41 protein-coding genes and 2 pseudogenes (1 of these 43 running past the window's edge) are annotated in these 57671 nt (G+C 72.5%); 18 read left to right on the top strand and 25 right to left on the bottom strand.

All coding sequences use genetic code 11. From position 1 onward, the window contains the following. The 4 genes from ACGFNI_RS08915 to ACGFNI_RS08900 all read left to right on the top strand — a co-directional run. Positions 1-343 carry the 3' portion of a 5-carboxymethyl-2-hydroxymuconate Delta-isomerase gene (locus tag ACGFNI_RS08915; protein ID WP_393681947.1) on the top strand. Its footprint begins 44 nt before the window's first position, so 343 of the gene's 387 nt are visible here — the last part of the coding sequence; its start codon lies off the left edge, out of view; the stop codon is at positions 341-343. Between the two features lie 45 nt (positions 344-388). Further along, entirely contained in the window at positions 389-1360 is a 972-nt protein-coding gene (gene pip, locus ACGFNI_RS08910; RefSeq protein WP_393681946.1) for a prolyl aminopeptidase, read from the top strand. A 112-nt stretch (positions 1361-1472) separates the two neighbouring features. Then, complete coding sequence (locus ACGFNI_RS08905) at positions 1473-2945, top strand: AlkA N-terminal domain-containing protein (RefSeq protein ID WP_393681944.1); 1473 nt, start codon at positions 1473-1475, stop codon at positions 2943-2945. Between the two features lie 10 nt (positions 2946-2955). After that, on the top strand, positions 2956-3504 hold the full coding sequence (locus ACGFNI_RS08900; protein ID WP_393681942.1) for a methylated-DNA--[protein]-cysteine S-methyltransferase: 549 nt from the start codon (positions 2956-2958) through the stop codon (positions 3502-3504). Positions 3505-3598: 94 nt separating this feature from the next. Here the strand turns inward: ACGFNI_RS08900 and ACGFNI_RS08895 are convergent. Then, a pseudogene (locus ACGFNI_RS08895) lies at positions 3599-3823 on the bottom strand (TetR/AcrR family transcriptional regulator); the annotation flags it as partial. Here ACGFNI_RS08895 and ACGFNI_RS08890 point away from each other — a divergent pair. Next, positions 3764-4078 (top strand): annotated as a pseudogene (locus tag ACGFNI_RS08890) (chlorophyllase); the annotation flags it as partial. The pseudogenes ACGFNI_RS08895 and ACGFNI_RS08890 sit on opposite strands and share 60 nt — an antisense overlap. A 96-nt stretch (positions 4079-4174) precedes the next feature. Here ACGFNI_RS08890 and ACGFNI_RS08885 read toward each other — a convergent pair. The 3 genes from ACGFNI_RS08885 to ACGFNI_RS08875 form a co-directional block, all read right to left on the bottom strand. Then, entirely contained in the window at positions 4175-4984 is an 810-nt protein-coding gene (locus ACGFNI_RS08885) for a nucleotidyltransferase domain-containing protein (protein ID WP_393681940.1), read from the bottom strand. Positions 4985-5037: 53 nt separating this feature from the next. After that, positions 5038-5520 (bottom strand): GNAT family N-acetyltransferase, encoded by a 483-nt coding sequence (locus ACGFNI_RS08880; RefSeq protein WP_393681938.1) that lies wholly within the window; start codon positions 5518-5520, stop codon positions 5038-5040. A gap of 83 nt (positions 5521-5603) precedes the next feature. Further along, positions 5604-6116 (bottom strand): NUDIX domain-containing protein, encoded by a 513-nt coding sequence (locus ACGFNI_RS08875; RefSeq protein ID WP_393681937.1) that lies wholly within the window; start codon positions 6114-6116, stop codon positions 5604-5606. 165 nt (positions 6117-6281) lie between these two features. Between ACGFNI_RS08875 and ACGFNI_RS08870 the strand changes: the two genes are divergently transcribed. Next, complete coding sequence (locus ACGFNI_RS08870) at positions 6282-7406, top strand: glycerate kinase (protein ID WP_393682197.1); 1125 nt, start codon at positions 6282-6284, stop codon at positions 7404-7406. A 103-nt stretch (positions 7407-7509) separates the two neighbouring features. Here the strand turns inward: ACGFNI_RS08870 and pssA are convergent, their stop codons facing one another. The 9 genes from pssA to ACGFNI_RS08825 form a co-directional block, all read right to left on the bottom strand. Then, complete coding sequence (pssA, locus tag ACGFNI_RS08865) at positions 7510-8358, bottom strand: CDP-diacylglycerol--serine O-phosphatidyltransferase (RefSeq protein ID WP_393681935.1); 849 nt, start codon at positions 8356-8358, stop codon at positions 7510-7512. Beyond that, positions 8345-8992: a phosphatidylserine decarboxylase gene (locus tag ACGFNI_RS08860; protein ID WP_393681933.1), complete on the bottom strand. Its 648-nt coding sequence runs from the start codon at positions 8990-8992 to the stop codon at positions 8345-8347. The genes pssA and ACGFNI_RS08860 overlap by 14 nt, the downstream gene beginning before the upstream one ends. Before the next feature lie 170 nt (positions 8993-9162). Further along, a complete protein-coding gene (locus ACGFNI_RS08855; protein WP_393681931.1) occupies positions 9163-10368 on the bottom strand; it encodes an acyl-CoA dehydrogenase family protein in 1206 nt (401 codons plus the stop codon). 3 nt (positions 10369-10371) lie between these two features. Beyond that, positions 10372-10896, bottom strand: coding sequence for a MaoC family dehydratase (locus ACGFNI_RS08850; protein ID WP_393682195.1), 525 nt, complete (start codon positions 10894-10896; stop codon positions 10372-10374). A gap of 5 nt (positions 10897-10901) precedes the next feature. Further along, a complete protein-coding gene (locus ACGFNI_RS08845) occupies positions 10902-11915 on the bottom strand; it encodes an HpcH/HpaI aldolase/citrate lyase family protein (protein ID WP_393681929.1) in 1014 nt (337 codons plus the stop codon). After that, positions 11912-13924 carry a protein meaA gene (locus ACGFNI_RS08840; protein WP_393681927.1) on the bottom strand — a complete coding sequence of 671 codons (2013 nt, stop codon included), beginning with the start codon at positions 13922-13924 and terminating at the stop codon, positions 11912-11914. Before ACGFNI_RS08840 ends, ACGFNI_RS08845 begins: the two co-directional genes overlap by 4 nt. Before the next feature lie 39 nt (positions 13925-13963). Further along, positions 13964-15301 (bottom strand): crotonyl-CoA carboxylase/reductase, encoded by a 1338-nt coding sequence (ccrA, locus tag ACGFNI_RS08835; RefSeq protein WP_393681925.1) that lies wholly within the window; start codon positions 15299-15301, stop codon positions 13964-13966. Positions 15302-15825: 524 nt separating this feature from the next. Then, positions 15826-16626: a TetR family transcriptional regulator gene (locus tag ACGFNI_RS08830; RefSeq protein ID WP_393681923.1), complete on the bottom strand. Its 801-nt coding sequence runs from the start codon at positions 16624-16626 to the stop codon at positions 15826-15828. Between the two features lie 115 nt (positions 16627-16741). Then, complete coding sequence (locus ACGFNI_RS08825) at positions 16742-18562, bottom strand: 3-hydroxyacyl-CoA dehydrogenase family protein (protein ID WP_393681922.1); 1821 nt, start codon at positions 18560-18562, stop codon at positions 16742-16744. Positions 18563-18942: 380 nt separating this feature from the next. Here ACGFNI_RS08825 and ACGFNI_RS08820 point away from each other — a divergent pair, with 380 nt between their 5' ends. After that, positions 18943-19554, top strand: a complete 612-nt coding sequence (locus ACGFNI_RS08820; protein ID WP_227047577.1) for a HEAT repeat domain-containing protein — start codon at positions 18943-18945, stop codon at positions 19552-19554. Positions 19555-19592: 38 nt separating this feature from the next. Here ACGFNI_RS08820 and ACGFNI_RS08815 read toward each other — a convergent pair whose 3' ends face one another. Then, entirely contained in the window at positions 19593-20156 is a 564-nt protein-coding gene (locus tag ACGFNI_RS08815; protein WP_393681921.1) for a GNAT family N-acetyltransferase, read from the bottom strand. 182 nt (positions 20157-20338) lie between these two features. Here ACGFNI_RS08815 and ACGFNI_RS08810 point away from each other — a divergent pair, with 182 nt between their 5' ends. Continuing rightward, positions 20339-21274, top strand: coding sequence for a RimK family alpha-L-glutamate ligase (locus ACGFNI_RS08810; protein WP_393681919.1), 936 nt, complete (start codon positions 20339-20341; stop codon positions 21272-21274). A gap of 164 nt (positions 21275-21438) precedes the next feature. On the opposite strand, the gene ACGFNI_RS08805 is transcribed toward ACGFNI_RS08810, so the two are convergent. Both ACGFNI_RS08805 and ACGFNI_RS08800 read right to left on the bottom strand, forming a co-directional pair. Further along, on the bottom strand, positions 21439-21660 hold the full coding sequence (locus tag ACGFNI_RS08805) for a hypothetical protein (RefSeq protein ID WP_393681918.1): 222 nt from the start codon (positions 21658-21660) through the stop codon (positions 21439-21441). A 151-nt stretch (positions 21661-21811) separates the two neighbouring features. Continuing rightward, a complete protein-coding gene (locus ACGFNI_RS08800; protein ID WP_393681916.1) occupies positions 21812-22375 on the bottom strand; it encodes a DUF4352 domain-containing protein in 564 nt (187 codons plus the stop codon). A gap of 196 nt (positions 22376-22571) precedes the next feature. Here ACGFNI_RS08800 and ACGFNI_RS08795 point away from each other — a divergent pair, with 196 nt between their 5' ends. Beyond that, complete coding sequence (locus tag ACGFNI_RS08795) at positions 22572-23015, top strand: SRPBCC family protein (RefSeq protein ID WP_393681914.1); 444 nt, start codon at positions 22572-22574, stop codon at positions 23013-23015. Positions 23016-23112: 97 nt separating this feature from the next. Here the strand turns inward: ACGFNI_RS08795 and tpx are convergent, their stop codons facing one another. The 6 genes from tpx to ACGFNI_RS08765 form a co-directional block, all read right to left on the bottom strand. Continuing rightward, positions 23113-23613 (bottom strand): thiol peroxidase, encoded by a 501-nt coding sequence (gene tpx, locus ACGFNI_RS08790; protein WP_393681912.1) that lies wholly within the window; start codon positions 23611-23613, stop codon positions 23113-23115. Positions 23614-23737: 124 nt separating this feature from the next. Further along, a complete protein-coding gene (locus ACGFNI_RS08785) occupies positions 23738-24421 on the bottom strand; it encodes a dioxygenase (protein WP_393681911.1) in 684 nt (227 codons plus the stop codon). Between the two features lie 286 nt (positions 24422-24707). Beyond that, a complete protein-coding gene (locus tag ACGFNI_RS08780; protein ID WP_393681910.1) occupies positions 24708-25709 on the bottom strand; it encodes a helix-turn-helix domain-containing protein in 1002 nt (333 codons plus the stop codon). A gap of 119 nt (positions 25710-25828) precedes the next feature. Further along, complete coding sequence (locus ACGFNI_RS08775) at positions 25829-26698, bottom strand: ricin-type beta-trefoil lectin domain protein (RefSeq protein ID WP_393681908.1); 870 nt, start codon at positions 26696-26698, stop codon at positions 25829-25831. A 79-nt stretch (positions 26699-26777) separates the two neighbouring features. After that, the gene (locus ACGFNI_RS08770) at positions 26778-29450 is read right to left on the bottom strand and encodes a right-handed parallel beta-helix repeat-containing protein (RefSeq protein ID WP_393681906.1); all 2673 of its coding nucleotides are present in this window, start codon (positions 29448-29450) and stop codon (positions 26778-26780) included. Next, the gene (locus ACGFNI_RS08765) at positions 29447-40678 is read right to left on the bottom strand and encodes a hypothetical protein (protein ID WP_393681904.1); all 11232 of its coding nucleotides are present in this window, start codon (positions 40676-40678) and stop codon (positions 29447-29449) included. Before ACGFNI_RS08765 ends, ACGFNI_RS08770 begins: the two co-directional genes overlap by 4 nt. A gap of 288 nt (positions 40679-40966) precedes the next feature. On the opposite strand from ACGFNI_RS08765, the gene ACGFNI_RS08760 reads away from it, so the two are divergent. From ACGFNI_RS08760 to ACGFNI_RS08750, 3 genes are all read left to right on the top strand, one after another. Beyond that, on the top strand, positions 40967-41908 hold the full coding sequence (locus ACGFNI_RS08760) for a serine/arginine repetitive matrix protein 2 (RefSeq protein WP_393681903.1): 942 nt from the start codon (positions 40967-40969) through the stop codon (positions 41906-41908). A gap of 93 nt (positions 41909-42001) precedes the next feature. Then, positions 42002-42310, top strand: a complete 309-nt coding sequence (locus ACGFNI_RS08755) for a hypothetical protein (protein WP_393681901.1) — start codon at positions 42002-42004, stop codon at positions 42308-42310. 59 nt (positions 42311-42369) lie between these two features. Then, positions 42370-42681, top strand: a complete 312-nt coding sequence (locus tag ACGFNI_RS08750) for a hypothetical protein (protein WP_393681900.1) — start codon at positions 42370-42372, stop codon at positions 42679-42681. A 75-nt stretch (positions 42682-42756) separates the two neighbouring features. On the opposite strand, the gene ACGFNI_RS08745 is transcribed toward ACGFNI_RS08750, so the two are convergent. The 3 genes from ACGFNI_RS08745 to ACGFNI_RS08735 form a co-directional block, all read right to left on the bottom strand. Continuing rightward, positions 42757-47394, bottom strand: a complete 4638-nt coding sequence (locus ACGFNI_RS08745) for an FtsK/SpoIIIE domain-containing protein (RefSeq protein WP_393681898.1) — start codon at positions 47392-47394, stop codon at positions 42757-42759. A 91-nt stretch (positions 47395-47485) separates the two neighbouring features. Beyond that, positions 47486-48916, bottom strand: coding sequence for a hypothetical protein (locus tag ACGFNI_RS08740; RefSeq protein ID WP_393681897.1), 1431 nt, complete (start codon positions 48914-48916; stop codon positions 47486-47488). Further along, entirely contained in the window at positions 48913-49695 is a 783-nt protein-coding gene (locus ACGFNI_RS08735; protein ID WP_393681896.1) for a sigma-70 family RNA polymerase sigma factor, read from the bottom strand. The genes ACGFNI_RS08740 and ACGFNI_RS08735 overlap by 4 nt, the downstream gene beginning before the upstream one ends. A 600-nt stretch (positions 49696-50295) precedes the next feature. On the opposite strand from ACGFNI_RS08735, the gene ACGFNI_RS08730 reads away from it, so the two are divergent. The 6 genes from ACGFNI_RS08730 (at position 50296) to ACGFNI_RS08705 (ending at position 57555) form a co-directional block, all read left to right on the top strand. Then, the gene (locus ACGFNI_RS08730; RefSeq protein WP_393681894.1) at positions 50296-50889 is read left to right on the top strand and encodes an HAD family acid phosphatase; all 594 of its coding nucleotides are present in this window, start codon (positions 50296-50298) and stop codon (positions 50887-50889) included. A gap of 314 nt (positions 50890-51203) precedes the next feature. Continuing rightward, a complete protein-coding gene (locus tag ACGFNI_RS08725; protein ID WP_393681892.1) occupies positions 51204-52187 on the top strand; it encodes a helix-turn-helix domain-containing protein in 984 nt (327 codons plus the stop codon). Positions 52188-52350: 163 nt separating this feature from the next. Continuing rightward, the gene (locus ACGFNI_RS08720) at positions 52351-53184 is read left to right on the top strand and encodes a M55 family metallopeptidase (protein WP_393681890.1); all 834 of its coding nucleotides are present in this window, start codon (positions 52351-52353) and stop codon (positions 53182-53184) included. Beyond that, the gene (locus ACGFNI_RS08715) at positions 53177-54511 is read left to right on the top strand and encodes a M20/M25/M40 family metallo-hydrolase (RefSeq protein ID WP_393681889.1); all 1335 of its coding nucleotides are present in this window, start codon (positions 53177-53179) and stop codon (positions 54509-54511) included. Before ACGFNI_RS08720 ends, ACGFNI_RS08715 begins: the two co-directional genes overlap by 8 nt. Positions 54512-54583: 72 nt before the next feature. Then, on the top strand, positions 54584-56626 hold the full coding sequence (locus ACGFNI_RS08710; RefSeq protein ID WP_393681888.1) for a prolyl oligopeptidase family serine peptidase: 2043 nt from the start codon (positions 54584-54586) through the stop codon (positions 56624-56626). A 2-nt stretch (positions 56627-56628) separates the two neighbouring features. Then, the gene (locus tag ACGFNI_RS08705; RefSeq protein WP_393682193.1) at positions 56629-57555 is read left to right on the top strand and encodes an LD-carboxypeptidase; all 927 of its coding nucleotides are present in this window, start codon (positions 56629-56631) and stop codon (positions 57553-57555) included. Positions 57556-57671 lie beyond the last annotated feature (116 nt).

Here is a 57671-nt window from a genome sequence, read left to right as displayed (position 1 = left end):
CATCGACCGCCGAGGCTTCGCCCGCGAGCTGCACGCGCTGGCCGCGAAGACGGTCGACGGCATCACCGTCGAGAGCTGCAAGACCCGCTTCTGCCGCGTCGATGAGACCGTCATCGCGGACGACGAGCCGGGAGCGGCCCTGATCCACCTGGAGTTCGCGGTACTCCCCGGCCGCTCGACGCAGGTCAAGACCGAGCTGAGCCGGGCGGTCCTGGCACTGCTGCGGCAGCACACCGCCGCCGCACCCGACACGCTGGTGGTGCACGCGTCCGTCGACGTGACCGATCTCGACGCGTCCTACACCAAGCACGTGGCGCGGGGCGGCGGCGCCGGACGCCCGTGAGGTGACGGACCATCAGCCCGCCCGCACCGACCAGAGGAGCCCGCGATGACCGACCGGTACCCGCCGATCGAGCCGTACGACCAGGGGATGCTGGACGTGGGCGACGGCAACCTCGTGCACTGGGAGGTGTGCGGCAACCCCCGGGGCAAGCCCGCGGTGGTCGTGCACGGCGGCCCGGGGTCGGGATGCGGCACCTGGGCGCGGCGCCACTTCGACCCCGAGCGCTACCGCATCGTCCTGTTCGACCAGCGCGGATGCGGCCGGAGCACCCCGCACGCCGCCGACCCCGCGACCGACCTGCGGCACAACACCACCGCCCACCTGCTCGCCGACATGGAGCAGTTGCGGGAACATCTCGGCATCGACCGCTGGCTGCTGTTCGGCGGATCCTGGGGCTCGACGCTGATCCTGGCGTACGCCGAGCGCCATCCGCAGCGGGTCTCGGAGATCGTCATCCCGAGCGTCACCACGACCAGGCGCCGCGAGATCGACTGGCTCTACCGGGGCGTCGGCAGGTTCTTCCCCGAGCAGTGGGCACGCTTCCGGGACGGTGCCCGCGCGGCGGAGGGGGACGGGAGTCTCATCGGGGCGTACGCGGAGCTGACCGGGCACCCGGACCCCGCGGTGCGGGAGCGGGCCACCGCGGACTGGTGCGCCTGGGAGGACACCGTGCTGTCCATGGAGCCGAACGGCGCGCCCGATCCGTACGCGGGACGGCCGTCCGCCGCCCGGCTCGCCCTCGTCCGCATCTGCGCGCACTACTTCGCGCACGGTGCCTGGCTGGAGGAGGGCGCCCTGCTGCGCGACGCGGGCCGGCTGGCCGGGATCCCGGGGGTCCTCATCCACGGCAGGCTGGACCTCAGCTCCCCGCTGGAGACCGCCTGGGAACTGTCCCGCGCCTGGCCGGACGCCCGGCTCATCGTCATCGACGACGCCGGGCACAAGGGCAGCGAGGCGATGCGGGAGGCGGAGATCGAGGCGCTGGACCGGTTCGCGGCGGCCGACGGACGGAGCTGAGCCCGTCCCGTGGGGGACCTGCGCGGGAGGGGAATCGCGCGGGCCCCGGCAGGCGCACATTGATGTCGGATTTCCGCCAGCGGGGGAGCGGTGGCTGCGGAATCCTGGAGGCATGCACACCGACACCGAGCGCTGTCTGCGCGCCGTGCAGTCCAAGGATGCCCGCTTCGACGGCTGGTTCTACACCGCCGTCGTCACCACTCGCATCTACTGCCGCCCCAGCTGCCCCGTGGTGCCGCCCAAGCCGCAGAACATGCGGTTCTACCCCAGCGCCGCCGCCGCTCAGCAGGCCGGATTCCGCGCCTGCAAGCGCTGCCGGCCCGACGCCAGCCCCGGATCGCCGCAGTGGGACGCGCGGGCCGACCTCACCGCCCGCGCGATGCGGCTGATCGCCGACGGCGTCGTGGACCGCGACGGCGTCCCCGGACTCGCCGGGGCGCTCGGGTACAGCACCCGGCAGGTCGAACGCCAGCTGCTGGCCGAACTGGGTGCCGGGCCGCTCGCCCTGGCCCGCGCCCAACGCGCCCAGACCGCACGGCTGTTGATCGAGACGACCGCCCTGCCGATGGCCGAGGTCGCCTTCGCTGCCGGGTTCGCCAGCATCCGCACGTTCAACGAAACGGTGCGGGAGGTCTTCGCGCTGGCACCGGGCGAGCTGCGGCAGCGGGCCCGCCCAGGCCCGCGCGCCGCCCTGCCCGGCACCCTCACCCTGCGCCTCCCGTTCCGCCGCCCGCTGTGCCCCGACAACCTCTTCGGGCACCTCGCCGCCACCGCGGTCCCCGGCGTCGAGGAGTGGCGCGACGGCGCCTACCGCCGCACCCTGCGCCTCCCCTACGGACACGCCATCGTCGCGCTGTCACCCCGCCCCGAGCACATCGAGTGCCGGGTCGCGCTGACGGACCTGCGGGACCTCGCGGGCGCCATCGCGCGGTGCCGCCGGATGCTCGACCTCGACGCCGACCCGGAGGCGGTGGACGCCCAGCTCCGCACCGACCCGCTGCTGGCCCCGCTGGTCGGCAAGGCGCCGGGCCGCCGCGTCCCGCGCACCGCCGACGCCGACGAGTTCGCCGTCCGCGCGGTACTCGGCCAGCAGGTCTCCACCGCCGCCGCCAGAACCCACGCCGGCCGTCTGGTCACCGCGCACGGCGAGCCGGTCGACGACCCGGAAGGCGGCCTCACCCACCTCTTCCCCGACCCGCGGACACTGGCCGGACTCGACCCCGGGACGCTGGCGATGCCCAGGACCCGGCGCGCCACCCTCACCGGCCTGATCGCCGCGCTCGCGTCCGGCACGCTCCGACTGGGTGTCGGCGACGACCGGGAGGAGGCCCGCGCCCGCCTCGCCGCGCTGTCCGGCATCGGCCCCTGGACCGTCGAATGCATCGCCATGCGGGCACTCGGCGATCCCGACGCCTTCACCCCCACCGACCTCGGCCTGCGCCGCGCCGCCACCCGGCTCGGCCTGCCCGGCACCCCGGCGGCCCTCATCCGGCACTCCGCCGCCTGGCGCCCCTGGCGCGCCTACGCCGTCCAGTACCTCTGGGCGACCGACGACCACCCCATCAACCTCCTCCCCACGAACTGAGCCCCGAGCCATGACCTCGCACACATCCGCAGCCCCGGCCACCGGCCGCACGCACACCGTCATCGACGGCACCCCGGTGGGCCCGCTCACCCTCGTCGCCACGGACGGCGCCCTGTCCGGCCTGTACATGACCGACCACCGTCACCGTCCGCCGCTGGACACCTTCGGCGACCTCGCAGGCCAGGACAGCGCGCCGTTCGCCGTGGTCATCGAGCAGCTGCACGCCTATTTCCGCGGCGAGTTGACCGTCTTCGACGTGCCGCTCGCCCTGAGCGGCACCCCCTTCCAGCGCCGTGTCTGGGCGGCGCTGTGCACCATCCCGTACGGGCGGACCCTGAGTTACGGGCGGCTCGCCGAGCAGTTGGGCGTGCCGTCCGCCGCCCGTGCCGTCGGTCTCGCCAACGGCCGCAACCCGGTCAGCATCATCGTGCCCTGCCACCGCGTCGTCGGCGCCGACGGCAGCCTGACGGGCTACGGCGGCGGCCTCGACCGCAAGCGCAGGCTGCTCGCCTTCGAGAGCGCCGACGCGGCACTCTTCCCGGCGTCCGAAGCCGGCTGAGGCGGCGGGGGAGGGAGGTCAGGCCGGTCCGGGCCGCTGGTAGTCGGTGGCGTCGCGGGTCGCGTGCAGCGCGGCGAAGCGGTCGCTGCCGGACTGCCTCGATCTGGTGGCGGTAGACCGAGGTGACGAGACCCGCCCGGGTCGGGAAGTGGCGGTAGATCGTGGCCATCCCGACACCGGCCCTGGCCGCGATCTACCGGATCGGCGCGTCGACGCCGGAGGTGACGAACACCTCGGCGGCGGTGAGCACCGTCTGCCGGTTGCGCTGGGCGACGAGGACGACTCCCGGCACTTCACGGACCGGGGCCCGGACTGGCACGCAGACCCCTACACCATCGGCCCCGGCCCCAAGTCCCTGCTCACCCTGTTCGGCGCGGGGCACGGGCTCGGCGGAATCTCCGGATACGACGCCGCCGAGACCACGGACGAGAGCCCCGAGCGGGTCGCCGCCGTCGGGCGGCTCACCGCGGCCTGCCTCCGCACCCGGCTCCACCCCGGCGACAACAGCTGGCGGACCGCACGCGAGGCGCTGACGACCGGCCCCGACCCGGTCGGACGGGTCGAATCCAAGTAGGCCGTCCGCAAAACCTCCTCCACCGGGTGGTCGTCACGGACCGCACGGCCTGCGGCCACGCGGTGGGGGTGGGCAGGTGGGCAGATGAGCCGCGGCCTACCCGCCGACCACAGCGCGCACGTCCGCGACGAGCCGCCCCGCCAGCTTCAGCGAGTTCCCCAACTCCGCTCCGGTGCGGCCGAGTTGACCCAGCAGGGCGGCGGCGTCCGCACCGAAACCCGGCGGCGTCTCCGGCAGGGCGGCGGCTGCCGCGAGCGCGCCCTTCTCGTTGAGGCACCAGACGCGGTGGTGCGCGTGCAGCGCCTGGACGAGGTCACCGACGGACCGGGACAGGCACAGCGACGCGTGCAGCACATCACCGGTGGACTGCGACTTCCCCGCCATCGCCGCCGAGAACCCCGCGTCCCAGACGGCCCGGCCGGTCAGCGCGGCCCGCAGCGCCTCCGGATAGTGGCGGGCCTCGTCCTTGAGACGGCCCAACTCCCCTGCGGGGTCGGCGAGTACCTGCCCCAGCGCCACCTCGCCCGGGTAGGCGGGGGACCAGAAGCCGAGCGGATGACCGGTCTGGGCGCCGATCTCGAAACGCCCCTCCCGGCACTCCTCCCACACCCGCCGCACCCGGTCGACGTCCCGCAGGATCCAGTCCACATGGCTGCCGTCCGGCAGCACCAGCCAGGCACCGCCGTTGACCCACTCGCCCCAGGCACCCGGCGCGAACACCTCGACCGGGCCGCCGGTGACCTCGGCCGCCAGCCGCTCCAGCTCGCGCAGGTCAGGTGTGCCGCGGTAGTACACCCCCAGATCCCAGTCGGAGTCCGGCCGGTGCGTGCCGCGCGCCCGGCTCCCGCCGAGCATCACCCCGGTCACTCCCGGCACCCGGGCGATCCGTGCGGCGATCTCTTCCATGTCCTGTGCTCCGTGGCGGTAGTTGGGGGCAGGGCGAACGGGTGTGTCCGCGGTCACGGGCCTTCGGGCGCCAACTCCCGCTCGCCGACGGTCTGGTCGCCGCTCAGCTCGCCGGTGGGCCGGAAGCCGAGCCGCAGGTAGAACCGCTCGGGGCCGTGCTCGCCCACGCCCCAGGTGACCGTGGCACGCGACCCGCCGCGCCGCCTGATCTCCGCGCACACCGACTCCACGGCGAACCGGCCGTAGCCGCGCCCCTGCCGGTCGGCCGCGATGTTCAGCCGCCACAGGCCGCTGCGCAGCCGGTCCCGCGGATCGTCGGGGTCGAAGCGCACGTCGAAGAAGGCCATCACGAAGCCCACGAGCTGCGAACCGTCGAAGATCAGCCGCGGCCAGGCGATGCCGGGCTGCACATACGCCTCGGCGAGCGACCTGGCGACCGGCTCGACGAACTCCTGCTGCTCGGGCCTGACCGTCAGCCGGCACGCGGCCTCCACGGTGCCAGGCGTGATCTCTTCCAGGTGGAGCGACGGCGGCATGGCGGCACCCTACAGGCGGAGTTCAGGGAACTCGACGGAATAAAACGGCGGCCTGACACGCACACCGGCCGCCCGCCGCATCCTCAACCCGCCCTGCCGCCACTCCCGTTGGGCGGCAGCCCGTCCTCCAGCTCGGCCGGGCCGGCGCCCCGTGCGAGCGCGTCCAGCGCGGCCCGCAGCCGCAGCGCCATCCGGCCATCGACGAGCCGCTCGGCCTCGTCCCACGCCACCAGACGCCAGGACAGCAGCTCGTCCTCCTGCAACCGGACCGCGCCGAGCTGCGCCGCGTCCAGCACCCCGCCGTCGAAGAGATACGACACCAGCGGGGGCCGACGCTCGCTGCGCACCCAGTCGACGGCGAGCAGCGCGCCGGGCGCGATGTCCAGGCCGATCTCCTCCGCGGTCTCACGGCGGGCGGCCTGCCGGGGCGACTCGCCGCGGTCCGACTCGACGGTGCCGCCGGGAATCAGCCAGGTGTCGCGGTAGTGGGGCTCCACGAGCAGAATCCGTCCGCTCCCGTCGCGGAAGACGGTGCCGGCCGCGGCGAGCACCCGGGGCAGACCCGCGATGTACGTGGCGTAGTCCATGGTCGTCATTGCGGGAGTGTAGAGGCGCACCGCCCCGCCCCGCCCGGCCCGCGCCCGCTCCCTGGCGCTCTGTTCGCCCGGCCCCTCGCCGGATAGGGTCGCAGCGGCGCGACTGCCAGTTCGAAAGCAAGGGGAAACACGGTGGCGGACGCAGCAAGGACACGGTCGGCACGGGTGCTGATCGCCGCGGACAAATTCAAGGGTTCGCTCACGGCCGTCGAGGTCGCCGAGCACGTCACGGCCGGTCTGCACCGCGTCGTCCCGGAGCTGGACGTCGTGGCCCTCCCGGTCGCGGACGGCGGTGACGGCACGGTCGCCGCGGCGCTGGCCGCCGGATTCACCCGCCACGAGGCCCGCGTCAGCGGCCCCACCGGCACGCCCGTGACCGCGACCTTCGCCCTGCGCGGCGACGGCACCGCGGTGGTCGAGATGGCGGAGGCGTCGGGACTCCAGCACCTCCCGGACGGCGTCTTCGCGCCGCTGACGGCCAGTACGTACGGCACCGGCGAGCTGCTGCTGGCCGCGCTGGACGCGGGGGCGACCTCGATCGTCTTCGGCGTCGGCGGCAGCGCCACGACCGACGGGGGCGCCGGGATGCTCGCGGCGCTCGGCGCCCGCTTCCTCGACGCGGACGGCGCACCGGTGGCACCGGGCGGCGGCCCGCTGCGCGACCTCGCCACGGCCGACCTGTCGGGCCTCGACCCCCGGCTCGCGGACACCGCCATCGTGCTGGCCAGCGATGTCGACAACCCGCTGACAGGCCCGAAGGGCGCCCCGGCGGTCTACGGCCCGCAGAAGGGCGCGACCGAGGCGGACGTGGCCGCGCTGGACGCGGCGCTCGCGCACTACGCCGAGGTGCTGGAGCGGTCCGTCGGCGCGCGGGCCGCCGCACACGCGTCGGCGCCCGGCGCCGGCGCGGCAGGCGGCATCGGCTACGGCGCGCTGGTCGGCCTGGACGCCGCGTTCCGGCCCGGCATCGACGTGATGCTGGACGTCCTGGGCTTCGCGCCCGCGCTGGCGAAGGCCACCTTCGTCATCACAGGCGAGGGCTCCCTCGACGGGCAGACGCTGCACGGCAAGGCGCCCGCCGGTGTCGCAGCCGCCGCCCGCGCGGCGGGCATCGACGTGGTCGCGGTCTGTGGCCGGCTCCAGCTCACCCCGGAGGCGCTCGGCGCGGCCGGCATCCGGCGGGCGTACGCGCTGACGGACCTGGAGAGCGACCCGGCGCGCTGTATGGCCGAGGCGGGCCCGCTGCTGGAGCGGGCGGCCGAGCGGCTGGCCCGCGACTTCCTGGTCTGAGCCGGATCCGGGCGGCCGGCACCCCGCGGGCCGCCCGGATCCGGAATGCCGAGAGCCCCGGGTGCATCGTGCACCAGGGGCTCTCGGCGGGTCGTACGGGGTGTTACGGAAGCTGGGCGGCGCGGGCCTCGCGGCGGTTGTCGCGGAAGGTGTTGACCCTCCGGGCCGTCGCGAACAGCGGGATCATCGCGCCGAGCACCACCTGGAGGGCGCAGCCGGTCTGCAGCAGCAGCTGGCCTCCGGGGGCGTCCAGCGCCCAGGCGGCGAGCATGCCCATGCTGAGCACGATCCAGCTGAGCATCGCCACGGCCAGCCGGCCGCGCGGCTTGGGGTACTCGACCCGGCTCACCATCAGCCAGGCGACGCCGATGATCGCCAGCAGCGTCGGCAGGAACGGCAGCTCGAGCAGCACGATCGCGACGACGGTCAGCGCGCCGAAGGGTCCTGGCATGCCCTGGAACATGCCGTCGCGCATCGGCACGCACGAGAATCGCGCGAGCCGCAGCACCACGGCCAGCAGCACCACGACCGCGGCCACCACCGACACCCGCTGGTTCGCGTCCTGGGCGACCATGCCCCAGGTGACGACGAAGTAGGCGGGGGCCAGGCCGAAGCTGATCAGGTCGGAGAGGTTGTCCAGCTCGGCGCCCATCGCGGAGGCCCGCAGCTTGCGCGCGACGAGTCCGTCGAAGAGGTCGAAGACCGAGGCGAGCAGCATCAGGATCACGGCCATCGCCGCGCTGTGCCGGGCCATCCCGCCGTCGTCCATGCCCGTCAGATGCGGGATGAGGACGCCGGTGGTGGTGAAGTACACGGCCATGAAGCCGCAGATGGCGTTACCGAGCGTGAGGGTGTCCGCTATCGACAGCCGCGTGGACAGCGGCATGTCGTCGACGTCCTCCTCGGTCTCGGGCGCCCAGCTCGCCTGGGTCTCGGGATCAATCACGGTCAAGACGAGTCACCCCCGCGGTGGTGGCCTGGCCGACCTCGACCGCTGCCTCGACGCCCTCCGGAAGGTAGACGTCGACGCGCGAGCCGAAGCGGATCAGACCGATACGTTCGCCCTGCTCGACCTTGGTGCCCTCGGGCACGTAGGGAACGATGCGGCGGGCCACCGCACCTGCGATCTGGATCACCTCGACGTCACCGATCTCGGTGTCGAAGTGCCAGACGACCCGCTCGTTGTTCTCGCTCTCCTTGTTGAACGCCGGGACGAAGCCGCCGGGGATGTGCTCCACGGACGTCACGGTGCCGGCCAGCGGCGCGCGGTTGACGTGGACGTTCAACGGGCTCATGAAGATCGCGACGCGGGTGCGCCCGTCCTTCCACGGCATGATGCTCTGCACCACACCGTCGGCCGGAGAGATGACGCGGCCCTGGGTGATGTCGCGCTCGGGGTCGCGGAAGAACCACAGCATGCCCGCCGCGAGTGCGGTGGTGGGCACGGCGACGGCAGCCCAGCGTCCCGAGCGACGGGAACGGGCCAGGCTGACCGCTGCCGTTGCCACGGTCGGGAGGAGCCACGGCGACGCTCCGCGCGCGAGGCGGACGCGACCGCGTGGTGCAGAGGATTGGCTGTGGGGCATGGATGACCTTCGTAGCGGAGGATGCCGCGTATGGATACGGGGGACGGCGGCTTTCCGGGGATGCTATCGGTTGCGAGCGGCAACTGGCCAAGAGCCAGAGCCAATCCATGGCCGAAGAACGATGACGCGGTGTGATCTTCGTCTAGATGAAATCGGCCTAAAGGGGATATTCACCCCTGGATTCGGTACTCCTCAAGTAGCCGCCGGCCGATGATCATTTTCTGGATCTCGGCGGTACCTTCACCGATCAGCAGCATCGGGGCCTCGCGGTAGAGGCGCTCGATCTCGTACTCCTTGGAGAAGCCGTAGCCGCCGTGGATGCGGAACGCGTCCTCGACCACCTCCTTGCAGTATTCGGAGGCCAGGTACTTCGCCATGCCCGCCTCCAGGTCGTTTCGCTGACCCGAATCCTTTTTGCGAGCGGCGTTCACCATCATTGCATGGGCCGCTTCGACCTTTGTTGCCATTTCGGCCAATTTGAACTGGATGGCCTGGTGCTGCGCGATGGGCTTCCCGAAGGTGTGGCGCTGCTGCGCGTAGTCCACTCCCAGTTCGAACGCGCGCTGGGCGACGCCGCAGCCGCGTGCGGCGACGTTGACCCGGCCCACCTCGACGCCGTCCATCATGTGATAGAAGCCACGTCCGCTCTCGCCGCCGAGCACCCGGTCGGCCGGGATGCGCAGGCCGTCCATGATCAGCTCGGTGGTGTCCACCCCCTTGTAGCCCATCTTGTCGATCTTGCCGGGGATGGTGAGTCCTGGCCTGACCTCGCCGAAGCCGGCTTCCTTCTCCACCAGGAAGGTCGTCATCGACTTGTGCGGCGCGGTGCCGTCGGGGTGGCCCTCGTCGGTCCGGCACAACACCGCGACCAGCGTGGACGAGCCGCCGTTGGTGAGCCACATCTTCTGGCCGTTGAGGACATAGGTGTCGCCGTCCCGCACGCCCTTGGAGGAGATGGCCGACACGTCCGAGCCCAGTGCGGGCTCCGACATCGAGAAGGCGCCGCGGATCTCACCGGCCGCCATCTTCGGCAGGAAATAGTCCTTTTGTTCCTGCGTGCCGTGCTGCTTGAGCATGTACGCCACGATGAAGTGGGTGTTGATGATGCCCGACACGCTCATCCAGCCGCGGGCGATCTCCTCGACCGTCAGCGCGTAGGTGAGAAGGGACTCGCCGAGACCGCCGTACTCCTCGGGAATCATCAGTCCGAAGACGCCGAGTTCTTTCAGTCCCTCGACGATCTGCGTGGGGTATTCGTCCTTGTGTTCCAGCTCGGTGGCGACCGGGATGATCTCCTTGTCGACGAATCCGCGGACGGTGGAGAGGATTTCCCGCTGGATGTCGGTCAGGCCGTCGGTCTGCGCAAGACGGGGCATGGGCTACTTCTCCTTCTTGGCCGCAGGGGCCTTCAGCTCGGGGCGGCCCGGCTGCTCGCCGCCGCGCTCCTGGATGTACGTCGCGGTGGGCACCATGACCTTGCGCCGGAAGACGCAGACGAGGGTGCCGTCCTGGTTGTAGCCCTTGGTCTCGACGTACACGACGCCGCGGTCCGTCTTGGACCGGGACGGCGTCTTGTCGAGCACCGTCGTCTCGCCGTAGAGCGTGTCGCCGTGGAAGGTCGGCGCCACGTGCTTGAGGGATTCCACCTCCAGATTGGCGATGGCCTTTCCTGAGACGTCCGGGACCGACATGCCGAGCAGCAGCGAGTAGATGTAATTGCCGACGACGACGTTCTTTCCGAAGTCGGTGGTCCGCTCCGCGTAGTTGCTGTCCATGTGCAGCGGGTGATGATTCATCGTGAGCAGGCAGAAGAGGTGGTCGTCGTATTCGGTGACGGTCTTTCCCGGCCAGTGCTTGTACACGTCGCCGACGGTGAACTCTTCGTAGGTACGGCCGAACTGCATGGTGCTCACGCCTCCGGGGCTTCGAACGTGGACGTACGGGTCAGGCCGGCTGCCCTTCCCTTGCCTGCGACGACCAGCGCCATCTTGCGGCTGGCCTCGTCGATCATCTCGTCGCCGAGCATCGCCGAGCCCTTCTTGCCGCCGGCTTCCGACGTGCACCACTCGTAGGCGTCGAGGATCAGCTCGGCGTGGTCGTAGTCGTCCTGCGACGGTGAGAAGACCTCGTTGGCGGCCTCCACCTGGCCGGGGTGCAGCACCCACTTGCCGTCGAAGCCGAGGGCCGCGGCCCGCCCGGCGACCTCGCGGTAGCCGTCGACGTTCTTGATCTGGAGGTAGGGGCCGTCGATCGCCTGGAGGCCGTGGGTACGGGCCGCCATCAGGATGCGCATCAGGATGTAGTGGTAGGCGTCCGCGCCGTAGCCGGGCGGCTGCTCGCCGACCACCAGGGTCTTCATGTTGATCGACGCCATGAAGTCGGCCGGGCCGAAGATGAGGGTCTCCAGGCGGGGCGATGCGCCGGCGATGGCGTCGATGTTCACCAGGCCCTTGGCGTTCTCGATCTGCGCCTCGATGCCGATCCGGCCCACGTCGAGGCCCATGGTCTTCTCGATCTGCGTCAGCAGCAGGTCGAGCGCGATGACCTGGTGGGCGTCCTGGACCTTCGGCAGCATGAGGCAGTCGAGGTGGTGGCCCGCGCCCTCGACAACCGTGACGACGTCGCGGTAGGTCCACTGCGTGGTCCAGTCGTTGACCCGGACGACGCGGGTCTTGCCCGTCCAGTCGCCCTTGTTGAGCGCGTCCACGATGGTGTGCCTTGCGCCCTCCTTGGCGAGCGGGGCGCAGGCGTCCTCCAGGTCGAGGAAGACCTGGTCCGCCGGCAGACCCTGGGCCTTCTCCAGGAAGCGCGGGTTGCTGCCGGGGACCGCGAGACAGGAGCGGCGCGGTCGCAGCCGGCGAGTAGCTTCAGGAGCGCGGCGACTTCCCCCCGGGGCGGTGGCGGGAGACGGGCGGGCAGTCATGCGGTGACCTCCAGGGGGTCGAGCTTGTTCGCCGTGCGGATCTCGTCGACGATCCGGCCGATGATTTCCGTGATGCCGAAGTCCTTCGGGGTGAACACGGCGGCGACCCCGGCTTCCCGGAGCGCGGCTGCGTCGGCGGAGGGGATGATGCCGCCGACGATGACGGGCAGGTCGTCGACGCCGGTGCGGCGCAGCCGGTCCAGCACGTCGGGGACGAGTTCGGCGTGCGAACCGGACAGGATCGACAGGCCCACGCAGTGCACGTCCTCGGCGACGGCGGCCGAGACGATCTGCTCGGGGGTGAGCCTGATGCCCTGGTAGACCACCTCGAACCCGGCGTCCCTGGCCCGTACGGCGATCTGCTCGGCGCCGTTGCTGTGACCGTCGAGTCCTGGCTTGCCGACCAGCAGCCGCAGTTTGCCGCTGCCGAGGTCGGCGGCGGTCTTGGCGACTTTGTCGCGGACCCGGGCGAGCGGGGTGCCGGCCTCGGCGGTGACGGCGAGCGGCGCGCCGGAGACCCCCGTCGGCGCCCGGAACTCGCCGAACACGTCGCGCAGCGCCCAGGCCCACTCGCCGGTCGTCACGCCGGCGCGGGCGCACTCCAGAGTGGCGGCGAAGAGGTTGCCGTCACCCGCAGCGGTCTTCTTCAGGGCGGACAGCGACTCCTGGGCGCGGGTCTCGTCGCGGTTGTCGCGCCACTCGTGCAACGCCCGCACCACGCGCGCCTCGTTGGCCGGGTCGACCGTCATGATCGCGGTGTCGAGGTCGGCGGTCAGCGGGTTCGGCTCGGTGCCCTCGAAGCAGTTGACGCCGACGATCTTCTCATCGCCCGCCTCGATCCTGGCCCGCCGCTCGGCGTGCGAGGACACCAGCTGCGACTTGAGGTAGCCGGACTCGACGGCCGCCATCGCGCCGCCCATCTCCTGGATGCGGTCGATCTCGGCCAGGCACTCGTCGACCAGTGCGTCCACCTTGGCCTCGATGACGTGCGAGCCGGCGAAGATGTCCTCGTACTCCAGCAGGTCCGACTCGTGGGCCAGCACCTGCTGGATGCGCAGCGACCACTGCTGGTCCCAGGGCCGGGGCAGGCCCAGCGCCTCGTTCCAGGCGGGCAGTTGCACGGCACGCGCGCGGGCATCCTTGGAGAGCGTCACGGCCAGCATCTCCAGCACGATGCGCTGGACGTTGTTCTCCGGCTGTGCCTCGGTCAGGCCGAGCGAGTTGACCTGGACGCCGTAGCGGAAGCGGCGCTGCTTGGCGTTCTCGATGCCGTAGCGCTCGCGGGTGACCTGGTCCCAGATGCGGGAGAACGCCCGCATCTTGCACATCTCCTCGACGAACCTGACGCCCGCGTTCACGAAGAACGAGATGCGGGCCACCACGTCGCCCTTGCGGTCGTCGGGGACCTGTCCTGACGCGAAGACCGCGTCGAGCACGGCGATTGCGGTGGACATCGCGTACGAGATCTCCTGGACCGGAGTGGCCCCCGCCTCCTGGAGGTGGTAGCTGCAGATGTTGATCGGGTTCCACTTCGGGATGTGGTTGACCGTGTACGTGATCATGTCGGTGGTCAGCCGCAGCGAGGGCCCGGGAGGGAAGACGTGCGTCCCGCGCGAGAGGTACTCCTTGACGATGTCGTTCTGCGTCGTTCCCGACAGCTTGGTGATGTCGGCGCCCTGTTCCTCGGCCACCACCTGGTACATCGCCAGCAGCCACATGGCCGTCGCGTTGATGGTCATCGAGGTGTTCATCCGGTCCAGCGGGATGTCCTGGAACAGCCGCCGCATGTCACCGAGATGGGAGACCGGCACCCCGACCCGGCCGACCTCGCCGCGGGCGAGGATGTGGTCGGGGTCGTAGCCGGTCTGCGTCGGCAGGTCGAACGCGACCGACAGGCCGGTCTGGCCCTTGGCGAGGTTGCGCCGGTACAGCTCGTTGGACGCCTCGGCCGTGGAGTGCCCGGCGTATGTCCGCATCAGCCACGGACGATCCTTCTGACGCTCAGTCATATCTGACCCGTATCCTCGTGGTTCAGGTTTCCGGCGGGCTCAGACGTCCCGGAACCGGTTGATGGCGTCGAGGTGCCGCTCGCGCATCTCCTGGTCGCGCACGCCCATGCCCTCCTCGGGGGCCAGCGCCAGCACGCCGACCTTGCCCTGGTGGAGGTTGCGGTGCACGTCGTACGCCGCCTGCCCGGTCTCCTCCAGGGAGTACGTCTTCGACAGGGTCGGGTGGATCTTGCCCTTGGCGATCAGGCGGTTGGCCTCCCACGCCTCGCGGTAGTTGGCGAAGTGCGAGCCGACGATCCGCTTCAGCGACATCCACAGGTAGCGGTTGTCGTACTCGTGGTTGTAGCCGGAGGTCGAGGCGCAGGTGACGATGGTGCCGCCCTTGCGCGTGACGTACACGGAGGCGCCGAAGGTCTCGCGGCCCGGGTGCTCGAAGACGATGTCCACGTCCTCGCCGCCGGTCAGTTCGCGGATCCGCTTGCCGAAGCGCTTCCACTCGCGCGGGTCCTGGGTCTGCTCGTCCTTCCAGAACTTGTAGCCATCGGCGTTGCGGTCGATGATCGCCTGGGCGCCCATCTTCCGGCAGATCTCCGCCTTCTGGTCGCTGGAGACCACGCAGATCGGGTTGGCGCCGCCGGCCAGCGCGAACTGGGTGGCGTAGCTTCCGAGTCCGCCGCTCGCGCCCCAGATCAGCACGTTGTCGCCCTGCTTCATGCCGGCGCCGTTGCGGGAGACGAGCTGGCGGTAGGCGGTCGAGTTGACCAGTCCGGGCGCCGCCGCCTCCTCCCAGCTCAGGTGCTTCGGCTTGGGCATCAGCTGGTTGGACTTGACCAGGGCGATCTCGGCGAGGCCGCCGAAGTTGGTCTCGAAGCCCCAGATCCGCTGCTCGGGGTCGAGCATCGTGTCGTTGTGCCCGTCGGACGACTCCAGCTCGACGGAGAGGCAGTGCGCGACGACCTCGTCGCCAGGCCCCCAGGCGTTGACGCCGGGGCCGGTGCGCAGCACGACGCCGGCGAGGTCGGAGCCGATGACGTGGTACGGCAGGTCGTGCCGCTTGGTGAGCGGGGAGAGCTTGCCGTAGCGCTCCAGGAAGCCGAAGGTCGACATCGGCTCGAAGATCGACGTCCACACGGAGTTGTAGTTGACCGAGGAGGCCATGACGGCGACCAGCGCCTCGCCAGGCCCCAGTTCGGGCACCGCCACGTCGTCGATGTGCAGGGACTTGCGGGGGTCCTTGTCCTTGGTGGCGAGCCCGGCGAACATCTCGGCCTCGTCCTTGTGCACGGTGACCGCTCGGTAGGACTCGGGGAGCGGCAGGGCGGCGAAGTCGTCGCTGGTGCTGTCGGGCGCGAGGATCGCGTCCAGGATTTCGTTCATGGTGTGCCTCCGGCGAAGCTCGTCTTCGGGGAACGGCTTGAGGGAACGTCGGGGGTGGTGCGGGTCAGGGTGCCGTCGGTTCGGCCGGGGTGGCTCCGTCTCCGTTGCCGCTGCGGTGGTCGCAGTGGCGCGGGACGCGGGGCCTGGCAGCGCGGGTGAGCGCGGGAGGTGCCTGTGACGCAGGCGTCCGGGCGGGCAGCCGCACGGGGCTGCTGGGACAGCCGGCCCGCGAAAGGTGCCGCGCGCCGGTCGCCCGGACGACTTCACGCTATGACACCGCGTGCCAGGCGACAAGACACTGAGTGCCATGACTTTCTCTCAATTGAAAGAAAGTCGTCACATCTGAGCGATGATCGTTCAAAGGGGGGGCGTGGAGCGATGGATGATCGTTCACATCGCCCTGCCGGGGCGGGAGATGGGGCCGTCGGCGGGGCGGCGCGCACCGGAAAGACGGCGCCCCCGGGGCCGCGGTCGCGCGGCCTCCGGGGGCGTGGGTCGTCACGGGCGTCCTGGCACCCGTCGGTTCAGCGCTTCTTCAGCGCCCGCTCGATGGTGCGCATGATCTCGTCCAGCGGGGCGTCCGTACGGGCCACCGTCACCAGCACCTCGCCCTCGCGCGAGACGGTCGCGGGCGCCGCCTCCCCGGACGCCGCACGGCCCGCGCCGATCCCGGTGCCGAAGGTCTCCCTGACGATCTCGAAGGCGTGGTCCAGCTGGGTCTCGACGTCCCCCTGGGCACCGGCCCGCAGCCAGCGCCGCAGCACGTGGTTGTGCGCGGTGACCACCGCCGACGCGGCGACCTCGGCGAGCAGCGGATCGTCGTCGCCCTCGTGGTGCGCGCCCTCGTCGAAGTGGCCCAGGAGGTAGCGGGTGAACAGCCGCTCGTAACGGGCCACCGAGGCGATCTCGGCCTCCCGGAGCGTGGGCACCTCACGGGTGAGGTGGTACCGGGCCACGGACACGGCGGGTGACGCCGCGTACATCCGCATGACTTCCTTGATGCCGCGGCAGACCGTGTCGAGCGGGTTCTCGTGCGGCGGGGCGGCATCCAGGACGGCCTCGGCGCGGACCAGGGTGTCGTCGTGGTCGGGGAAGATCGCCTCTTCCTTGGAGCGGAAGTGGCGGAAGAACGTGCGCCGGGCGACGCCGGCGGTGGCCGCGATCTCGTCGACCGTGGTCGCTTCGTAGCCCTTGGTCGCGAACAACTCCATAGCCGCAGCCGAGAGTTCGCGGCGCATTTTGAGCCGCTGGGCGGCTGCGCGGCGGGTACCGGGAGTGGCGGATTCCGGTGCGTCGGATGACTGCGGGCGAGCGGGCTGGGACATGTGGGGACGGTACTGCATATTCATCCGGCCTGTGGCATTCGGTGCCGCCCGCGGCCCCATGGCCTGGGGCGGGCCGCCGGAAGGCTCCAGCAGCCCGCCCCATCCGCCCCACCGGTCAGCGCCGGGCGTACTCACGGAAGCCGCGGCCGGTCTTGCGGCCGAGGCAGCCCGCCGCGACGAGGTGCTCCAGCAGCGGCGCGGGGGCAAGACCCGGGTCGCGGAACTCGGCGTGCAGCACCTTCTCGATGGCCAGCGAGACGTCCAGGCCGACCACGTCGAGGAGTTCGAAGGGCCCCATCGGGTAGCCGCCGCCGAGCTTCATGGCGGCGTCGATGTCGTCCAGCGTCGCGTAGTGCTCCTGGACCATCTTGATCGCGTTGTTCAGGTACGGGAACAGCAGCGCGTTCACGATGAAACCGGCCCGGTCGCCGCAGTCCACCGGGTGCTTGCGGACCGCGGCGCAGACCTCCCGCACGGTGGCGTGCACGTCGTCGGCGGTCAGCACCGTCCGCACCACCTCCACCAGCTTCATGGCGGGCGCGGGGTTGAAGAAGTGCATCCCGATGACGTCCTGCGGCCGGGAGGTGGCGCGGGCACAGGCGACGACCGGCAGCGATGAGGTGGTGGTGGCCAGGACGGCGCCGGGCTTGCAGATCGTGTCCAGGGCGGCGAACAGCTCCTGCTTGACCGCCAGGTCCTCGGCCACCGCCTCGACGGCCAGATCGACGTCGGCGAACGCGTCCAGGGAACCGGCCGTGGTGATCGAGGCCAGCGCGGCGTCGCGTGCTTCGGCGGTCAGCCTGCCCTTGTCCACCGAGCGGCCCAGAGACTTCACGATCCGGGCCTTCGCCCGCTCCGCCTTCTCGGCGCTGCGGGCGGCCAGCACCACCTCGTAGCCCGCCTTCGCGAAGACCTCGGCGATGCCGCCCGCCATCGTCCCCGAACCGGCGACACCGACGCGGCGCACCGGACGGCCCGCGGCGCCCGCGCCCGTCCCGGCGGTGCTCTGCGGGTCTGAGACGACCGTGGCACTGCCCGGTGCCTCGTACGTGTAGAAGCCGCGGCCCGCCTTGCGGCCGGTCAGCCCGGCCTCGGCGAGCTGGCCGAGTACCGGCGCCGGGGCGTGCAGCCGGTCGTGGGACTGCGCGTACATCGCCTCCAGAACCGTGCGCGCGGTGTCCACGCCGATCAGGTCGAGCAGCGCCAGCGGCCCCATCGGCAGCCCGCAGCCGAGCCGCATCGCCGCGTCGATGTCCTCACGGGTGGCGTACTTGGCCTCGTACATCGCCGCGGCCTGGTTGAGGTAGCCGAAGAGCAGGCCGTCGGCGACGAAGCCGGGGCGGTCGCCGACCGCGATCGGGTCCTTGCCCAGGTCGCGGGCGAGCGCGGTGACCGCGGTGACGGCGGTCGGCGCGGTCAGCACCGACGACACCACCTCGACCAGTTTCATGGCGGGCGCCGGGTTGAAGAAGTGCACGCCGAGCACCCGCTCGGGGCGCAGCGAATCGGCCGCGAGCCGGGTCACCGACAGGGCGTTGGTGCCGGTCGCCAGGATCGTGTCGGGGCGCACGATGCCGTCCAGCGCCGTGAAGACCCGCCGCTTCAGCTCGTAGTCCTCGGGCACCACCTCGATGACGAGGTCGGCGTCCGCCGCCGCCTCAAGGCCGGAGAAGGTACGGAAACGGGCCAGGACGGCCTGCCGCTCCCGCTCGGTGATCCGCTCGCGCCGCACGGCGCGGGCGGTGGCGGCGCCGAGTGCTTCGACGGCGGCACGGGCCGCCGCGTCATCGGTGTCGATGCCGATGACCTCGCGCCCCGCGCGGGTGAGCACTTCGGCGATCTGGGTGCCCATGGTGCCGAGGCCGACGACGGCCACGGTGGCGAGGGACGGGGATGCGGCGTCGGAAGAGTGGTCTGAGGTGGACTGACGGTCCATCGCGAGACTCCAGAGGGTGTTCCCCTGCGACAGGGGAGAGGTGACGACTGGGGTGTGTCCGCGCGGCGGCGCACGGCGGCCGGTCCGCGGCGGGCGCCACGGGAGGCCGGAGCGCTGCGGGCAGCGCTGCGCGGGGAAGGAGAGGCGGCGGGCCCTGTCCCGGGGCCGTGCCGTGTTCTCCGTACAGGTGTCGTGCTGGGTGTACCGAACCGACTTCACGCTGTGGCGGCTGCGTCACCAGGCCGCCCGGAGCAGGGGTGCTGCTCGTTCCAGCAGGTTAACCGGTGGGTAACCGAAGGTCCAGGGGTAGTGCGGGGCATGAAGGTGTGGTGCGGGCCACATCACGCGAACCGGGGGGCAGGCGGGAGGGTATGCGTCATATGGAAGAGGAATTCCACGAGTTGACCGACCGGGTGCGGACCGAACTCCGCTCCCCGCAGGATCTGTTGGCGTACGAGCGGCTGCTCGGGCTGGCCCGCAAGGGAAGCCCGGCGGGACGCGAGGAACTGGCCGGCCTGCTGGTCGCCGTCGAACGCCCGCTGTGGACCCGCGAGATCGCCGCCTTCGTCCTCGGATGCGCCGGGGACAAGCGGGCCTTCGAGACGCTGGTGCTGCTGCTGAACTACCGCGATCCGGTGCGCTGCGCCACCGCCGCCTACGCCCTGGCCAGGCTCGGCGACCCGCGCACCGCCCGCGCCGCCGCCGCGCTCGCCACCAATCCGCTGCGCACCGCCTATGCGCTGCACCCCGTACGGCTGCTCGCCGAGCTGCGCGCCCCGCAATCGGTCCCGGCGCTGATCGCCACCCTGGAGCGGCTGCTGACCCCGTACAACCCGTACTGGCGGGTCGCGCTCGCCTGCGTCGAAGGGCTCGGCGCCCTGGGCGACCGCCGCGCGGTGCCCGCCCTGAGCGCCGCAGCGGCCCACCCCCGGCTGGCCGCGGCAGCCGCCGCCTCGCTCGCCCGGCTCGGGGTCCACGAGGGGGGCGGCTGACGGGGCGGCGGGTGGCTGCGGGAACCTACGGGTCCGCCCTACGGCGCCACCACCGGCCTGCGGTACCGCAGTTCGGGGACGCTCACGCCGCCCGCATCGGGCGCCTCCTCGGCGCCGTCCGGTGTGAATCCGGCCCGTTCGTAGAACCGGCGGGCACGCGCGTTGCCGCGCACCACCCACAGGCACAGCAGGCCGAAGCCGGCGGCCCGCGCCCGTTCCCCGGCCGCCGCCATCAGCGTGCGCCCGACACCCGTCCCGATCAGGGCGGGCACGACGTAGAGGGCCAGCAGCTCACCGGCGCCGGGCGCCCCGCCACCGGGTGCGGCCAGATCGGGATCGCGCGCGGGGCCGACGGCGGCCCAGCCGATGACCTGCCCGGCGCGCTCCGCGACCAGTTCGGACACCCCGGGCGGCCGGCGCCGGAAGCGCGCCCGGTGCCGCTCGGCGTCCTCCGCCGCGCTCATCGAGTCCAGGTACGTCTGCGGCATCAGACCGGCGTACGCCGCCCGCCACCCGCTCACCCGCAGGGCGGCGACCGCGTCGATATCGGCCTCGGTCAACTCGCGTACGCACTGCGGCGCCCGCTCCCGTACTGCGTTCATGTGCGGCAGGCTAGAGGGCGGGCGGAGATACGGCACGTGGAATTGTTGACGGGGCGGGGCGGGGCGGCTGCCGGACGCGCCCCACGTGCCCACCGCGCTCACCGTACGGACCGGACAGGGCGCAGGCCGGGGAAGGTGTGTCCTGCCGGCGCCGGTTGCCTTACAGAGAAGAAGGTGGATACATGGCGGCGTCGTTGAAGCGGTCGGTTCCCGACGTCTGGCTGCTGGTGCGCAGCCGTCCGGCCGTGCCGTTGGCATCGACACGTGTGCTGGCCGACGCGCTCACGGCGGCGTACGGCTCCCGCTTCGCCGTCCGGCACACGGACGAGCTGCTCATCGGCGTCCAGGACGGGCGGCTGATCCTGCGCACACCGGCCGGCGAGGACCTGCCAGCCCCGAAGGTCGTCTGCGTACGGCAGGTACCCGGATCGACGCGCCACGACCATGAAGTGACCCTCCTGCGCCACCTGGAACGCATGGGGAGCGCACTCATCAACTCGCAGGAATCGCATGTCACTTGCCGGAACAAGTTCTGGCAGCTGCAAGAACTGGCCGTGGCCGGCTTACCGGTCCCCGCGTCGCTCTCCTACGCCACCACGCCGTTGGACCGCGTCGTCCGCACCCCCGGTCTCGACGTGCCCTGCGTGGTCAAGTCCGTCAACGGTTTCGGGGGCGCGGACGTGTTCCTCGCGCCGGACCTCCCCACGCTGCGGGGGACGGCTGACGGTGCCGCCCACGGCGTGCCCCTGATCTTCCAGCAGTACGTGGCCTCCTCCCACGGGCGCGACCTGCGCGTCGTCATCGTGGACGGTGAACCCGTCGCCGCCGCGGTACGCACTTCTCGCGACGGCGCCCTCGCCTCGAACGTCACCAGAGGCGGCTCCGCCGGTCTCTGCGCCGGCCGCTACCCGGAGGCCGAAGCCCTCGCGGTCCTGGCCGCGCGGGCGCTGGGCCTCACCATCGCAGGCGTCGACCTCCTCTTCACCGCCACCGGCGCCCACACCATCTGCGAGGTCAACGCGGTCCCGGGCTGGCGCCCGCAGATGACGGCGGTCATTCCCGCCATCATCGACTGCATCGACCGCCGGCTGCACGACGGCCCGGACGACGGGGCCTGAGGGGCTGTCCGAGCTTCGGGAACCACACCGGACACATCCGAGACGGCTCGCCGGCCGGGGCCCCTTGTGACGAGCCCCGGCGGCGTGCTGGCGGGCGCGGCGAACCGGTCCGGAACTTCCAGGTGATCGTGTGTCGATCACCTGCCGAAGGAAACGGCCCGGTCCTAGACGGAAGAGCCCTGCGCCCCGGGCCACTGAGTGGCCGGGGTGTTGCCGGTGGTCCCGTGAGACACGGAAAAGCCCTGGGCCCCGGGCCACTGGGTGGCGAGGGTCTTGCCGGTTGCCCCGTGAGACTCGGCCGCCGTCTGCCAGGTCAGGCCGAGCACCGACAACGAAAGTACTGCTGAAACAGCAACAGCGGTCAGCTTCTTCTTACCGTTGTTCATATGTTCCCCTCAGCGCCTCAACCAGCCGACAGAAGCGGCCAGAAGCCGACTCTCCGCTGGCCAGGCGGTCGGTTATGTGATGAATCGTCAGATTAACATGGCATGTACATGCCCTTTGTGATCTGTGCCACCACCTGCCGGAGGGGGAGCCCTAATCCGCCGGCAGCTCGAAGGAGATCGACGGGCTCTTCGAGCCGTCGTAGAGGTTCACCTTGCCGCCCGCTCCCGGGATGTCCAGGACGACATCGCCCGTGACGCTCTGGCCCGGCCGGTACGTCGCGTCGAGGTCGTGGCCGGTGCCGGACTTCTGCCGGGTGGAGACGTCCTGCTCGGCTGTCTGGCCGTCCGACCACTTCAGCAGGCCCTGCGGATGGAAACCGCCGTCCTTGCCCCCGACGTTCTTCACGCTGAGGGTGAGGACGACGTACTGGCCCTTGGGCTGCTTCGTGGCGTGGATCTCCGACGGTGTCACGGCCCGCAGGTCCTTGAACGTGACGGACATCTTCTTCTCCGCCCCCGTCGCGCTGTCGACGGCCGTGTACGTGCCGGATTCGCCGACGGTGACATCGGGCGTCTTCGCGGACTTGTCCGCGGGCTTGTCCGAGGCCGACGGGGCGGCGTCAGCGGTGTCGTCCGATGACGAACAACCCGTTGCGAGCACGGCAGTTACCAGCGCGCCTGCGGCGAGTGCGGCGACGCGAGCGGATGGGCGCATGGGCGTTCCCGAGGTTCATGGCGGGCTCACCTGCCCACGAGTGAGCGACAGGTTACGGCATGCCGGAGGCGGGTCTTCCGCGCGGGCCCGCGACCGCAAGCCGGGCGTCACGCCCCCAATTTGGGCGCGCAGCCCAGTGGTGGTTGGCTTGGCGTCGCATCGCAGGACCGGCGCCGAATACTGGAGGAAGACACACATGGGTCAGGTCGAGGCCACCACGCAGCGCGAGATCGCGGCGGACCCGGAGGACGTGTTCGACGCGCTCGCCGACTACAGCGGCACGCGCCGACAGCTGCTGCCCGGACAGTTCAGCGAGTTCGAGGTCCGCGAGGGCGGCGACGGCAAGGGCACGCTCGTCCACTGGAAGCTCCAGGCCACCAGCAAGCGGGTGCGGGACTGCCTGCTGGAGGTCGACGAGCCGACCGACGGCCAGCTCGTCGAGAAGGACCGCAACTCCTCCATGGTCACGACCTGGGTGGTCACCCCGGCGGGCGAGAAGCGTGCCCAGGTCGCCGTCACCACGGTCTGGCAGGGCGCCGGCGGCATCGGCGGCTTCTTCGAGCGGACCTTCGCGCCCAAGGGCCTTGGCCGGATCTATGACGCGATTCTCGCCAACCTCGCCGCCCACATGGAGAAGTGACCGCCGGCGACAGAGGAAATGCAGTGCAGCACGGAGCCCCGCTCCGGCCGGTGGATCCGGCCGGGGCGGGGCTCCGTTGCGGGCTGTCGGCCGGGTGTCAGGCCAGGACCGCGAGCGCGGCGTCGTAGTTCGGCTCCTCCGAGATCTCGCCGACCAGCTGCGAGTGGAGCACCTTGTCGTTCTCGTCGAGCACGATCACGGCACGCGCGGTCAGGCCGGCCAGCGGGCCGTCCGCGATGGCCACGCCGTACGTCTCGTGGAACTCGCGCCCCCGCAGCGTGGACAGGGTCTTGACCTGCTCCAGACCCTCGGCACCGCAGAACCGGCCCTGGGCGAACGGCAGGTCGGCGGAAATGCACAGCACCACGGTGTTGTCCAGCTCACCGGCCCTCGCGTTGAACGCGCGGACGGAATTCGCGCAGGTCGGGGTGTCGACGCTCGGGAAGATGTTCAAGACCTTGCGCAGACCGGCGAAGTCCTTCAGCGACTTGTCCGCCAGCCCCTCGCCGACCAGGCTGAACGCCGGCGCCTCGGCACCGGCCCCGGGCAGCTGCCCGTCGACCTGAACCGGGTTTCCCTTCAACGTGACCTGAGCCATCAAGAGCCTCCTACCAGCGATGTTCATCGTCAGAGCAACGCCGTCGATCCTACTGCGGAAGCGGCGGCCGGGGACTCCGGACCCTCACCGGTACCGCCCGCAGCGCCCCGGCGTGTCCGCCCGGTCAGCGGCGCCGCGGGGAGGCGGCCTCGTCCGTCTTCAGGACGAAGTCGAACGTGGCCTCCTTCCCCGGGCCCGCCTGGCGCACGTTCATCAGCAGGTCGGGATCGAAGAGCGGGTCGGTCTCGTTGCGCGGCTCGCCGGGGAAGTACAGCTGGGTGGTGAGGATCGGGTTGCCCGGCGCCTGGACCTTCACGTGCAGGTGCCGGGTGCGTCCCGGGTACAGGCCGGGCACGATCGTGGTGAGGGTGAAGGCGCCGCGCCCGTCGGTGAACTGGTGGCCGCGGAAGCCGAAGCCCTCGTTGTCGTACGCGCCGCTGTCGTCCGCCTGCCACCAGTCGAGGAGCACGTCGGGCAGCGGCCGGCAGGTCAGCCCGAAGACGAAGCCGCTCACCGTGAGCGGCGTCCCCACGGTGCCGGGCTCGACGAGCGAGGACCGCAGCGGCGAGTCCGGCTTGAAGTACGGGCCCTCGATCTGCGGCGGCGTCGGGTCGTCGCCGTCGTCGCAGTACGGCGTGGGGGTGAGCGGGCGGCCGGCGGGCCGGTTGTCGCGGGCCAGCGCGACCCCGCCGAGCAGCATCGGCAGCGGCACGGCCGCGACGGCGGCCCTGAGCACGTTCTTGCGGCTGATCAGGCTCTGGGGGCGGTCCGCCCCGGCGTCCTGACTGCGGCGGCTTTCGTCGTCCATCACACGCTCCTGTGGGGCGAGGGGAGGGAGGGCAGGGCCGGCCCATGGGGGCAGGACACCGGGGACACCGGATGTCCGGCCGTCCCTGCCGATGACGCTTGCTGACGAGGTCACACGCTAGGGCGGCGCCGCGGGCCGGGCCATGGACTTCCCTCGGGGGTCATGGTGAATTCCGCGGCGGCCGTTCCGGGGGCTGTGCCAAGTGCCCGTACGGCAGTGCCCGTACGGCAGTGCCTGTACGGCAGTGCCTGTACGGCAGTGCCCGTTCCGCCGGGAGGTGGACGGGTCACGCCGGGCACATCGCGCCGCCCCCGCCCGCCGCTTCGTCAGGTCCGTCCCCGCCCGTCGTGCGGCGGAAGTCGCCGGGGCTCACGCCGGTTTCGCGGCGGAAGAAGCGGCAGAAGTAGGCGGGGTCGGCGAAGCCCACCCGGCGGGCCACCTGGGCCACGCTCAGGCGGGTGCCGGACAGCAGCCGCTTGGCCTCCACCGTCTGCGCGTGCCGGATGATCCGGCCCGGCGTGCGGCCGGTGCTGCGCTTGACCACCTCCGCCAAGTGCCCCACCGATACGCCCAGTTCATCGGCGTACGACTGCACGGTCCTGCCCGCGGAACCGGGTCGGGCGAGCAGCCGGGTGAACTCCCTGGCCACCGGCGCCTGGCGGCCCGTGGCGGGCTCGGGGCGGGACGCGCCCGGCAGCCGCAGGGCCCGCGCCGCCAGGATGTGCACCTGCGCCTGGAGCACCGAGGTGAACGCGTCGGCCCGCTCGGCGCACTCCTGGACCATCTCCCGCACCAGCCCGGTCAGCCGCAGCGCCGCGACGGGATCGACCTGGAGCGGGGGCCGTTCGCCGAGTTTCGCCAGCGTGTACCGGTCGCCGGGGTGCGCCAGCAGGAAGTCCTCGGTGAACAGGATCACCCAGCCGCGCAGGTCACGGACCCGGTCCCAGTGATGGACCTGTCCCGGCACGATGAAGCTCAACTGCGGCGGGCGCAACGGCCACCGGGCCAGATCGATGACGTGGTGCCCCGAGCCGCCGGTGACGTACGCGATCTCGTAGAAGGTGTGCCGGTGCGGGAAGTCGGCGCGGGAGAGCGGGCCGATGGTGTCGAAGGAGCCGACGGCGAACGGGAGGAGGTGCGGGGCGGGCACGTCGAGCCGGTGCAGCGGTACCGGATCGTCCGCCGGTCCTTCGTCGTTGGAACAGCCGCGCGGCACGAAGACATCCGGTGCGGGGCCCGCCGCGCGTCCGCCGCGCGGGGGCCTGGCCTGTTCGCTCCGTCTGGGCACGGGCTCACCCTACGAGCGGGCGCAAGGCCGTCTTCTCGGCCACGGATGCGGCCACGGATGCGGCAGCGGCGGCGCGTGGCGGCCGGGCCGGCCGGTGGGCCGGCCCGGCGCGCGGACGGTCAGGCCGGTCCGTTCCACTTCTGCGCGGGGTTGCCCGAGCAGTTGGCGATCTGAACCCTGGTGCCGTCCGACGTGTTGGCGGCACGGATGTCCAGGCACTTGTCGGCCTGCCTGTTCACCAGGTCGTTGGCCGGGGAGAACACCCACTGCTGCGAGGGGCTGCCGTTGCAGTCCCACAGGTGGATGAGCGAACCGTCGGACGTGGCACCGTTCACGACGTCCATGCACTTGCCGACGGCGCGCACGGTGCCGTCCGACGCCATGGTGAACTTCTGGGCGGGGGCGCCGTTGCAGCCGTGCACCTGGACCTGGGTGCCGTTGGCCGACTTGCCGTAGGCCACGTCCAGGCAGGTGCCGTTCATGCCGGTGATGGCGCCGGACGGGCCGCTGATCTTGGCGGGGTGCGGCGGGCTCCCCTTGGCGCCGCCCTTGGGCGCGGAGTCGCCGTGCGTGCTCTTCGGGGGCGGGGCGGGGTCCTTGTGCTTCGGCTGCGCGGGCGGCGCGGCCGGCTGTTCGGCCGGCTCCTGGGTGGCCTTCTTCTCCGGCTTCGGGGACGCCTTGGTGTGCTCGGGCGAGGCGGACGGGGAGGCGCCCGCCGACTTCGACGCGACGGGCTCGGGCGACGGGCTCTGCACGTCGGCCGCGGCGACCCGGGTGTCGTCGGCACTCATTCTCAGGCCCTGCTGGGCCAGCGGGGCGAGCAGCGCGACGGCGGCGACAAGACCTGCGGCCGAGCCGAGGGCGACCCACACCCGCCGCTCGGGGAGCAGGCCGATGCGCGCCCTGCCGGGGTCGCGGGCGAAGGTACGGGAGAAGCCGTCCGGTGATTTCCCGGGTGGCTGGGGGGAGTTGGGGGTGTCCGGTGGCACGGGGTCCTCCGACGGTCGGGACGGATGGCGGGCAGGGAAGTGGTGAACGGATCGGGGCGGCCGGGGTGGCGACCGCGGGTCAGGGGGCGGGGGCCCGGTCCGGCATATCGTGTTCGGACAGCCGCATCAGGGCGTCGGCGTCCGGCGAGGTCAGTTCGGACACCCGCATCGCCTGGCGTTCGGTCATCTCCTGGAACACCTGGCGCGCGGTACGGCCGTTGCCGAACCTGACATTGCGCGGAATCGAGGCGAAGTGCCCGGACAGCGCCCGCCTGGCGTCCTCGCTGAGCCGGTAGGCATGGCGCTCGGCGTGGTGCTCCACGATGTGCACCAGCTCGTCGGACGTGTAGTCCTCGAACAGCAGCGTGCGCGAGAAGCGGGAGGACAGGCCGGGGTTGGAGCCGATGAAACGGTCCATGTCGTCCGGGTAGCCGGCCGCGATGACCACCACCTCGTCGCGCTGGTCCTCCATCAGCTTGACCAGCGTCGCGATGGCCTCGGTGCCGAAGTCGTTGCCTGCCACCGCGGGCGCCAGCGAGTACGCCTCGTCGATGAACAGCACGCCGCCGCGGGCCCGGTTGAACGCCTCGATGGTCTTCGGACCGGTGTGCCCGACGTACTCGCCGACCAGGGCGCTGCGGTCCACCTCCACCAGATGCCCGACGGCCAGCAGCCCGAGCGCCTTGAGGAGCCTGCCGTACAGCCGGGCGACGGTGGTCTTGCCGGTGCCGGGATTGCCCGCGAACACCAGATGGCGGCTCAGCGGCGGCGCGGGCAGCCCGGCCTCGCGCCGCCTGCGGACCGTCTGCATCAGCTTGACCATGCCGCCGACATCGCTCTTGACCCGTTCCAGGCCGACCAGTTCACCCAGCTCGGTCAGCAGGTCGTCCAGCGTCTCGGGCTCCTCCTCGGGGGCGCCCTCATCGGCCAGCTCCGCCTCGTCGGACGCCTCGCCGCCTTCGCCGTCCCCGCCGCCCGGCGCGGCCACCGGGGCGCCGGCGGCACCGGGCCTGCCGGGCGCCCCGGCTCCGGGGCCGGCCACGGACGGCAGCACCGCCGTCTCCACACGGTGGGCCGCACAGTCCTCGAAGACCGCCGCCGCTCCCTCCGCGGTGCCCACGTCCTGCGCGCAGTCGAAGATCCGGCAGCCGCGGAAGAGCGGATCGGCCCGCTCGCCGATGTGCAGGGCGGGGAAGGTGCTGCCACGGACATCGCAGTACTCGAAGGTGCCGCCCGCGTCCTCGCCGACGAGGATGCCGTTCTTGCCCGTGGTGTCGATCCGTACGCCGCTGACCTGGCAGTCGGTGTCCTTCCACAGGACCAGCGCGGTGCCGCCCGCCCGGAACACGCCGCCGCCGTCCATCCGCAGCCGGGCGCCGGTGGCGACCGTCACCCCGGCGCTGCCCACGTCCGCGATGCGGGTGCCGGTCAGCCGGGCGCGGGCGCCGGGGCCCAGCTCGACGCCGGTCCTGCGCTGCCCGGTGACGGTGGTCTCGGACAGCTCCGACTCCTCGGCCGACAGCAGGCGCACGCCACTGTCACCGCCGTCCACACGGCACCCCTTGAGCACCGCCGCGCCGCCCATCGCCACCTGGACACCGCACATCGCGGCGCCGCCCAGTGTGGTGTCGGCGGCGTGCGCGCGGGCCTCGTCCACCACGGCCAGCGCGTGCTCGTCGGTGCCCGACACCCGGCAACCGGTGAAGGTGCCGTGCGCCCGCTCGCCGAGGTGCAGGGCGCTGAACCCGGAACCCGACACCGAGCAGTCGGCCATCCGCAGCGCGCTGTCGCCCAGCGCCAGCGCGCCGTTGGCCGCGGGCGACACGACGCGGCAGTCGTGCGCGGTCAGCCGGGCCGCGCCGCCCGACGCCAGCGCGCTGCCGCCGGCCGCCACCACCCGGCACCCGGTGAGATCGACGCGCGCCTCGTGCTCGGCCTGCACGCCGGTGGCCGCCGCGCCCTCGATCCGGCAGTCGTCCAGGACGACCTGGGAGCGGTCCTGGGCCAGCAGCCCGTTGCGTCCCGGCCTGATCAGCCGCGCGTCGCGCACCGCCAGCCGGGAGGCGCCGCGGGACCGCAGCGCCGACCCCGAACTCGCGGTGATCCGCAGCCCGTCGGCCACCACCCGGGCGGTCCCTGACAGCACCACGCCGATGCCGTCGACGGCGTCGATCGTGCCGTCCTCGATGCGGGCCCTGGCGTCGCCGCTGACGTGCAGCGCCGCGTGCCGCGCACCGTGCAGCCGGGTACGCCGCCACACCAGCACGCCGCCGGTGGTGGGATCCCGCAGGTCCTCCACCAGATCGGCGGCGAGGTCGCCGCGCAGCGCGTCGAGCGCCCCGGCGTCCGCGTCCGGGGCGTCGCCGCCCGCGTCCTGGTCCGCGCCGTCCGGCCGGCCCAGCACCTCGACCCGGCCGTGGGTCAGCGCGCAGTCCTCCAGGACCAGGCCCGCCGCGTCCTCGACACGCACCAGCGCCTGGGCGGGATCGGCGCCGTGCAGCGTCAGTTGCCGCACCGCGCAGTCGGGCGCCGCGACGCTCAGCGCGGGCCCCTGCGACGGCCGGATGACGACGGTCCCAGGACCCTGCTCGGGCACCAGCACCACCCGGCGCTCCAGGCGTACGTTCTCCGGGTACTCGCCCGGTGCGACGGTGACGGCCGCGCCCGCGGGGACGGCGGCGACCGCGTCGGAGATCGTCCGGTAGGTCCCCCGCCCCCGGGCGGCGACGCGGTACACGGCGGGGTTCGTCATCCTGTGCTCTCCTGCGGGTGGTGCGGGTCCTCGGTGGGCGCGGGGTCCGGGTGCTGCCAGTCCGGCGGGTCGTCGGCGCGCAGCGTGGGCGTGATGATCAGGCCGCCGAGCATCTTGTCGGCGAACTTGCTGACGCCGCCCACCAGGAAGATGTCGGCGAAGCCCTGCCGGTGGTAGAACCGGCCCGCCATACCGTGCTGGAGCACGGTCTTCGCCGCGCCCATGCTGATGCCGCCCACCAGCCCCGACGCCATGCCGATGCCGCCCTCGGTGAGCGCGTCCGTGCCGGAGAGGTGGACGACGTTGCCGTTGGCGTCGTACACGCCGAAGATGGCGGATCCCGCGGCCCCGACGATGAAGCCGGAGACCAGACCCGAGGTGATGCCCACACTGAAATCGTACGTGCCGGCCCGCCAGCGGGTGACCTTCTCGTTGCCCGCCCACTCCGACGACCAGGTGTCGTCGCTCTGCGGCGGCCGGGCGAAGGGACGGCCCGAATCGACGTTGCCCGCACCGGTCTTGAGGGCGCCGCCACGGCCCGCCATGTCGTGCATCCCGGTCACCCCGATCTTGACGGTGGAGCCGATGGCGGCGCCGAACGCGGCCTTGGCGACGTCGGTCCAGGTGAAGTCGCGGCCGGAGATCTCCGCCGCGATGGCGTTGACGATCAGGCCGACGACGAAGTCCAGGGTGAACTCCTGGGCGAACTCCACCAGCATCTGGGTGCCGGCCTTCTGCACGAACGGCGTGTACAGCGACTCGCCCGCCGCGTGCCCCGACCACTGGGAACGGTTCGGCTCGCGCAGCATCCGGCTGTTGCCGCGGAACTCCGTGAACCAGCCGCGGAAGTCGTTCTCCCGGCCGGCCAGCGTCATCCTGCCGAAGCTGTCGCGCTCCCACACGTACCCGGACATGGTCCGCTCGGAGAGCAGTGTGTGCCCGTCGGAGCCGCCGAAGCGCCGCCACTGCTTGTTCCACTCGTCGGACTCCAGGAACGTGCCGTCCTCAAGGCGCGTCCTGGTGCGGACGGCGCCGCCGGCCTCGAACTCCTTCCACTCACCTGAGGTGTGCGTCCCGGTGGGCGTCTCCTGGTACTCGCGCACCCGTACCGGGGTGTCGCCGAGCAGGTCCTGGAAGGCGGAACCCGACCTCGGGACGGCGGGGATCTCCTGGACCACCCGGCCGTCGGCGCCGCCGACGTGGTCGCTCCAGCGCGCCCCCGCCCGCCAGTCGTCGAGGCGGTTGCCCGCCGCGTCGGTCCAGGTGCGCACCCGCTCGCCGGGCCCGCCGCCGAACTCCATGACGTGGCCGTCCTTGTCGACCTTGTTCCAGTGCCAGGTGGGCGGCGCGCCGTCCTCGCCCGCCACCCGCCAGGCGTCCACGTGCGTACCGTCGCCCAACAGGCGGTGGTCGCGCACCAGTTGGCCCGCGGCGTCGAAGTCCTGGTAGGACGCCGCGTCCCAGTAGCGCCCGGTGCCGCCGCCCGCCGACTGCACGCGGACGCCCTCATCCCCGGTGACGTCGTCCACCCAGGTGACCTTCGCCGAACCGGCGGGCCCCGTCGCGGTGACGGTCCTGTCGAGGGTGCCGTCGGCGCCGCTCGGCCAGCTGTCCTTGCGGCCGACGATCGCGCCCTGGTGGTCGAAGCGGGTCCAGTCGCCGCCGGTCCTGATGTCGGCCCGGCCGAGCGCCGCACCGGCGTCGTCCGCGGCCACGGCAGGGCGCGGCGGGTTGCGGTACTCGACGACCGTGCCGTCCGCGAACCCCTCCCGGATGACGTGCCATTCCTGCCCGCCGCCGGTGCCCGCAGGGCGCGGCGTGTACCAGTCGCCGCCGGGCGGGTCGACGGTGTGCCGGTCCTGCCAGCGCAGCTCACCGTGCCCGGTGCCCGCGGGGGATTCCCGGAAGTCACCGGAGTGGAATGTGCGGTGCCCCTGGAGCCCGTCCTCCCCTTCCGACCAGGGCAGATAGCCGTCCTGCGCCCGTACGTTCGTGGGCAGCGGCACATCGCCCACGGTCAGCGTCGCGCCGTTGGACAGCGGGCGGGTGCCGCGGACGACGCTGCCGTCCATGGCGATGTCCAGGGTCGAGGAGTCCCGTCCGACGAGCCGCAGTCCGCTGCTGGTCGGCGTGGTGCCGCCGGCCGGGGTGTGCTTCCAGGTGTGCAGCTGGAAGCCGCTGTCGGACTTCAGCCAAGCGGTGTGGTCGAAGGTGTGCCCGTCGACGGTGGACAGCAGTCGCCGGGTCCAGACGGGCGGTCGCTGCTCGGTGACGCGGTGCGTCTCCAGGAATCCGCCGTCCTCGATGACCTTGCCCGAGCCGTTCTCCTTGCCGTGCGCGGAGTGCGACACCCAGTCCCGCTTGAGCGTCCCGTCGGCGTCCATCTCGAACTGGACGTAGCGGCGGTTGTCGTCGGGCAGGTGGAAGCGGCCGAACTTCTCGTGGACCAGGTCGCTCGCGCCGGTACGGGGGTTGGTCATGGTGTCGGTCCAGCCGCGGCCGGGGCTCCAGCTGCGGGAACCCTGCGCCAGGTGCTGGTAGTCGGCGTCGTAGCGGTGCCAGGTGGTGGCGTCCCCGCCGAGGCCCTGGGCGAGCGGGCTGCGGTCCAGATCGGCCAGCACATGGCCGCCGTCGGGGTTCTCCCGCCAGTGCCGCACCCGGACACCGTCGGCCGTGTCGAACCAGCTCCGGCCGCTCTCGCCGAAGTGCCGGCTGCCGTGGCGGCCCGCGGTGCCGTCGGGCAGCACCTCGTTCCAGTCGGTGCGCTGGTGCGTGAAGCGCCCGAACGTGGCCTTGCCGGTGGGGCGTTGGGCGTCGAGGAAGCCGCCGCCCGGCAGCGGCCTGCGCTCGAAGACCTCGGCGCCGCTGTGGCTCAGCAGCTGGATCCGGCCGTTGCCCAGGCCCTTGTCGCCGACGGTGCCGGAGTCGAACCAGGGGGTGGTGGCACCGGACGTGCCGGCCGTCGCGTCGCCGCGCGGCGGGGTGATCCGACGCCAGGTCGCCCCGGCGTCGTCGGCCGCCCCGGCGTCGTCGGCCGCCGCGGCGGGGAAGTCCACATCGAAGGCGTGCCCCTGCTTCACCGCGCCGTTCTCGATGACGTTGATCCGCATCGAGTGCAGGCTGCCGTCGGCCCGGTAGGTGGTGAACTCGCCCTGGTGCAGCGGCCCGGAGCCGTCGACGCGGAAGCCGCCGTCGGCCTGCCGGGTGACGACGGTGCCGGTCCCCGACAGGTTCGCGTCCAGCAACTGCGCGGAGTTGTCCGGCAGGAAGCGGGTGCCCACCGCGTCGGAGAGCTGCACGGCGTCGTACAGGTGACTGCCGTCGCCCGCGGACACATGGAAGGTGGTGCCGTCGACGGTGACGCCGTGGGTCACCGCGCCGTGCTCGTCGAAGAGCCGGAAGCCGCCGTCGGCGTCCTCGACCCGGAAGCCGCCGCCGGGCCGGGTGGCGGTCTTGAGGCCGTCGACCCGCTGGAGACCGGAGTCCAGGACGTCCAGCGCGCCGTGCTCGTACACCCGCAGGGACCGGCCGGCGGCGCCCGGCGCGTCCTGGAGGCGCAGCGCCCGGAAGTCGAGGGCGCCCGAGCTGTCGAAGACCCGCACCGAGCCGTTGTCCGTCACGCGGAACCCGTCGCCGTGCACGGCCACTTCGGTCTCCGCGACGACGTGCCCGTCCGGGCCGTGCAGGGTGCCGGTGGGGGCTGCGGGGGCGCCGCCGTGGCCGGCCGGGGGCGAGTGCAGGAAGCCGACGGTCTCCTGGCCGTCGGCCAGCCGGAAGGCATCGGCCGTGTGACGCCCGGTGGCGTCGAAGACCTGGTGCCCGCCGGCCGTCTCGACGCGGAAGCCGTCGCCGTACGGGGAGACGGACGCGTCCGGCACCGGGGAACCGTCGGTCGAGACGACCCGCGCCCCGTCACCGAAGGTGCCGTCGGGCGCCGTGTGCACGAACCGGAACTGCGTCATGCCGTCCGGCCCGGTCAGCCGCAGGCCCCTCCCGGAGTGCCCGCCGGCGGGGGCGGTCTCCTGCGGCGGGCGCGGCGTCTCGTGCGGGGTGGGGGCAGGTGCGGGCGTGGTCCGGTGCGGCAGCTCAGGCGCCGGGTGGGTGGCGGGGACACCGGCCTGATCCAGCGGCTGCATCTCGTACGCGGGGCCGCCGGCCGGCCGGGGCCGGTGGTGCGATGCGCCGCCGAGGAGGCGGGGTCGTTCCTTGAGTGAGGTGGTGAGGAGGTCGTCGAGTTTGGCGCCGATGTCGTCGGGGTCCATGCCGTGGGCGCGGAAGGCGTCTTTGGCGTCGTCGAGGTCGGCTACGGCGTTGTCGAGGTCGGTGCGTGCCTGTTCGCCGACGGCGGGTCCGCGGGAGGAGCCGTCGATGCGGGCGCCTTCGGTGTCGAACCGGAGTTGGGCGGCGTCGAGTTCGGACTGTGCGCGCTGGACGTCGCTCCAGGCGTTCATGCGGGCGTCGACGATGTCGTCGGTGTCGCCGGGGTTGCGGAACACGTCGGCCCTGGCTTCGGATTCCCTGGCCCAGATGGCGTCGAGTTCGGCGCCGGTGGGGCGGGATCCGGTGCCGGATGCAGGTGCGTCGGGCTGTCCCTTCCAGCTCGCCGGCTTGGGGAGGTTCGCGAACTCCTCCGCGTTGTGCAGGACGTTGCCGCGCAGGTCGGCGGCGATGTGGGTGAATCCGGTGCCGCTCCAGCTCTTGTCGAGCAGTTTCGTGCCGGCGGGGTCGGTGAACGCCAGGCCGACGGTGTTGCGGTCGGGCTGGTGGGTGACGGTGATGGTGAGGTCGTCGGCGTAGCCGGGCTTGTTGACCGTGACCGTGTGGACCAGCCCGTCCTCGCTGAACGCCGAGTGCGCCGTGACGTCGTCGAAGCCGTTCCAGCGGACCAGTGAATCCGCTTCGAAGGCCCGGCCGAAGTCGTTGAAGGCGGTGCCCGACGGCAGTCCTGGCCACTCCTCCTTCAGCACGGCGGCGAAGTCGTCCGGCGAGATGGCCTCGGCACGCACCGGGACGACCGTCAGGCCGCTCTCGACCCTGGCGGGCCCGGTGCGGACCAGGGTGGTGGGGGAGAGCGTGATCTCCCACTGGTCGGGGCTGCGCGGCACCGGATCGTGCGGGCTGATCTCGTAGTGCGGCGGGTAGGCCATGGCCAGCTTGCCGTGGTCGGCCGGCACCTCGATCTCGAAGACGACGCGGTTGCTCAGCACGCCGTTCTTCGCCCACTCGGGCTGGAAGTCGAAGGTGTTGGACGTCGAGATCGGCAGCCGCTCGATGAAGCGGTCGGCCTGCTGGCTCGCCGGGTCCATGGAGACCCCGCGGTAGACGGTGAGCTGCTTGTTGGGGCCCCCGAAGTGGAGGTCCTGGGTGATGCGGTGGAACTCCTGGACCTTCCCGAGGAGCTTGCCGTCCTCCAGCGCACTCGGGTTGACGAATCCGCCGAAGCCGCGCTTGGAGGTGAAGGCGCCCCCGATGACGTCCCGCATCAGGGCGGCGACCTCGGGCTCGGCGACCGCGTGGCCCAGATGGATGCGGGCCACGTCGATGAGCGACCCCCAGTTCTCGGCGGCCTTTCCGGTGAGTCCGGCGGCGGGGGGCGGCGGTGTGGTGTGCGGGGCGGGAGCCGGGGGAGCTTCGTCGAAGGCGCCGGACCAGTGGTAGCGCTGCGGGCCTCCGGGCGAGGCGACGGTGATGCTGTCGCCGTCGATCTTGACGGGCCAGCTGTGGCCCGCCGAGTCGAGGGGACCGGCGGTGTACCGGCCGAGTTTGGCCTGCGCGCCGATCGTCGATCCGTCGAAGGGGCCGCCGTGCAGGACGATGTCCTGTCCGGTGAGGTTGAGTCCGAGGCCGCGGGTGTAGTGCCAGGTTCGGACGGGGTTGCCGTTGGGGGCGTCGAGTTGGTGGATGGTGAATTGGCGGTCGGTGGGTCCGCCGTGGACTACGAGGTGGTTGGTGTCGGCGGCGTCCAGGATCTGGGGGGCTTCGCCGCGTGGTGCGTGGACGATTGCGCCGTTGAGGTCCGGGATTTCCTTGTCGAAGCGGCCGAGGCTGCGGCCGGTGCCGGAGGCTCCGCCGAGGAGGCGGGGTCGTTCCTTGAGTGAGGTGGTGAGGAGGTCGTCGAGTTTGGTGCCGATGTTGTCGGGGTCCATGCCGTGGGCGCGGAAGGTGTCTTTGGCGTCGTCGAGGTCGGCTACGGCGTTGTCGAGGTCGGTGCGTGCCTGTTCGCCGACGGCGGGTCCGCGGGAGGAGCCGTCGATGCGGGCGCCTTCGGTGTCGAACCGGAGTTGGGCGGCGTCGAGGTCGGACTGTGCGCGCTGGACGTCGCTCCAGGCGTTCATGCGGGCGTCGACGATGTCGTCGGTGTCGCCGGGGTTGCGGAACACGTCGGCCCTGGCGTCGGATTCCCTGGCCCAGATGGCGTCGAGTTCGGCGCCGGTGGGGCGGGATCCGTGGCCGCCGCCGGGGGCGGGAGCGTCGGGCTGTCCCTTCCAGCTCGCCGGCTTGGGGAGGTTCGCGAACTCCTCCGCGTTGTGCAGGACGTTGCCCTGGAGGTCGGCGGCGATGTAGCGGAATCCGTCGCCGCTCCAGCTCTTGTCGAGCAGCTTGGTGCCGCCCGCGTCGGTGAAGGTGACCGAGACGGTGTTCTTCTCCGGCTGGTGGGTGACGGTGATGGTGAGATCGTCCGCGTATCCCGGCTTGTTGACGGTGGTCGTGTGGACCAGCCCGTCCTCGCTGAACGCGGCATGCGCGGTGACGTTCTCGAAGTCGCCGCCCCAGCGGCCCAGCGACTCCGGTGCGAAGGCCCGGCCGAAGTCGTTGAAGGCGGTGCCCGACGGCAGACCTGGCCACTTCTCGCCGATCACCGAGGCGAAGCGGTCGGGCGTGATCTGTTCGGCACGGACCGGAACGACCGTCAGGCCGTTCTCGACACGGGGTTCGCCGGTGCGGACCAGGGTGGTCGGGGGGAGGGTGACCTCCCACTGGTCGGGGCTCATGATGGGTGGTTCGCCCGCGCCCGGTTTGTAGTGCGGCGGGTAGGACATGGACAGCTTGCCGTGCTCGGCGGGCACGTCGATCTCGAAGACGATGCGGTTGCTCAGCACGCCGTTCTTCGCCCACTCGGGCTGGAACTCGAAGGTGTTGGACGTCGAGATCGGCAGCCGCTCGACGAAGACGTCGGCCTGCTGGCTCGCCGGGTCCATGGAGACCCCGCGGTAGACGGTGATCCGCTCGTTGGGGCCCGTGAACAGCAGGTCCTGGGTGACTTGGTGGAACTTCTGCGTCTTGCCCACCAGATCGCCCCGCTCCAGCGCCATCGGGTCGACGAATCCGCCGAAGCCGCGCTTGGAGGTGAAGGCGCCCCCGATGACGTCCCGCATCGTGGCGGCGATCTCGCTGTTCTTGACGGCCTGGTCCAGGTGGATGCGGGCCAGGTCGACGTGTTTGCCCCAGTTCGCGGCGGCCTCTCCGCTGAGTCCGGCGGCGGCCGGCGGCGGGTCGGTGTGCGGGGCGGGAGCCGGGGGAGCCTCGTCGAAGGCGCCGGACCAGTGGTAGCGCTGCGGGCCTCCGGGCGAGGCGACGATGACGTGGTCGCCGTCGATCCTGGCCGGCCAGCTGTGGCCCGCCGAGTCGAGCAGGGAGCCGGTGGACTTGCTCGTCTTGAGCAGCGAGCCGTCGAAGAGGCCGCCCTGGAGGACGAAGTCCTCGCCGGCCGGCCGCAGCCCGCCGAGCCGGACGTAGTGCCAGCTGCGGACCGTGTTGCCGTCCGGCGCGTCCAGCTTCTCCACCGTGAACTTCGAGCCCTGCGGGGTGCCGTGGACCTTGAAGAGGCTCGCGTCGGCGGCGTTCATGACCTTCGGGGGATCGGTCCTCGACACCGTCAGCAGCACACCGCCCTGACCCGGCAGTTCCGTGGTGACGGGGGGCCTGCCTCCGGTGCCGCCTGGCAGCCTCGGGCGGGCCTTCAGCGAGGCGTCGTCCAGCGCCGCCAGCTTCTTGCCGATGTCGTCGGGGTCCATGCCGTGGGCGCGGAAGGCGTCCTTGGCGTCGGCCAGGTTCTGCTCGGCGGCCTTGAAGTCGTTCAGGGCCTGCTCGCCGACGGAAGGACCGGTGGACGGGCCGTCCACGCGGGCGCCCGCCAGGTCCAGCTGGTCCTGCGCCAGGCGGTGGTCGATCCGGGCCTGCTGCACCCGCGTCCAGGCATCCCTGCGCGCCTCGAACGCCGTGGGGGTGTCGCCCGGCTTGCGGAACACGTCGGCCTTGGCGAGCGCGTCCTCGCGCCACTGCGCGAAGGTGTCCAGGGTGCGGACCGGGGCCTTGCCCTTGATGTCCCCGCCCGAGCCGACACCGGGGCCGTGCCCGCCCGCGCCGCCCGGTTGCGGAGTGTGCGGGGCGGGTGCGTGCGGGGCGACGGCCCTGGCGACCGGTGCCTCCACCCCGCCGACGGCGTGCGGCACGGCAGGGGCCGTCGCGCCGTCGAGCGCGGGGGTGCCGTGTCCGGGCGCACCCGTTCCGGGCAGGTCCGGCAGCTTCGGCGGTTCCAGGACGGAGGCCCCTGCGCCGGCGGCAGGGGTGTCAACGGGGTGACCGGGAGCGCCTGTTGGCGCGTCGAGTGTGTGGTGGGCGGGGGCAGGCGTGGGCACCGGCCGCTCGCCGAGCCCGGCCAGATCGGTGCCGCCCGCCGCGGGCTGCGGGACGTGCGGTGTGGTCCCGGCCCCTGGCACCTCCACCTGGCTGCCCGTCCTGCCCACGGCGGGCGGCGGCGCGAGCCGGTCGCCGGTGGCGGGCGGTGCGATGCCGTGGGTGGTGGGCGGCGGGGTGACGCCGTGCTGGACGGCGGGCGGCGTGATGCCGTGGGCGGCGACGGCCGGGGGCGTGATGCCTTCGGTGGCGGCGGGCGGTGTGATGCCGTGGCCGCCGGTGGCGGGCGGGGTGATGCCCTGCGTGGTCGGAGGTGTGATGCCGTGGGTGTCCAGGCCGGCGCCGAACTGCCGGCCGGCTCCCGTGTTCACGTCGACGACCCGGCCCGCGCCCGCGCCCGCGCCGAGGTCGACGGTGCCGATGCCGTGCACCGGGCCCGGTGTCACCGAACCGTGGGAGGGCAGGTGCAGTTGGCCGGGTGCGGTCAGGTCGGATGCGACCGTCCCGGTGGTGGGCATTTCGATGCGGCCGACGGCCGGCGGTGTGATGGACGCCTGGCCGCCGGTGGCCGGCAGGTCGATGCGGCTCACCGCGGGCGGCGGGGCGAGCGACCCGGCGTGCAGGTCGAGCGAGCCGGGGGTGCCGATGCCGTGGGCGGGCGCCTCGACGTGACCGAGGTCGACCAGTCCCGCGGCCGGTGCGTGCGGGACCGCGGCCGTCGGCGCGGGGACGTCCATCCGCATCGCCGGCACGTCCGCGATCCGCGCGCCGGAACCGATGTTGCCCAGGTCGCCGAGGCCGCTCGGGACGCCGAAGTGGCCGGCCGACACCGAGCCGAGGCCGTGGGTGCCGAGGTCGGTCACACCGCCAGGTGCCACGGGCGCGGACACGCCGGACGGCAGCGATCCGGTCAGCGAGCCGTGCAGGCCGGCCGGTGGCGAGAGGTGCGTGACCGGGCCCATGGTCGGCAACTGGCCGAGCCCGCCGGGGTGACCGAGGGACGGCAGTCCGCCGAGGGCGCCGTCCAGGCCGCCGATGTGCACCGCGGGCAGGTCGAGCCCGCCGGGGAGCCCGCCGCCGAGACCGTTCAGGGACAGGTTGGTGGAGCCGAGGCCCGAGATCGAGCCGTCGAAGTGCATCGCGGGCGGCGTCATCGTGCCGTGCGTCGAGAGCGACGGCGTGAACGTGCCGGGCCCGGCGAAACCGCCGGAGCGCACCATCGCCAGGTCGTTCATCGGGTCGATGTGCACCGAGGGCGGGCCGCCGCCGATGTCGGCGAGATGGTGGATCGGCCCGGCGCCGCCCAGCAGCCGCCCGCTCGCGTCGAGCGCGCCGTAGCGGAACTTGCCGAACACACCACGGTCGATGAAGCCGATCTTCAGGGCCTTGCCGATGCCGAGGGCCTGGACCTCGGCGGCGTCCACGGGCAGCACCAGCCGCAGGGCCTTGAACCCGGAAAGACCGTTCCACACCCCCCGGCCGGCCGCGGCCAGGCCCGAGCCGATCCACTTGGCGCCGTTGCCGATGCCCTTCACCGCCCCGTACGCCAGGGCGCCCGCGAAGTGCAGGCCGGTCAGGCCCTGGGGGAGCATCATCGGGAGCGCCTTGAACGGCGCGACGATGTGGATGCCCCCGTTCAGCCCGCCGGTGAAGATCCGGCCGCCGAATCCCGGGATGTGCGAGAACGGGGTGTGCGTGAAGAGGCCGTTGAGGCCGCGGCTCCAGCTCGCCGCGCCGCGCGCGAAGTCCGCCGTGCCGAAGAACAGCCGGATCGACAGGTTGAGGAAGTTGCGCCCGGTGAAGACGTTCTTGAACGAGTCGAACGCCGTCTTGATGCCCGTGATGCCCTTGGCGCCCAGGCCGCGCAGCCCCTGGAAGACCTTGGTGAGCTGGATGCCGCGGGTGCTGGGGGCGATCATGCCGAGCCCGGACAGCAGCAGATCGAGCGCGCTGGCGTCGCCGTTGGCGAAGTCCACCGCGGTCTTGATGAAGATGGCGACGTTCAGGGCGATGGCGAACAGCGCGATCGGGCCGCCGAAGATGATGGCGGGGATGATCAGGATGATGGCCAGCCAGCTGAGGGCCTTCATGATCTCGTCGCAGGCGTCGATCGGCGAGGCGATCTTCTGGCCGGCTGCCCGGACCGTGCTGGCCGCCGTCTTCGACGCGCTCCGCTGGGTGTCCCCGGCGTCCTTGGCCGTCGACTTCAGCGACTCGCGTCCCTCGTCGTCGTCATCGGCCAGCGCCTTGGCCTGCTGGAGCGCGGTGTCCGCGCGGCCCTGCTGCTCCTCCATGACCGCCTTGTAGGTGCGCAGCGCGCCCTGCACGTCCTCCTGTGCCTCGCGGAACGACGAGACGAACTTGCGCAGATGGCCGTCGATGACCTCGCGCAGCGCGTCGCCGGTCTTGCCGACGAAGGCGCCGCCTGAGGTGTTCTTGACCTCCGTGAGCCCGGAGTCGATGGTGTCGGCCAGCCGCACCAGTTCGTCCTGGGCCGAGATGACCTCCCGGATCCGGGCAGGGTCACCCGGGGTGGGGTCAGCGTCGAGGCCCAGAGCGCTCCAGTCCGTTTCGCGAGGCAACGCCGGCACCGGCCTTCCTTGGTCGACTGCCGGCGCGGGGCGGCGCGGCAGGGGTGTGTGGGGCGGGGGTGATGTGCGGGGGAGGGGTGAACAGAGGCCGTGGCCGGATCGTGCGGTGGTGGGTGCGTGCGGGGTCGGTACAGCGGGCTGTACTGGAATACACGCGCCACAGGGCAGTGGGGTTCAAAAAGATCGACAAGAATTCCGGAACGGTGTGAACCATCCGGCCCGGCCGTGCGTGCACACAGTGCAAGGATTTGCCGCCACGCCGCCCGGCCGCAGGCCCGAGAGGTGCCCATGCCCGACTTCTCCATCGACTACGAGTTGCTGAACCAGGTGCAGACGCGGATGCGCGAACTCGCCGACACCGCCGACTCCGGAGGCGCCAAGGGCGCGCTGAAGGAACTGTCGTCCTCCACCGACGACGCGAAGAGCGTGATGGGGTTCAGCGACCTCGGCACCGCCATGTGGGGCTTCTCGCAGCGGTCCAGCAGCCGGGCCAAGGACGCGAAGGACGGCCTCAACAAGCTCGCCGACATCTTCAAGTCGGTCTCCGACAACTACTTCCAGGTCGATGCCGGGATGGCGGACAGCGCCGGCGTGATGGGCACCAGCCTCGGCCTGGACGAGTGGAAGAACAACAAGGCCAAGTGGGACGCCTGGGACCAGGACACGAAGGACTGGAACGCCTACCTGGACAAGATCGGCGCGTCCGGCTACTTCAAGGAACACCCGGACGCCGACATCAACGACGTCTGCTCGGCGGACGGCGCGCCCGGCTGGTGCGAGACGTACAACAACGCCAAGGACGTGCCATCGCCGCCCGGCCCCCACCCGGAGGGTGACCGGCCCAGCGACACCCCGCCCACGGAAAAGACGATCACCTCGGACTCCGGGAGCACCCACGTCAAGGTGACCCTCGACGACGACAACAACGTCATGACCGAGGAGAGCACCGTCACCATCGGCAAGGGCACGGACGAGCAGAAGTACATCAGCAAGACGACGTACGACACCGCGCCGCGGCCCATCACCCCGGAAGGCGGCAAGACGTTCGACGCCCGGGACTACACGACGGTGACGACCGGTCCCGACGGTTCGAAGACCACCAGCCGCTACGTCATCGAGGACGACGGCACGGGAACACAGACCGTCACGGACAGCGACGGCAAGGAGACGAAGTACACGCGCTCCGGCCCCGACAAGCCATGGGACAAGGAGGGCGGCGACGACGACTGAGCCGCGTCCTCGCCCACCCGCGCGCCGCGGCAGACGGCCGCCGTCCCGCCCCTGACCCGCAACATCCCCCCCCGTACACCCGAAGGAGACCCCTTGCCCGCCAACATCAGCCTGGACTTCGCGGAGATCGACCGCGTGTCGAACGTCCTCAACAACAGTGCCGACAACACCCTTGTGCCCCGGATGACGGAGGCCAAGAACGAGGTCGACACGATGCTGAACTCGACGCTGAAGTTCAACAACTCCAGCCCGGCGCTCCAGCAGTCCTACGAGAAGCTGACGAAGTCCCTGACCGATGCGACGCAGAGCATCAAGGACTTCGCTGACCAGTTCCAGAAGATCGTGCAGTCCATGAAGGAAATGGACGACGAGATGGCGAACAAGATCCGCTCCAGCGGCTGAAACCCGCGCCGCCACCGGCGGTCCCCGCACGTACCGACGCACGCACACCCGGAGGAACGATGGCGCAGGACGTACTTCTCGACTACGACGACATCAAGCGCGTCGCCACCACGATGGAAAACAAGTTCACCGACATCGCCAGCGAGCTGAGCCAGCTGGAGACCACGGTGAGCACGCTGCTCAAGGACGGTCTGGTCTTCGAGCAGTCGAGCCCCGCCCTGGAGCAGGCGTACCAGGCGTTCAGCAAGCAGATGAAGGAGTCGTCGGCGAACATCAAGGTGTTCGCCCACTCCTTCACCGACATCGTCAAGACGATGACCGACTCGGACGGCAAGATCGCGGCGGGTGTCCGCAACTCCGGCAAGCACTGAACACCCCGCTGTACGGGTTCGGGCCCGGCACCCTTCGTGGGTGCCGGGCCCGAACCCGTGGCGGCTCCTGGAGCCTCAGCTCTCCAGGACCGTCAGCGGCACCTGCACCGGCACCGCCGTCCCCGCGGGGCCCGCCGTCCAGGCGCGGCCGACGGCCAGCCGGGTGCGGATGTGCTCGGCGTTGATGCGCGCCCCGATGACGTCGCCGTCGCCGATCGCCCGCGCGCCGAGCAGCAGACCGCGCCGCGCCCTGCGGACCATGCCGATCCACCCGATGGCGCTCATTCCCTCGGAAGGACCGCCGATCAGGATGCCCTGGTTGCGGTCACGGCCCGACGAGGCGATCTGCCGCAGCACCTGGTCCGCGCCGCAGTTGGCGAGCAGGTCGCTGTCGTCGACCACCACGACCACCGGCCGGTCGCCGACCGCGCGGAGCGCTTCGGTGAGCGTGTCGGCCGACGGGTCGGTGTCGGTGATGACCTGGGCCAGACCGTGGTCGGCGAGCCTGCGCAGCGGCGACTCGCGCGGTGCGAGCACCACCAGGGCGGTACCGCCCGTGATCAGCGAGACGGACATCGCGGCGAGCGTGGTGCTGCGGCCCGACCCGGGCGGGCCGACGACCGCGAAGCTGCCGCCACCGGACAGGAAGTCGAAGCCCAGCGGCCGTACTTCGTCCCCGCCGATGCCGAGCAGCGCCCACATCGGCCGCCTGGACTCCTCGGGCACCTGGTCCATGGCCTCCTGGAAGCCGATCACCTTCGGCATCTCCACGACCCGGAACGGCCTGCGCTGCACCGGGAGATGGGCGTCCCGTTCGGTGGCCATCCGGCCGATCTCCCGCAGCGCGTCGGCCTGGTCGACGCTGCCCTGGCCGCCCTTGCCGTCCGCCGCCCCGGTGGGCAGCAGCGCGATCTGCGTCTCGACGGATGCCGGGGTGTGCCAGCCACGGCCCGGCGGGATGTGGCTCGGCACCCGGTTCGGGGACATCCCCGCCAGGTAGTAGTCGCCCTTGTCGGACTGGCGCAGCAGCAGCCGGAAGTCGTTGTGCGCGGAGAGCCGGCCGCCGAGCAGCCCGCGTTCGGACGAGGCCACGAGGTGGATGCCCGCCGCTGCGCCCTCCCGCAGCAGCCGGGTGATCTCGTCGAACAGCCGCCCGCCGTCGTACTCGTCGAGCATCGACGCGATGCCGTCCCAGCCGTCGATCAGCAGCAGCACGTGGGCCGGGCGCTCGGCCGCGGGCAGCGCGGCCCGCAGCTCCGTCAGTCCCGCGCAGTCGTGCGCGGACATCTTCTCCTGACGCTCTGTCAGCTCCCGGGTGATACGGCCGATGAGGCGTGCCAGCCGCTCGATGTCGAAGCGGGAGACCACCGCGCCGCAGTGCGGCAGCGCCTCCAGGGACGACAGGCCGCCGCCCGCCGCGTCGATCGCGTACAGGTGCAGTTCGCTGCTGGGCAGGGTGCGGGCGGCCGAGCCCGCGAGGGTGCGCAGCACCTGGGTGCGTCCGGAGCGCGGGGCGCCGATGACGTACAGGTGGCCGAAGGTGGCGAAGTCGATGCTGCACACCCGGCGTTCCTGGAGGCTGGGCAGGTCGAGCAGCGCGTACGGGACGGCGGCCGGACGGCCGGGCGGGGTGGGGACGGTGGCCGGCAGGTCGTCGAGGGTGACGGTGTCGGGCAGCGCGGGCAGCCAGGGGCTGGGCTGTTCGCTGTGGTCCTCCAGCGCAGCGGTGGCCTCCTTGACCGTCTCGACCAGCGCGAGCAGGTCGGTGACGGCCTCCTCGCCGGCCGGCTCCGGCTCGCCGTCCTCCTCGTCGAACAGGTCCACCGGCCGACCCAGGCGGTTCCAGGACAGCTCCACACCGCGCACCGGACGCGGCGCCGCGGCGACACCGGGCTCCGCCGGGGCGGCGTCCTCGCCCGTACGGTCCTGGGAGGCGCGGGCGGCGCCCACCCAGGCGGTCTGGAACGGTGTCGGCGCGTGCTCGCCGCGGCGCACCAGGGCGCGTCCGGGGGTCGCGGAGGAAATGCTCACCGCGTCACCGGAGTTGATGATGTCCTGGCTCTCGGTCTTGTCGGTGACCCGCAGCGCGATCCGCAGGTTGGTGTTGGCCTTGATGTCGGTGCTGACCGAACCGCCGGGCCGCTGGGTGGCGAGGATCAGGTGCAGGCCGAGCGAACGGCCCCGCTGGGCCAGGCTGATCAGCCCCGGCACGAAGTCGGGGACCTCGCGCACCAGTGTGGCGAACTCGTCGATGACGATCAGCAGCCGGGGCAGTGCGGGCAGTTCGCCGTTCCTGGCCCGCTTGGCGCGGTAGTCGGCGTGGTCCTTGGCCTCGGTGTCAGCGAGCAGCTGCTCGCGGCGCCGCAGCTCCGCGTCCAGCGAGGCCAGCGCCCGCTGCACGAGGTGGCCGTCGAGGTCGGTGACCATGCCCAGGGTGTGCGGGAGTTCGGCGCACTCGCGGAACGCGCTGCCGCCCTTGTAGTCGATCAGGACGAACGTCAGCTCGTCGGGCCGGTTGACGGCGGCGAGCGAGGCGATCATCGTCTGGAGCAGTTCGGACTTGCCCGATCCTGTGGTGCCGGCCACCAGCCCGTGCGGCCCGTCGCGCACCAGGTCGAGCCGGAGCGGTCCGTCGTATCCGGCGCCCAGGACGAATGTCGTCGACGCCGGGCGCTTGGCCCAGGACCGCAGCAGCGCCTCGGCGTTGGGCGGCTCCTGACCGATCAGGCCGAGCAGCTTGACGCCGTCCGGCAGGCCCGAATCGCCGTCCAGCGTGACGTCGCGCACCGGTGCCAGCGCCCGCGCCACCTCCTCGCACCAGGCGGGCTCCACGAGGTCCGCGCGCACGCCGCTGACTTTGGGGGAGCCGGTGGTGTGCACCGCGAGCCGGTTGCCCGTCGCGGTGATGACGGAGGTGCACTCCTCGGGCAGCAGCCGCTCCTTCTCGTCGACGCAGAGGCTGTAGATGTGCACGGCGGGCCCCGCCTTGAGCACCTGCACCATGCCGGGTACGTCGCGCAGCCGGCGGGCGCCGTCCGCGATGACCAGCACGTCGGGCTCGTCCAGCAGGGTCCGGCCCAGCGCGGACGCGGCGGCTGCGGTGCGGGCCTGGATGTCGGAGACGAGTTCGTTGACGCGGTGCGCGGTGCTCTCCGGGTCGTTGCCGAGCGCCACGACACTGGTCGCCCGGCCGGTGTTCAGATGCGGCAGCCAGCGCACCCACGCCCAGGACTCGGCGTTCTCGTCGCTGGTCAGGACCACGATGCGCAGGTCACGCGGGCTGTGCAGCACCGCGCTCTGGGCCACCGTCCAGGCCGCGAGGGAACGGGTGGTGGCGCCGGGCCCGACCAGGCCGACGACGCCGAGGTCGGCCATCTCCAGGCCGTAGGGCACGTCGGCGAGCCGCCAGTGGACGGTGCGGTGGTTGCTCTCCCGCGCCTGGTCCTCGATGCGCCGCAGCGAGGGTCGGGTCAGGGTGCCAAGACGGACCGTCAGCCGGTCGGGGTCGCGCCTGCGCCGCTCCCAGAGGGTGCCGGACGGGCCGGTGGCGGTCAGCAGCACCGTCGCCGGATCGGGGAACGTCGTGTTCCGCAACTCCCGCTCGTCGACGGCCGCTTCGCGCAGTTCGAGTTCGAGCGCGGCCCTGCGCAGCCGGTAGAGCCGCAGGGACTCCTCGTACTGCTTGCGTCCTGTGCGGCGCCCGATGATCCAGTTGCTGACCGCCATCATCGGGCTGAAGAAGATAAAGATCATGAAGTAGAAGGACCGGAACAGGCCCATCATGACCAGGCCCATCATCAGCGGCGCCAGCACGAAGAGCAGCGGGAAGGCGCGCGGGCCCGGCCTGGCGGGCGGGCCCTGCATCCGCATCGTCTCGGCGTCCAGGTGCGGGGCGATCCGTGGCGGCCTGTTGTACTCGACGGCCATTCCGTCGGCCGACGGGTTGACCGCGGCGTCCGGCTGGAACGGCGGGGTACGGCGCAGCAGATGCTCGCCCAGGGAGAGGTCGGCGAAGTCGGGCCACTCCTGGGAACCGTCGTCGGGCGGCGGCCGGTACCCCGGGGGCCGCTCGGGCTCCGCGGGCGGCAGGCCGTCGGGTCCTGGCGCCACGGAATGCCCGCCGGTGCCGCCGTCCCGCAGTCCCGCGGGTTCCTCGGCGGTGAGCGGCGTGCCGGTCTCCGGGTCCACCGGCGGCGGGGGAGTCAGGCTGCGCAGCCCGCAGCTGTCCTCGTCCGCGTCGTCGGGCAGCAGGTACGACACCGAGCCGTCCGGGCCCACGGTGATCCACACGCCGCGCTCCGGCGCGCCGCCGCCGGTCAGCCGCAGGGCGCAGCCGCGCTCCGTCCCGATCTCGTGGCTGCCCGCGCCGAGCCGCCAGACCCGGCCGGCCCCGGGGCCGCCGACGTGCCTGATCTCCACCAGGACGGGGTCGCCTGGCGCCGGATCCCAGGCCCGCGCCCGGCGTTCGGCGGCGCAGGGCGCTCCCAGGCCGATGACCGCGCCGTCGCGGATGCCCGAACTGCGCAGCGGCAGCCCGCCGTCCAGGGCACGGTCACCGAGGAAGACCTGCGGGGGCGGGGCGGGGGAGCCGGCCGCGTCGGGCGGTGGCGGGGTGAGGGAGGCGGCGAGGTCGGCGACGGTCGCCTGCTCGGGCACATCGAGCAGATGGTCCGTCAGGCGTCCGGCGTCGGAGGTGGTGAGGGTCAGTTTCACGGGGGATCCAACTGATCGGTGCCGTCAGGGGCGGGGGAGCGGGGCGAGGGGCCGGCCGGTGCGGCGGGCCCCTCGCGGTGCGTCGGGCGCTTCAGGAGCGTGGCGCGGACAGCGGTCCCCCTGCGGGGTCCGCCGCGTCACCAGGGGCCGGGGGCGCGGCGTTCCCGGGGGTGTCGTCCCCGAGGGCGGCCGATTTCCCGGGGACGCCGTCGGGGGGCGCCTGCGCGCCGCCGTCACCGGGTGCGGTGGAACCGTCCGCGGCACCCGAAGCGGCCGAAGCGGCGGGACCGGCCGCGGTGCCTCCGGCGCGGGCCGATGCCACCGGGACCGACGGCTCGTCGGACGCGGCGGCCCGGCTCTGCCGCGGCAGGCCCGGTGCCGTGCGGGCCGGGGCCGACTCCGCGGCGCCGGTCGCGGCCCTGCCGCTCACCGCGGCCGGCTCGGCGTACGCCTCCTCGTCGAACTCGTCGAAGAGGGACGCGGCACCCGGGTCGGACGTCTGCCCGGCGGGCGGCGGCGGCAGTACCGGCGGGATGTGCGGCAGCGCCTTGGCCACCGCGCGGCCCAGCGCGTTCGCCGCGGTCAGCAGACCGGTGCCGGCGAGCAGCACCTGGCCGTGCCGGTCGGTCACCAGGCGCCTGGTGTGCCCGCGGGCGCGGCCGGGCACCAGGATCCGCGGCCGGGGCGGCCCTGACGGGCTGGTCGCGAAGTCCTCAGGCAGCGGGTCGGGCAGCTCGGCCGCGACCAGCACCGGGGCGATGCCGTGCCGCGGTTCGGTGTCCCGCGCGGCCCGGAACGCCTCGCGCACCGGAGCGCCGGGGTGCCGCGGGTGCACCCCTTCGGCGACGGTCACCAGACCGTCGGGCAGCCTGGTGTCGAGCTGTGCCGCGATGACCCGCACCAGTGCCTGCGCGGTCTTGGTGTCGCCCTCCACCGCCGTGGTGGCGGGGCCGCAGGCCAGGTCGATGAAGACACAGCTGCCGCCGGCCGAGCCGGTCGCGACGAGCACCGGCGGGCCGTCGTCCGGGTACGGCGTCACCGCGGGCAGGTCCTGACGGCGCACCGTCCAGCGGGACGGGTCGTCGAGGTCCTCGGCCCAGGGCGCGTCCGGCGCGTCGGCCGCGGTGCCGGCGAGCAGCACGGTGACGGATTCGTCGTCGACCAGCGCCGCGTACGGCCGGGGGGCACGGTCGGCGGGCGCCTGGCGGGCGGCGGCCAGACGGGCGGCGGTCACGGCGCGTTCGGCGTCCCGCCAGCTGTGCGGGGAGCGCAGGTGACGGACCAGCAGGCGCAGCGCCCTGCGGTGTGCGCGCAGCGCGGCCAGGGGCGCGACGAAGGCGTGGGCGGTGGCCGCGGCCTCCCGGCGTACGGCGGCCCAGGACGCCTTCCAGCCGCCGGCCCGCCGCACCGGAATCCGGATGAGCAGGAACAGCAGCAGGAGCATCCCCAGCACGCCGAGGATGGTGAAGATGAGGTTCTGGTGGGCGGTGATGAAGGCGAACGGATCGCTGTTGCGGTTCATGCGGCGGCGCTTTCGGCGGCGGGGTGAGGGGGCGTCGCGTTCGTGGCTGTCCTCGTGGTCGGTCCCGGGGCACCGGGGGGCGGAGTGGGTTGCCTCGGGGGCTGGGCGAGTTCACGTCGCATCGCGAGCAGAGCGTAGTGCGTCCTGGACTTGACCGTGCCACGCGGTATCCCCATGGCCTGCGCCGCCTCGGCGCCCGAGCGGCCCATCAGGTGGACGTGGACGAGCACATCGCGGTGTTCGGGGGAGAGCCGGTGCAGTGCCTGGGTCAGGACACAGCGGTCGATGACGGCGTCGGCCATGTCTGCGCCGGCCGGGCGCAGCAGCACCTCGGTGGGTGTCGGGCCCACCGGTACGGCCCGCTCGCGGCGGTGCGCGTCCACGGCGAGATTGTGCGCCACCGTGAACAGCCAGGACCCGAGCCGGGGTTCGCCGCCGTCCTGGCCCGAGCTCTCGCTGAGGTCGAGCCGGTCGGCGGCGAGCCAGGCGCGCAGGAACGTCTCCTGGACGATGTCCTCGGCGCGGTACGGGTCGCCGGACGTGAGGCGGCCCGCGTAGCGCAGCAGGGACGGGCGGTAGCGCTCGACGACGCGGCGGAGCAGCGTTTCGGTGTCGGCCGCCGGGCGTGCCCTGGTGTCCTGCGGGTTCGCGACCGCCCTCCTGGCGGGAGTGTCGGCACCGCGCGGCCCGTCGGGTCGTGGGGCGGTGAGGGACGGGGGCCTGGCGGCGCCTGGGCGCCCGCAGACTGCGCGAGGTGTGGACGGGCGAGCCGTTGGCAAAACGGGCACTCCTCCTCGGACATGGACGAATCGGTGAAGGGTCTTCTCCGTGCCGTCAGTTCGTGTCGTTCGCCGCAGCAAGAGGGGAGCCCCTCGGCCTCGGTCGGCTTTCGGACACTCCGTCATGCGCGCGGGTCACCCGGGGCCGGCGCGGGCCTCTGCGCGAGCTTGACGCACAGACCACTCCGGCAACCTCAAGAGACCCTCTGAACTTCTCAGAGAATACGTGAAATGGGTAATCGTGTTCCGCCCACTTCCGGCCTTGTGACGTGCCTCGGAACACCGCAGCCTGCCGCTCCCCGGCCCGTGCGCGACGTGAACGTCACGAGGTTAACGAGAAGTTCATCCCTGCGACCCGGAGGCCGCCGCCGTGTACGGCGCCGTACGGCCTGGCCGGAATCCTTCCCTTCGCCGCCCGTTGACGCCACTGGCACCAACTGGCCACAACGGGGCCGGCCGCTCGGGTACAACGTTTCCCGCGGAGCCGGGGAAGCACGGAACCGCGGGAGCGCCGACGCCTGCCCCGGAAGGCCGGGACGGCAGCCGCGGCTCCCGCATCCCGCCGCCCCGCCGCCTCAGTTCATCTCGGGAGGAGCCGGCATGGCCCACGGTAGGAAGTCCGCCCTCGTCGTCGGTGTCGTGCTGTGCGCCGTCGCCGTCGCCCCGGTGCCGGCGGCTGTCGCGGCCACTCCCGCCACCACGGCGGGGTCGCTGCCGAGCGAGAGCCGGTGGCTGGACGACGTGGCGCCGGTCGCCTCCTCGCTGCGCAGCTATCTGGAACAGCGCCTCGGCGACACGGACGCCGCCGAACGGCCCGCCGTCGTCCTGGACATCGACAACACCTCGCTGGCCACCCACTACGACAAGGGGCAGCCGATCGAGGCGGTCCTGGAGGCCACGCGGTACGCCCACGACCACGGTGCGGCGGTCCTCTTCGCCTCCTACCGCAGCGCGAGCTCGCAGGACTCCACCACCGAGCAGCTCACCTCGGCCGGGTACACCGTGGACGGCCTCTGCCTCAAACCGCACGGTGACAGCCCCGGAAAGGCCGCGGTCAAGCTCGGGTGCCGGAAGACCTTCGAGAGCCAGGGCTACACGCTCGTCGCCAACGTGGGAAACCGCAGCACCGACTTCGAAGGCGGCCACTACGAGAAGGGCTTCAAGCTCCCCGACTACGACGGGGGATTGAGCTGACGGCGCGCACGCGCCGCTGAGCGGGGGTGTCCGGGAACCCCCACCACCGAGTGCCACCGCAGCTCGCGGCCACCGGTGTCCCGGCGCCCCGCGACCCGGTGGCGTCCCCGGCCCCGCGCACCGCGTCGGGCCGGGGCCGCCGCCGCGTCGGCCTCCCGGAACGCCGTGGGCGGCGGGCCGGTTCCCCGCCGACGGAACCTTTGCCCGATGGCGTGCCCATGGCAGCATGTGTCCCCTCCGCGACAGCCGGCCGGGCCGGTGTCGCGTTCCTGCCCGCCCGCCACCGCGGGCCGCACCGGGAGCTGGGGACCTCTGTGGCTGCATCGGACATGACGGCATCGCTGCGGCGTCTCGGGCTGACCCCCACCGAGGCCGAGGTGTGGCTGCGGCTGCTCGAAGACGGCCACCGCACCGTCGAGGAACTGGCCCACCGGACGGGCCGGACTCCCGACGAGGTGAAACGGACCGCCGAGCGCCTCATCGAACGCGGCCTCGCCGCCACCGGCTGCCCCGACCACGCCTGCCTCGCCCCGGTGGAGCCGACCCTCGCGCTCGACCAGCTCTCCCACGCACGGGCCGCGGAACTCCAGCAGGCCCGCCTGGCCGCCGCCAACGCCTACCGCGACCACCGGCGCGCGGTGCACCGGCAGACCGCGGGCGACCTCGTCGAGGTCGTCAGCGGGCCCCGGATCGCCGACCGCATCCGCCAGTTCGAGGGCGCGGCCGAGCACGAGATCGTCCGCTTCGACTCCCCGCCGTACCACACCAGGGGCAGCGCCAACCCGCTGGAGATCCGCAACCTCGCACGCGGCGTCGGCTACCGCGTGGTGTACTCCGCCGCCGCGGTGCAGAACGCCGCCTACTACGCCGCCAACATCCAGCCGTGCATCGCGGCGGGCGAGCAGGCGCGGGTGCTGACCACCGTCCCGGTCAAACTCACCGTCTTCGACAAGCGCCTGGCCATCGTCTCGATGTCATCGGTCGAGACGGAGGCCAACGACTCGCTGCTGCTGGTGCACCCCTCCAGCCTGCTCTCCGCCCTCCTGGGATTCTTCGAGTCCTCCTGGCGCTCCGCCTACCCCATGCACCTGGGCGACCAGATCCCGCCCACCCTGCGCCCCACGCACCGCCGCATCCTGGAACTGCTGGGCACCGGCGTCACCGACGACACCATCGCGCAGCTGCTCGGCATCAGCCGCCGCACCCTGTCACGCCACCTGGCCCAGCTCTACCAGCGCACCGGCGCCACCAACCGCTTCCAACTCGCCCTGCACGCCGCGCACAAGGGATGGATCTGACCGGCGGCCACCACCCGGCGTGTCCCGCAGCGTGCCCGGACTCCCGCGGGAACCCGCTGGTGGAGGGCGGATGGGCGAGCCGGTCCACCCCTTCGGTGGAGTAGACCTCTGGACTTATCCACAGGTCTGTCCGCCGCGCTGCCGAGCGCGTACCGTGCCGGGCATGAAGATCCTTATCAGTGCGGACATGGAGGGCGCCACCGGCGTGACCTGGCCCGCCGATGTGCTGCCCGGCACTCCCCAGTGGGAACGCTGCCGCCACATGTTCACCTCCGACGTCAACGCGGCGATCACCGGATTCTTCGACGGCGGCGCCGACGAGGTTCTCGTCAACGAGGCGCACTGGACGATGCGCAACCTCCTGCTGGAACAGCTCGACGAGCGCGCACAGCTGCTCACCGGCCGGCACAAGTCGCTGAGCATGGTCGAAGGCGTCCAGCACGGCGACGTCGACGGCATCGCCTTCGTCGGCTACCACACCGGAGCCGGCACCGAAGGCGTCCTCGCGCACACCTACCTCGCCAACACCCTGACCGGCGTGTGGGTCAACGGCGCCCGCGCCAGCGAGGGACACCTCAACTCCCTCGTCGTGGCCGAGTACGGCGTCCCCGTGGTGCTGGTCACCGGCGACGACCGCACCTGCCAGGACGCCCTGACCTACGCGCCGCAGGCTCTCGGGGTGGCCGTCAAGGACTACGTGTCGCGCTACGCCGCCGTCTGCCGCCCGCCGGCCCGCACCGCTGCGGCCATCCGCGCCGCGGCCCGCGAGGCGGCACCCCTGGCCGTCCGCAAGGAAGCGGCCCGCGGCGGCCCGTTCCGGGTGGAGATGGAGTTCGACGCCGAGCATCTGGTCGGCGCCGCCACCTGCGTGCCCGGGGTGGAGCGCAGCGGAGAGCGCCGCGTCGCCTATACAACCGACGACATGTACGAAGGGATCCGCTGCTTCAAGGCGGTCACCACCCTCGTCTCGTCCGCAGTGGAGGAGCAGTATGGCTGAGGAGAGAGGCCCGGTCGACGCGCAGGCACTCGACGAGGTCGTGCAGTTCACCTCCGACCTCATTCGCATCGACACCACCAACCGCGGCGACGGCGAGTGCCAGGAGCGCCCGGCCGCCGAGTACGTCGCCGAGCGGCTGGCCGGCGCCGGACTCGAACCGGCCCTGCTGGAACGCAGCAAGGGCCGCACGAACGTCGTCGCCAGGATCGAGGGCAGCGACCCCGGAGCCGACGCCCTGCTCGTGCACGGCCACCTGGACGTGGTGCCCGCCGAACCGGCGGACTGGACCGTGCACCCCTTCTCCGGCGAGGTACGCGACGGCGTCGTCTGGGGCCGCGGCGCCATCGACATGAAGAACATGGACGCGATGGTGCTCGCCACCGTCCGCAGGTGGGCGCGGGCGGGTGTGCGGCCCCGCAGGGACATCGTGCTGGCCTTCACCGCCGACGAAGAGGCCAGCGCCGATGACGGCTCCGGCTTCCTCGCCGACCGGCACGCCGCGCTGTTCGACGGCTGCACGGAAGGCATCAGCGAATCCGGCGCCTTCTCCTTCCACACCGACAGCGGACTCCAGCTGTACCCGGTCGCCGCGGGCGAACGCGGCACGGCCTGGCTGGAATTGACCGCCCACGGCCGGGCCGGGCACGGCTCGAAGGTCAACCGCGCCAACGCCGTCAGCCGCCTCGCCGCCGCCGTCGCCCGGATCGGCGCGCACGAGTGGCCCCTCCGGCTCACCCCGACCGTGGTCGCCGCCCTGCGCGAACTGGCCGCGCTGCACGGCGAATCCGTCGACCCCGAAGCGCCCGGCTTCGACGTCGACGCCCTGCTGGCCCGGCTCGGCACCGCCGCTCACCTGGTCGAGCCGACGGTCCGCAACAGCGCCAACCCGACGATGCTGGCAGCCGGTTACAAGGTCAACGTGATCCCGGGCAGCGCCGTCGCCCACGTGGACGGCAGGGTCGTGCCCGGCGGCGAGGCGGAGTTCCACGCCACCATGGACCGGCTCACCGGACCCGACGTGACCTGGAAGTTCCAGCACAGCGAGGTCGCCCTGCAAGCCCCGGTCGACTCCCCGACGTTCGCCGGGATGCGGGCGGCGCTCGAACGCTTCGACCCCGACGGCCACGTCGTGCCGTACTGCATGTCGGGCGGCACCGACGCCAAGCAGTTCTCCCGCCTCGGCATCACCGGCTACGGCTTCTCCCCGCTCAAGCTCCCCCCGGGCTTCGACTACCAGGCGCTCTTCCACGGCGTGGACGAACGCGTGCCCGTCGACGCCCTGCACTTCGGCGTCCGCGTACTCGACCACTTCCTGCGACAGGCGTAGGGAGCGACCGTGACCGCCCCCGCGCAGCACCCCACGGACCCGGCCCCGCCCGGTGAAGGAGGACCACCCCGCATGGTGACGACGGCTCCCTACGGCGCCTGGCGCTCCCCGATAGACGCACGGACCGTCGCCGCCCACGACGGCCGCCCGGCCTTCGTCGGCGTGGTCGGCGACGAGGTCTGGTGGACCGCGCCGCGGCCCGCCGAGGGCGGCCGACGGGCCCTCATCCGCAGGCGCCCCGACGGCACCGAGGAATCCGTGCTGCCCGCGCCGTGGAACGTTCGCAGCCGGGTCCTGGAATACGGCGGCCAGCCCTGGGCCGGCACGGTCACCGACCGTGGCCCGCTGGTCGTCTTCAGCGACTTCGCCGACCAGCGGCTCTACGCCTGCGAACCGGACGGCGGCGCGTCCCCCCGCCCCCTCACCCCGCTGTCCGAGGTCGGCGATGGTCTTCGCTGGGTGGACCCGGTGCTGTGCCCCGAGCGCGGCGAGGTGTGGTGCGTCCTGGAGGAGTTCACCGGGGACCGGCCCACCGACGTGCGGCGGGTGATCGCCGCCGTACCGCTCGACGGCTCCGCGGCCCAGGACCGTGGCGCCGTAAGGGAGTTGAGCGACGACCGGCACCGCTTCGTCACCGGCCCGCGGATCTCGCCCGACGGCACCCGTGCGGCCTGGATCGCCTGGGACCACCCCCAGATGCCGTGGGACCACACCCTCGTGATGACCGCGGGGATCACAGCCGACGGCGCCTTCACCGGTATCCGGCCGCTGCTCGGCGGCTCCGGCGACCCCGATGACCCCGGTACCACCGCGCCCCGCGGCGGCACCGGCGAATCGGTCGCCCAGATCGAATGGGCCCCGGACGGCTCGCTGTTGTACGCATCCGACCGCAGCGGCTGGTGGCAGCTGCACAGCATCGACCCGGAAGCGGCGGCCGGCGGCGCGGCGCGCGGCCGGGCCCTGTGCACCGCCCGGCAGGAGGAGTTCGGCGGCCCGCTGTGGAACATCGGCCAGCGCTGGTTCCTGCCCCTGGAGAGCGGCACGATCGCGGTGATCCACGGCCGCGGCGCCACCGCCCTGGGCATCCTCGACCCGGTCACCGGCGAACTGGTCGACGCGGTGGGCCCGTGGACGGAGTGGGCACCCACCCTCGCCGTGCACGGCAGCCGGATCGTCGGCGTCGCCGCCGGCCCGCACAGCGGATACGAAATCGCCGAACTGGACACCTGCACGGGCCGCACCCGCGTCATCGCCTCCCGGCACGTCGACGTCCTGGACCCGGCCTACTACCCCAGGCCCCTGGCCCGTACGTTCACCGGGCCGGGCGGCCGGGACATCCACGCGCACCTCTACCCGCCGCACAACCCCGACCACGCGGCCCCCGAAGGCGAACTGCCGCCCTACGTCATCTGGGCGCACGGCGGCCCCACCGGCCACGCCCCGCTCGTACTCGACCTGGAGATCGCCTACTTCACCTCCCGCGGCATCGGCGTCGCCGAGGTCAACTACGGCGGCTCGACCGGCTACGGCCGCGCGTACCGCGAGCGGCTGCGCGGCCAGTGGGGCGTGGTGGACGTCGAGGACTGCGCGGCCGTAGCCGGTGCGCTCGCCGACGAAGGCACCGCCGACCGCGCCCGGCTGGCCATCCGCGGCGGCAGCGCGGGCGGCTGGACCACCGCCGCCTCGCTGACCTCCACCGACCTCTACGCCTGCGGCACGATCAGCTATCCGATCCTGGACCTTGCCGGGTGGGCGACCGGCGAGACCCACGACTTCGAGTCGCAGTATCTGGAGTCGCTCGTCGGCCCGCTCGCCGAGGTGCCCGAGCGCTACCGCGACCGTTCGCCGCTGCACCGCGCCGACCGGATCACCGCGCCGTTCCTGCTGCTCCAGGGCCTGGACGACGTGATCTGCCCGCCCGCGCAGTGCGAGCGCTTCCTCGCCGAGGTCGCCGGACGCGGCGTGCCGCACGCCTACCTCTCGTTCGCGGGCGAGGGACACGGCTTCCGCCAGGAGGCGACCCTGGTGCGCACGATGGAGGCCGAACTCGCCCTCTACGCCCACACCTTCGGCATCAGCCGCCACGACGTCGCGTCCCTGGAGCTGCGCTCGTGACCGTGACCGGCCTGACCCGGCCGCCCCGGCTGCGGCCGGGCGACCGGGTCGCGGTGATCGCCCCCAGCGGCCCGATCGCCCCCGAGCGCCTGGACGGCGGCCTCGACATCCTGCGCGGCTGGGGTCTCGACCCGGTCGCCGGGCCGCACGCCGCCGGGAGGCACGCCACCCTGCACCACCTCGCGGCGGACGACTCCCGGCGGGCCGCAGACCTCCAGCGCGCCTGGTGTGATCCGGAGATCGCCGCGGTGTTCGCCGCCCGCGGCGGCTACGGCGCCCAGCGGATGGTCGACCTGCTCGACTGGGACGCCATCCGGGCCGCCGCCCCCAAGCCCCTCATCGGCTTCAGCGATGTGACGGTCCTTCAGGAGGCGTTCGCGGTACGCGCGGGAGTGGCCTCTCTCTACGGCCCGGCCGTCGCGGGTGAGGTGTTCCTCAAGGACGAGCCGACCCGCGAGCAGCTGCGGCGCACGCTCTTCGCGCCGGAGACGGTACGCACCCTGGCGCCCGAGTCCACCACCGCGCTGGTGCCTGGGCGGGCCCGTGGCGTCACCCTCGGCGGCTGCCTGGCGATGCTCGCCTCCGAACTGGGCACCCCGCAGGCCCGCCCCGGCGCTGCGGGCGGGCTGCTGCTCCTGGAGGACGTGGCGGAGCCGCCGTACCGCATCGACCGGGCGCTGACCCAACTGCTGCGCGCGGGCTGGCTGGACGGCGTCGCGGGCATCGTCCTCGGTTCCTGGGCCCGCTGCGGCCCGTACCCCAAGGTGCGCGAGGTGCTGGCGGACCGGCTGGGCGGTCTGGGGGTGCCGGTCGTCGAGGAGTTCGGGTTCGGGCACGGCGACCGTGCGCTGACCATGCCGCTGGGGGTCGCCGCCACGCTGGACGCCGACGCGGGCACGCTGACCCTGGACGGGCCGGCGCTGAGCTGAGCCGGGGGGGGGGGGGGGGGGCGCGGGGGGGCGCCCGGGGGGGGGGGGGCCCCCCCCCCCCCCCCCCCAAAAAAACGGGGGCCGGGGGGTTGAGCCCGTGTTAAACCAGCCAACAC

This window comes from Streptomyces sp. NPDC048644 (assembly GCF_043199105.1).
Lineage (GTDB): Bacteria > Actinomycetota > Actinomycetes > Streptomycetales > Streptomycetaceae > Streptomyces.
Note: the sequence above shows the minus strand (reverse complement) of the source record. Positions and strands in the feature narration are given on the sequence as shown.

Excerpts from the sequence above, each read along its gene's own strand:
- pip (WP_393681946.1), top strand. The coding sequence starts at position 389 with ATGACCGACCGGTACCCGCCGATCGAGCCGTACGACCAGGGGATGCTG.
- ACGFNI_RS08905 (WP_393681944.1), top strand. The coding sequence starts at position 1,473 with ATGCACACCGACACCGAGCGCTGTCTGCGCGCCGTGCAGTCCAAGGAT.
- ACGFNI_RS08900 (WP_393681942.1), top strand. The coding sequence starts at position 2,956 with ATGACCTCGCACACATCCGCAGCCCCGGCCACCGGCCGCACGCACACC.
- ACGFNI_RS08885 (WP_393681940.1), bottom strand. The coding sequence starts at position 4,984 with ATGGAAGAGATCGCCGCACGGATCGCCCGGGTGCCGGGAGTGACCGGG.
- ACGFNI_RS08880 (WP_393681938.1), bottom strand. The coding sequence starts at position 5,520 with ATGCCGCCGTCGCTCCACCTGGAAGAGATCACGCCTGGCACCGTGGAG.
- ACGFNI_RS08875 (WP_393681937.1), bottom strand. The coding sequence starts at position 6,116 with ATGACGACCATGGACTACGCCACGTACATCGCGGGTCTGCCCCGGGTG.
- ACGFNI_RS08860 (WP_393681933.1), bottom strand. The coding sequence starts at position 8,992 with ATGCCCCACAGCCAATCCTCTGCACCACGCGGTCGCGTCCGCCTCGCG.
- ACGFNI_RS08855 (WP_393681931.1), bottom strand. The coding sequence starts at position 10,368 with ATGCCCCGTCTTGCGCAGACCGACGGCCTGACCGACATCCAGCGGGAA.
- ACGFNI_RS08850 (WP_393682195.1), bottom strand. The coding sequence starts at position 10,896 with ATGCAGTTCGGCCGTACCTACGAAGAGTTCACCGTCGGCGACGTGTAC.
- ACGFNI_RS08845 (WP_393681929.1), bottom strand. The coding sequence starts at position 11,915 with ATGACTGCCCGCCCGTCTCCCGCCACCGCCCCGGGGGGAAGTCGCCGC.
- ACGFNI_RS08840 (WP_393681927.1), bottom strand. The coding sequence starts at position 13,924 with ATGACTGAGCGTCAGAAGGATCGTCCGTGGCTGATGCGGACATACGCC.
- ccrA (WP_393681925.1), bottom strand. The coding sequence starts at position 15,301 with ATGAACGAAATCCTGGACGCGATCCTCGCGCCCGACAGCACCAGCGAC.
- ACGFNI_RS08830 (WP_393681923.1), bottom strand. The coding sequence starts at position 16,626 with ATGTCCCAGCCCGCTCGCCCGCAGTCATCCGACGCACCGGAATCCGCC.
- ACGFNI_RS08825 (WP_393681922.1), bottom strand. The coding sequence starts at position 18,562 with ATGGACCGTCAGTCCACCTCAGACCACTCTTCCGACGCCGCATCCCCG.
- ACGFNI_RS08820 (WP_227047577.1), top strand. The coding sequence starts at position 18,943 with ATGGAAGAGGAATTCCACGAGTTGACCGACCGGGTGCGGACCGAACTC.
- ACGFNI_RS08815 (WP_393681921.1), bottom strand. The coding sequence starts at position 20,156 with ATGAACGCAGTACGGGAGCGGGCGCCGCAGTGCGTACGCGAGTTGACC.
- ACGFNI_RS08810 (WP_393681919.1), top strand. The coding sequence starts at position 20,339 with ATGGCGGCGTCGTTGAAGCGGTCGGTTCCCGACGTCTGGCTGCTGGTG.
- ACGFNI_RS08805 (WP_393681918.1), bottom strand. The coding sequence starts at position 21,660 with ATGAACAACGGTAAGAAGAAGCTGACCGCTGTTGCTGTTTCAGCAGTA.
- ACGFNI_RS08800 (WP_393681916.1), bottom strand. The coding sequence starts at position 22,375 with ATGCGCCCATCCGCTCGCGTCGCCGCACTCGCCGCAGGCGCGCTGGTA.
- ACGFNI_RS08795 (WP_393681914.1), top strand. The coding sequence starts at position 22,572 with ATGGGTCAGGTCGAGGCCACCACGCAGCGCGAGATCGCGGCGGACCCG.
- tpx (WP_393681912.1), bottom strand. The coding sequence starts at position 23,613 with ATGGCTCAGGTCACGTTGAAGGGAAACCCGGTTCAGGTCGACGGGCAG.
- ACGFNI_RS08785 (WP_393681911.1), bottom strand. The coding sequence starts at position 24,421 with ATGGACGACGAAAGCCGCCGCAGTCAGGACGCCGGGGCGGACCGCCCC.
- ACGFNI_RS08770 (WP_393681906.1), bottom strand. The coding sequence starts at position 29,450 with ATGACGAACCCCGCCGTGTACCGCGTCGCCGCCCGGGGGCGGGGGACC.
- ACGFNI_RS08760 (WP_393681903.1), top strand. The coding sequence starts at position 40,967 with ATGCCCGACTTCTCCATCGACTACGAGTTGCTGAACCAGGTGCAGACG.
- ACGFNI_RS08750 (WP_393681900.1), top strand. The coding sequence starts at position 42,370 with ATGGCGCAGGACGTACTTCTCGACTACGACGACATCAAGCGCGTCGCC.
- ACGFNI_RS08740 (WP_393681897.1), bottom strand. The coding sequence starts at position 48,916 with ATGAACCGCAACAGCGATCCGTTCGCCTTCATCACCGCCCACCAGAAC.
- ACGFNI_RS08730 (WP_393681894.1), top strand. The coding sequence starts at position 50,296 with ATGGCCCACGGTAGGAAGTCCGCCCTCGTCGTCGGTGTCGTGCTGTGC.
- ACGFNI_RS08720 (WP_393681890.1), top strand. The coding sequence starts at position 52,351 with ATGAAGATCCTTATCAGTGCGGACATGGAGGGCGCCACCGGCGTGACC.
- ACGFNI_RS08715 (WP_393681889.1), top strand. The coding sequence starts at position 53,177 with ATGGCTGAGGAGAGAGGCCCGGTCGACGCGCAGGCACTCGACGAGGTC.
- ACGFNI_RS08710 (WP_393681888.1), top strand. The coding sequence starts at position 54,584 with ATGGTGACGACGGCTCCCTACGGCGCCTGGCGCTCCCCGATAGACGCA.